We start from the raw sequence: 56237 nt of genomic DNA, 5'->3' as shown, positions 1-56237 counted from the left end.
TCCGAGCTGGACAAGACGATGACTGAAACGCCCCTCGCGGCGTTGCGGGGGCCGAAACGGGACAATCTGTGACGCCGACGGCAACGAGGTGTCGTGGTCGGCGGTCAACCAGATGATCAACCGAGTAAGTACGATAGGCGGCCCCGTCATTAGACGTCAACAGTTCGACTTCCGCACTCATTGCTTCACGCCGCTTGACCCATTTTTGTCCGTTTAGGGCGGGGGGTTCGGCCTAAGCGGAACGTGTCTATCCGGGAGCCTCATCTCATTCCCCGAGATGCAATAGGAAAGCGGTTTACAGGATCTCGGGTGCCGGTCTAGGTTCGCTGAGGTCGCCCGGCTGGGCTCCGAGTGCAGAGTCGCGGATTCCGCTATCTATAACCGGCGCCCCTCGTGATATGACCGCCCCTCCGTGGTGTCTGCGGCGGGCCGGGTGGTTTTCCTCAGCGATACAAAAACAGTCTCTAGGCGGTAGAAGTGCGCACTCAGCAAGAACCTGCGGATTCCGGAATCAATACCGGACGCCTGGTAGCCGTAGTGGGTCTGGACGGGGCGGGTAAGTCTTCCCAGGTCCGGATGCTCGGCGACTGGCTCCACTCGCAGGGGGTGCCGGCGCAGGCCCACGAGAGCCTCACCATGGCACCGGTGCGCAAGGCGCTGAACTTGATGGCCGAGCAGGACGGTTTCGAGGACCATCTGGACCTCATCGGAGGCGAGACCATGCGCCTCGTCTCCGCATGCTCGCAACTGGCGCGCGTCTCCGCCTTCGAGAGGGGTCTCACGAAGTCCCCGGACCTCGTGATCGTCGACCGCTATGTCTACTGCCAGTACGCTCTCGCCAAGGCCGAGGGGGTCGGCAGTGTGGACTTCCTGCGCAGGCTTCTCGGCGGCGCGCGCAAGCCGGATCTCACGATCTTCCTGGACGTCTCTCCGGCCGAGGCCGTACGCCGCATCAACGTGCGCGGAATCGACGAGGAGAGCCCGGAATTCTTGGCGGCCTTCCGGGAGGCTTATGTCGGCCTGCCTGAGTTCGCCGACTTTGTTTCGGTCCCGGGGGATGGTGATTTCGAAACAGTACAGGCGGCGATGAGGCAGGCCGTGGTGTCTGCATTCCCTGAAATCTTTTCAAAGGTTTTGGCTTCCTGATCCTACGATCCACCGGATATATCAAGTCCCGGGTGACCGTCCTGCGCGGACAGTCGGCCCGGGCGGGTGGCGCCGCGCACCTGCCGGGACGAGCCGTGCGGCCTTCGTTCCCCCGGCGTGCGCGCGGGGCGTCACACGCCTCAACACGCTGCACGGGCCCCGCCATTTCGGGCATCGGGCGGGTGCCCACGCCGATGTCCCGCCCCGCGCGGGCGACGCCCCGCGCCACTTCGACCTGCGCGCCAGGCATCTTCTGACCGGCCGCCCGTCGTGCCCTGCCTCGCGCCCGGCCCACACCCACACCGGCCACGGGCCTGCCTTCTTCGCCGTGCACACCGCTGGGTTCGCCACCGCCGTACGGCGGCCCCGGGCGTTCGGCTCCGCCAACGCATCCGACAACGAGGGGAATACACCATGAAGGGTTCGATCGTCCTGGTGAACGACACTGACGATCCGGAGATCGTGCGGTCGGCCATCGAGGAGCGGCACCACCGACTGGCGCAGCTGATCGCGGCACTTCGCCTTTTCTCGCGGTGGGGCTATGACGAGGGCGAGGGGTTCGCCGGCCATTTCGCCTGCCGTGACCCGGAGCTGACGAACGCGTTCTGGGTGAACCCCGTCGGGGTGCACCTCTCGACGATCGACGTCGACGATCTGGTGCTGCTGGACTACGAGGGCAACGTCCTGGCGGGCCGCCACCCGGTCAACATCGGGGCCCTGGTGCTGCACTCCAGTGTGCTCGCCGCGCGTCCCGACGTCGTGGGCTCCGCGCACTTCCACTCCACCTACGGGCGCATCTGGGCCGCCACCGGCCAGATCCTTCCGATCATCAGCCAGGACACGTGCGCCTTCTACCAGGACCAGGCCGTGGACCACGAGTTCGGCGGGCTTCCGCACACCTTCGAGGACGGCCGGGCGACCGCCGAGGCGCTCGGCGAGGTCAACACCTTGATCCTCAAGTACCACGGTCTGCTGGCGGTGGGGGCATCGGTGGAAGCGGCGGCCTGGCGCTACATCACCCTGGAGCGGGCCTGTCAGGCGCAGGTGTTGTCCGCCGGCCTCGGCCCGTTGGAACCGATTCCGCACGAGGTCGCGCTCAGGACGCGGAAGTACGTGGCCTCCGAGGAGAGCGCACGCGCGCAGTTCCAGCCCCTCTACGACTACATCGAGCACCTGGACGGGGCATGGACCACCGACCCCTCCCGGATGCCCGCTCCTAAGGAGCTCGCGCCCACGGCGGGTTGATCCCGCCCGGCTCCCCGGATGGTTCGCGAGAACCGCCGGTCCATCCATCCTCAGGAGGACGGTTGAAAGCGCAACTTACCCGGCCGGAACTGGACAGACTTCCGTCCTACCTGCCGAGTCCCATTCCGCTCGACGGCAGGGGTGTGCCCCAGGCGCCCGACGCTGCACGCCTGGCCCTCAACGAGCTTCCCTTCGGCCCGCTTCCCGGAGTGCTCGACGCCGTCATCCGGGCCGCCACCGGCTCCAACCGCTATCCGGACATGGCGGCGGTCGCGGTGCGGAGCGCCCTGGCCGGCCACCACGGCATCACCCCGGACCGGGTCGTGACCGGCTTCGGCTCCGTCTACCTGCTCGAACTGCTCCTGAAGGCGGTGTGCGAGCCGGGCCAGGAGTTCGTCTTCCCCTGGCGTTCCTACGAGGCCTATCCGGTCGTCGCCGTGGGCGGCCATGTGCGCCCGGTCCCAGTCTCCTGTTCCGACGGCGTCGACCAGGACCTTGACGCGATGGCCGCGGCGATCACCCGCGACACCCGCGTGGTGCTCATCTGCAACCCCAACAACCCCACCAGCACCGCCGTCACCAGGGCAGCGCTCACCGCGTTCATCGACGCGGTCCCGGACTCGGTCCTGGTCGTCCTTGACGAGGCGTACGCCGAGTTCGTCAACGACCCCGATGTTCCGGACGGGCTGGTGGAGTTCGGCGACCGGCGCAATGTGGTGATCCTCCGAACGATGTCGAAGGCCTGGGGCCTGGCCGGTCTGCGCCTGGGGTGGCTGGCCGCGGCGCCGGAGGTGGCCGAGGCCATGCGCAAGCTCCTCGCGCCCTTCGCCACCAGCACGTTCGCCGAGGTGGCTGCGCTGGCCGCGCTCGAACAGGAGAAGGAGGTACGTCGCCGCGTGGAGTACATCACCGCGGAGCGTGCCCGCATGTTCCCGGTGCTGAAGCAGATCGCACCCCGTGCCCCCGTCTCGCACGCGAACTTCTTCTGGCTCCCCATGCGGGATCCCGCCGCCTTCGCCGCGCACTGCAAGGCGGGCGGCGTGCTCGTCCGCGACTTCCCCGAGGCCGTACGGGTCACGGTGGGTGCCGCCGCGGAGAACGACCGGTTCCTCGAACTGGCGGCGACCGAGGGCGCATTCCTCGCGGCCGGGGCGGGCCAGTGATCATTCCTCTTGATTCCGACGGCCACTTGATCAACCTCGCGGACATCGGCAAGGTCGGTCCGGAGTGGCACCCCCTCATGATGAGCCTGGTGGAGGAGTACCGTTCGCGCTATCCGGACCTCGCCAGCGTCTATGTGCGGGGATCGGTGGCTACCGGCACCGCCGTACTCGGACGCTCGGACCTCGATCTGGTGGGCGTGACCCGCCGGGAGCACCAGATCGACCGGGAATGGGTCGGGGAGGCATCGGAGCGCACGCTCGACCGCCACGCGGCCGTCGTCGACATCGACCTCGCCATCACGTCCGTCGCCGCGGTACTCGGCGATCGAAAGAGCGGGTTCTACATCAAGACCCAGTCGGCACTGGTCCACGGCGAGGACCTCGCGCCGCGCATCGCCCCGTACCGGATCGGTCCGGAGGCGTTCAGCCACCTCTTCAACCTGGAGCTCGATCTCAAGGTCGTCCGTGACGCCGTGCACGGCGCGTCCGATTCCTTCGCGCAGACGCTCATCATGCGGCTGGTGAAACGCGTGCTGCGCGCCGGCCTCGAACTGGTGGCGGAGCGGCAGCAGGTGTACACCCGCGATCCGGACATGTGCTGCGATTTCTTCGGGACGCATTACCCGGAACATGAGCCTGCCATGCGGAGTGTTCTGGACCTCATGTCCGACTTCAGCGACACGGCGGACGCGCTGCGAAGAATTGATTCATGCGTGGAGTGGATGGCGGTGGAGAGGTCCCGCGTCTACCCGGGGGAACTGCCGAAATTTGCTTTCATCGACGATCTCGGAGTCTGAGGGGTGCCCGTCTTGAGTACACGTACAGCGGCGGAGAGCGAGACAGGCGTGCTCCGCTCGCCAGGGCGGAGCGACGTGCTCGATGTCGTGGGCATCGGATTCGGTCCGTCGAACCTCGCCCTCGCCATCGCACTGGCCGAGCACAACCAGGAGGTCCCCGAGGCAGACCGCGTCTCGGCGCGGTTCTACGAGAGGAAGCCGGCGTTCGGCTGGCACCGGGGCATGCTCCTGAAGGACACGACGATGCAGGTGTCCTACCTCAAGGACCTCGTATCCATGCGGAACCCGTGCAGCAGGTTCAGCTTTCTCTCCTACCTGCACGCCAGGGACCGCCTGGTCGATTTCATCAACCATAAGACGCTGTTCCCCTCCCGCAGGGAATTCCACGATTACCTGGAGTGGTCCGCGCAACCGTTCGGGGACGCGGTCGACTACGGGCGGGAGGTCGTGGACGTCGTTCCGGTCGAGGAGGCTGGAGAGGTCACCCACTTCCAGGTCCTCACCCGGGCCGGCGGCCCGCAGGCCGAGCCGACCGTCCAGCGCGCACGGAACGTCGTCGTGGCGGGCGGGCTGCGGCCCCGTCTGCCGGACGGCACCTCGCTGTCCGACCGGGTGTGGCACACGAGTGAGCTCCTCGACCGACTGGAGACTCTGCCCGCCGGGGCCGCGCGGACCCCCCGTAGCTTCACGGTGGTGGGAGCCGGGCAGAGCGCCGCCGAGACCGTCGCGCACTTGCACGGCGAGTTCCCTGACGCCGACATCCACGCCGTCTTCGCCCGCTACGGGTACGCCCCGGCCGACGACAGCGCCTTCGTCAACAAGATCTTCGACCCGGAAGCGGTCGACCACTTCTACACGTCGCCGGACGACGTCAAGGAGATGATGTTCGACTATCACCGCAGCACCAACTACTCGGTGGTGGACATCGAACTGATCGACGAGCTGTACCGGCGGCTCTACCAGGAGAAGGTCGCGGGGAAGCAGCGACTGCACGTCCACAACCTCACCCGGCTCCTGACCGCGGACGCCGGCGACGAGCATGTGCGGGTCGGGATCGAGTTCCTGCCGACCGGCCGGCAGGACGTCCTGCGCACCGACTACCTGGTCCTCGCCACCGGGTACCGGCCCACGGATCTGAACGGGATACTCGGCAGCGCCGAGCCGATCCTACGCACCGACGACAAGGGACGCGTCTGTGTGAACCGCGACTACAGCGTGGAATCCATCCTCCCGGGCCCCGCTGCGATCTACCTCCAGGGGCCGACCGAGCACAGCCATGGGATCGCCTCCAGCCTGCTGAGCAACACGGCGGTCCGAGCCGGCGAGATCACCAAGGCGCTCGCGAAGCGCCTCGTACGGGACATCGACGCGCCCCGCGCCCCGGCGCTCACGGCAGCTGCGCCGCTGTGAGCGCCTTGCACGCGGGGGCCCTGGTACCGCATCGTCCGGTACCAGGGCCTCCTTCTTCGGGGACACCCCCTAGGTGTAGGGAAGCGAAGTGCGCGGTGGCCCGTAGGGCGGGCGGCTGGAGCGGTCGCTCATTGCGGTGACGCGGAGCTGCCGGTAGCGGCGGGGCCCAGCGGGCTGCGGTGGTGTGGCTGACCTGGAAACGCTCGGCCGCCCGCCCTACGGGCCACCCGGCCGCGACGACGCAGCGGGCCGGGCGAAGTCTCCCGGTCTCGGTCAGCGGGGCATTACGGGTGGACCACGAGGGCCTCCTGATCTCGGTGGAGATGTCGCAATCAACACCGAGATCAGGAGGCCCTCACCCGTTTCGAGAATCCGGCACGCGTGTCACCGACGTCCCGGGACGACACACCTAGGCCGTCTTCGGCTCGATGATCCACTCGCCCCGGCGCATGACGCCCTTCAGGACGAAGTCCTCGTCGAGGACCACCAGGTCGGCGTCCTTGCCCGCGTCGAGCGAACCGACCCGGTCGTAGACGCCGAGCAGCCGGGCCGGGTTGGCGGAGATGGACCGGACGACGTCCTCGACGGGGATCTCGTCGAGGACGACCGCCCGGCGGAACGCGGTGTCCAGGGTGAGCGTGGAGCCGGCGATCGAGCCGCCCTCCACCAGCCGGGCGACGCCGTCCTTGACCTCGACCGCCAGCGGCCCGAGGTCGTAGGAGCCGTCGCCGAAGCCGGCCGCGTCCATCGCGTCGGTGATCAGCGCGACCCGTCCCGCGCCCTTGTGGCGGTAGGCCAGCTCCAGGACGGCCGGGTGCAGATGCGTGCCGTCGTTGATCAGCTCGACGGTGATCCGGTCGTCCTCCAGGAGGGCGGCGATCGGGCCGGGCTCGCGGTGGGCGAGCGGCGGCATCGCGTTGAACAGGTGCGTGGCGACGGTCGCGCCCGCGTCGATGGCCTCGACGGTCTGCTCGTACGTCGCGTCCGTGTGGCCGATCGCGGCGATGACCCCGTGCTCGGCGAGCAGCCGTACGGAGTCGATGCCGCCGGGCAGTTCGGTGGCGAGGGTGAACATCCGGGCGGTGCCGCGCGCGGCGTCCAGCAGCTTGCGGACCTCGGCCGGGTCCGGGTCGCGCAGCAGCTCCTCGCTGTGGGCGCCCTTGCGGCACGGCGAGATGAAGGGGCCCTCGAAGTGGATCCCGGCCAGATCACCCTGCTCGACCAGTTCGGACAGCTCGCCCGCGCGCCGGGCGAGGAAGTCCATCTCGCCGGTGACGGTGGAGGCGACCATGGTGGTGGTGCCGTGCTCGCGGTGCGTACGGATGCCGGTGAGGACCTCGTCCACGGTGCCGGAGGTGAAGGAGGCCCCGCCGCCGCCGTGGTTGTGCATGTCCACGAAGCCGGGGACCACCCAGTGGCCGGAGAGGTCGATGGTCCGGGCGCCCTCCGGTGCGGAGGCGGCGATACGGGTGCCCTCGACGGTCACCCGGCCGTCCTCGACCGTCCCGGTGGGGAGCACCACCCGGGCGCCGGCGAGAACGGTGCTGTCTGCTGCGCGTCCGGCCATCAGGCGGAAACCTCCGTGGCGAGTAGGTCCCAGGCGAGCAGCCCCGCGCCCAGGCATCCGGCGGTGTCCCCGAGGGCCGCCGGGACGATGTGGGGCAGCTTCTGGAACGTGATCCGTTCCTCGACGGCCGCACGCAGTGGTGTGAACAAGGTTTCCCCGGCTTCGGCGAGACCGCCACCGATGATGAGCGTGCCCGGGTCGAGGAGGGTGAGCGCGGTGACGAGGCCCGCGGCGAGCGCGTCGACCGCGTTCCGCCAGACCTCGATCGCCGCCGGGTCGCCCGACGCGACGGCCTTCGCACAGTCCGCGGCGTCCGCCCCGGGGTCCCCGGAGGCGGCGGCCCAGGCCCGGGTCACCGCGGCGGCGGAGGCCAGCGTCTCCAGACAGCCGCGCTGGCCGCAGCTGCACTCGGGTCCTTCCGGGCGGACGACGATGTGGCCGATCTCGCCCGCGTCCCCGTGGGCGCCCGCCTCGATGGCGCCCGTGATGCCGATGGCCCCGGCGATCCCGGTGCCGAGCGGGACGAACAGGAAGCGGTCCGTGCCGCGCCCGGCCCCGATGCGCCCCTCGGCGAGCCCGCCGGTGCGGACGTCGTGGCCGAGGGCGACCGGGATGGCGCCCAGCCGCTCGGAGAGCAGGGCGCGCAGCGGTACGTCGCGCCAGCCCAGGTTCGCGGCGTACACCGCGATGCCCTTCGCGGAGTCGACGATGCCGGGCACGGCGACCCCGGCGGCGACGGCGCTCTCGCCGAGGTGCTTCTCGCCGTGGGCCCGCAGATCCGCCGCGAACGCGAGGATCGACTCGATGACCGCTTCGGCGCCGCGCTCCCGGTCGGTGGCCCGCCGCGCCTCGTGAAGGAGGGTGCCGTCGGTCCCGACCAGTGCGGCCTTCATTCCGGTGCCGCCCACATCGAGGGCGATGACATGTCTCACGGGAGACAGTTTCGCCCGCCGACCCCCAAAAGGTCTAGTCCACTAGCATGGTTTGTTGCGCACCCATACAAAATGATGAACGAGTGAAGGCGGGCCTTTTTCTCCCCGAACGTCACGAATGGGAACCCCGGATCGGGTGGAACCCGGCCTAAAGGTCTGGACCAAGATACGGGGAGGGGGCTCCGACTTCCAGTGTCCGCAAGCCAGTTGTGGCCCTCAGGGCCCGTATACGTTGCCGAAGCGATACGCCGGTGGTGTAGACCTTCGCGTCGGCAATGGGGGAAAATTGCAGTTCATCCGGACGGTGCCCAGGACAGGGGCGGCACTGCTGCGGCCGAGCGAGGCCGTCGGCCTGCGCCGTGCGCACCGTTCGCGGGCAAGGGCGATCGACGAGGATGGGCGAGGCTGTGCAGCGGCGCTTTTTGGGTCTGACCGCGGCGGTGGCCGCGCTGGGAATGACGGCAACGTTGTCGGCCTGCGGCGGTGACGCGGGTTCGGGCGACGTGACGCTGAAGCTGGTCGCCGCCGATTACGGCACCGGCCCGGAGAACAGCTCCGAGAAGTACTGGAGCGGGGTCGCCTCGGGCTTCGAGAAGGAGCACCCCGGCATCAAGGTCGAGGTCACCGTCCTGTCCTGGAAGGACGTCGACCGCGAGGTCGCCGAGATGGTCAAGGCCGGCAACGCCCCGGACATCGCCCAGATCGGCGCGTACGCGGACTACGCCAAGGCGGGCAAGCTCTACACCGCCGACGAGATGCTCGCGATCCGCACTACGGCGAACTTCCTGCCCTCGCTCACCGACGCGGGCAAGGTCGACGGCACGCTGTACGGCCTGCCCTTCGTCGCCAGCACCCGGCTGCTCTTCTACAACCAGAAGCTCTTCGACCAGGCGGGCCTGGACGCCCCCGAGACCTGGGACGACATCAGCAGCGACGCCGCCGCCCTCAAGGCGAAGGGCGTCGACTACCCCTTCGCCCTGCCGCTCGGCCAGGAGGAGGCCCAGGCCGAGACCCTGATGTGGCTGCTCAGCGGCAACGGCGGCTACACGGACGACGTCGGCTCGTACGACATCGACTCGGCCGAGAACGTCGCCACGTTCCGCTGGCTGCGGGACAACCTCGTCGGCAAGGGCCTCACCGGCCCGGTCGCGCCGGGCAAGCTGGACCGGGCGAAGGCGTTCGAGGCGTTCACCGCGGGCAAGGTCGGCATGCTCAACGGCCACCCCACCCTGATGGACGAGGCCGAGGCCAAGGGCGTCAAGGTCGGCATGGTGCCGCTGCCCGGCTCCGACGGCCCGACCAAGGGCTCCATGGGCGTCGCCGACTGGATGATGGGCTTCAAGCAGAACGGCCACCGCAAGGAGATCGGCACCTTCCTGGACTACGCCTACTCCGACGAGAACGTGCTGGAGTTCGCCGAGGAGTACGACCTCCTCCCGGTGACCGGCACCGCCTCCGCCGCGATGGAGACCGACCAGAAGCACCAGAAGCTGCACGAGTTCCTGGCCGCGCTGCCCAACTCGACCCTGCCCCCGTTCGGCAAGACGTCCTGGGCCACGGTCAGCGACGCGATCAAGAAGAAGATCGGCAACGCGGTCGCGCCGGGCAGCAACCCCGAGAGCATCCTCGGCGAGATATCCGCCGAGGCGACGCAGGCGGAGGCCGCGGAGTAAGCGGCCGGGTGTCGGGGGCGGGTATTAGGTTGGTTGATATGACCGCCCCCGACCCCGATCACCCCGCCCCCGAACACCGCGACGCACCTGCCGCGCCCGCGCCCGGTGCGGACGAGCTGTCCGTACGAGACCGGGCCCTGCTCGCCCTGGAGCGGCGGCCCTGGCCGGGGCCCGGGGCGAAGGAGCGGGCGATCCGCGAGGAGCTCGGGATCTCGCCGGTCCGCTACTACCAGCTGCTGAACGCGCTGATCGAGGACGAGCGGGCGGTGCGGGAGGATCCGGTCACGGTGAATCGGCTGCGGCGGGTGCGGGATGCTCGGCGCGGGCGGCGCTGAGGGTTGCTGTCGGGGGCTCCGCCCCCCCCCGGACCTCCACTCCTCAATCGCCGGAGGGACTGGAGTGTGCCGGCGGCGGCTTGAGCGTGCCGGACGTGCTCGGTTCGCCTCAGGGGCTGGATTTACGGCGAGGTATCCAGCACCAGGTCAACCGCCCCGTCCAAACAGCCCCGTTCGGCCTCCGTCAAGTGCGGGTTCTGCTGCTGGCGGGTCCGGGCCAGCTCCAGGTCGGCGGCCGACGCGCCCCCGTCGTCGGCCAGTTCGGCGAGGAGTGCCGCCAGCAGCGGCCGTACGTCGGCGCCCGCCGGGAACGCCGGGTCCAGCGCGTTCCGGGCCAGGGTCAGCGCCGACATCGCCCGGTCCAGGCCGGGCGGGCCCTCCGCCGCGCTGGACCAGTCGATCACCACCGCGCCCTCGGCCGTCAGCATCACGTTCTCCGGATGCAGCTCCAGATGGAGCACGCAGTCCTCCGGGTTCGTCGAGACCCGGGGCGGTATCGCGTGCAACTCCCGCAGCAGCCGGGCCAGCAGGGCCCCCGCCTCGGCCGCCCCCAGCCGCCCCGCGAGCAGGGCCTCGGCCAGGGTCGGGCCGGTCAGCCGCTGGAGCACCAGGTCCGTGGGGCGGGCCCCCTCGGCGGGCGGGCCGATGCGCGGCACCGGGAAGCCGAAAGCGCCGACGTAACTCATCACGGCCAGCTCCTCCGTGACGTCGGTGCGGTCGCGGTAGCGGCGAAGGACCCAGGAGCCGTCGAGTGCGTACACGTCGGCGGTGCGTCCCGAGCCCAGAAGTTGCCCTGTGTGCATGAGGGCGAACCTACCCGGGCGCCCCGCCGAAAGGGAGACGGCTTTCCCCCCATCTCACGGGGGCGTCCGGCCCCATAACGCGGAGGGAGGGGGGTGAACGGGATCTCCTGTGCCGGGCGTCACCGCCGCTACGGTTTCGGCAATTCCCTGGTCCGGACCAACCCCGCCGGATCCGGACACCCCCCTGAACCAAGGAGAGTCACGTGGAGAGAACCACGCTCCGCAGACGCGCCCTCGTCGCCGGCACCGCCACGGTGGCCGTGGGTGCGCTCGCCCTCGCCGGGCTGACCGGCGTGGCATCCGCCGGCCCCGCGGGCACCACCGCACCGCCGGTCTCCGCCGACAGCCTGTCGCCCGGGCTGCTGGCTGCCATGGAGCGCGACCTCGGCCTGGACGCGGACGACGCCCGGAGCCGGATAGCCAACGAGTACCGCGCCGCCGCCGTCGCCGCGGGGCTGGAGAAGTCCCTCGGCGCCGGCTACGCCGGAGCCCGGGTCAGCGGCGCGAAGGCGACCCTGACCGTCGCCACCACCGACGCCTCCCAGATCGCCCGGATCACCGAGGCCGGGGCGAAGGCCGAGGTCGTCGGCCACAGCCTGGACCGGCTCGAAGGCGTCAAGGAGGCCCTCGACAAGTCCGCGCTGCGCAAGGCTCCGAAAGACGTGCCCGTCTGGTACGTCGACGTCGAGGCCAACCGGGTCGTCGTGAACGCGGCGAGCACCGCCGCCGGGACGGCGTTCCTCAAGGCGGCCGGGGTCGACAGCTCCCTCGTCACCGTCGCCCGCTCCGCCGAGCGGCCCCGCACCTTCGCCGACCTCCGGGGCGGCGACGCGTACTACATGAACGGCTCCGGCCGCTGTTCCATCGGCTTCTCCGTCAAGCGCGGCACCCAGAACGGCTTCGCCACCGCGGGCCACTGCGGCCGGGTCGGCACGACCACCAACGGCTTCAACCAGCAGGCCCAGGGCACCTTCCAGGGCTCCACCTTCCCCGGCCGCGACTACGCCTGGGTCGCCACCAACGCCAACTGGACCCCGCGCCCGACGGTCAACGGCTACGGGCGGGGCGACGTCACCGTCGCCGGCTCCACCGCGGCCGTCGTCGGCGCCTCGGTCTGCCGCTCCGGCTCCACCACCGGCTGGCACTGCGGCACCATCCAGCAGCTCAACACCAGCGTCACCTACCCGGAGGGCACCATCTCCGGCGTGACCCGCACCAGCGTCTGCGCGGAGCCCGGCGACTCCGGCGGCTCGTACATCTCCGGCAACCAGGCGCAGGGCGTCACCTCCGGCGGCTCGGGCAACTGCTCGTCGGGCGGTACGACGTACTTCCAGCCGCTCAACCCGCTGCTCCAGGCGTACGGGCTGACCCTGGTCACCAGCGGTACGCCCACCGACCCGCCGACCACGCCGCCGACCGACCCGCCCACCGACCCGCCGGGCGGCACCTGGGCGGCCGGCACCGCGTACGCCGCCGGAGCCACGGTGACGTACGGCGGAGCGACCTACCGCTGCCTCCAGGCCCACACCGCGCAGCCCGGCTGGACCCCCGCGGCCGTCCCCGCGCTCTGGCAGCGCATCTGACCGCCCCGGACCGGGCCCGGCACCCCCGTAACAGCGCCTCCTGAACCTCCCCGCCTCCCGCCTCCCCGCGTCGAGGCTCCCCGAGGACTCCGAGGAAACCGTCATGACCCCACAAATGGACAACGCAACCCCCCATGACCCGGACGCGTCCGACGAGGCGTCGGGCGGCCGGCGGCGGATCAGCCGCAAAGGCCTCCTGAAGGCCGCGCTCGTCGCGAGCGCCGCACCCCTGCTCGCCGGAGGGGGCGTCGCGCTCGCCCGCGACGCTGCCTCCACCGGGAACGGGCCCCTGGCCCCGACCCCGGAGTGCGACGACGGCGACGACACGACGCCGCCGCAGATGGAGGGGCCGTACTTCAAGCCCAACTCGCCGCGCCGCACCAGCCTGGTGACGCCCGGCACCCCCGGCGTACCGCTCACCGTGAGCGGTTACGTCTTCGGCCGGGCCTGCCGCCCCATCTCCGGGGCCCTGCTCGACTTCTGGCAGGCGGACACCAACGGGGCGTACGACATGGCCCAGTTCGCCTTCCGGGGGCACCAGTTCACCGGTGCGGACGGCTCGTTCAGCCTCACCACGATCGTGCCGGGCCTCTACCCGGGCCGTACGCGCCACCTCCATGTGAAGGCGCAGGCGCCCGGCGGCCGCATCCTCACCACCCAGCTGTACTTCCCGAACGAGCCGCGCAACAACACCGACGCCCTGTTCGACCCCGAGCTGCTGATGAACGTCCGCGACGTCGGCAACGGGCGTCAGGGCACCTTCGACTTCGTCCTGGACGTCGCCCAGACGCCCGGTCCGACCGATCCGCCCACCGACCCACCCACCGAGCCGGGGACCAGCTGGGCCGCCGGCACCTCCTACCGCGCGGGCGACCGCGTGACCTACGGCGGGGTCGCCTACCGCTGTCTCCAGGCGCACCAGGCCGTCTCCGGCTGGGAGCCGCCGAACGTCCCCGCGTTGTGGGAACGCGGGTAGACGACAGGGACAGCGAGCGCACCACCGCCCGCGCCCCGTTCACGCCGTCCGGCGCGTGAACGGGGCGCTTTCTGCGTGCCTGTGCGTCTCTGTACGTCTCTGTACGTCGGAAAAGTTCTCGCGGACCGCCTGAAACATTTGCCCGTGCCCGTCGCGTCGTAAAGGGGGAAGGGCGGAACAGGTGGGCGGACGGGGGAGAGTATGAAGGGTGCGCGTACCGATGAGTTCAGGGTGTTCGCGGCCGGTCGGGCCGGCCATCTGTTCCGCTCGGCCTGCTTGCTGACCAGCGGCGATGTGCATCTCGCCGAGGATCTGGTGCAGGAGACGCTGAGCCGGATGTATGTGACGTGGGGCCGCGCCCGCCGGATCGACAACCCGGCGGCGTACGCCCAGACCGTGCTGGTGAGGACCTTCCTGACCCATCGGCGGCGTCGCTCCGCGAGTGAACGCCCGCTGGCCGAACTGCCCGAGGGCGCTTCGGCCGACCCCGACGACCCGGCGCTGCGGATGACGCTGCTGCGCGCCCTGTCCCAACTGGCGCCGAAGGACCGCGCGGTCGTGGTCCTGCGGTACTGGGAGGACCGCAGCATCGAGGAGACCGCCGCCGCCCTCCAGGTCAGCCCGGCCGCCGTACGGACCCGCTGTGTGCGGGCGCTCGGGCGGCTGCGGGAACAACTGGGCGGCAGCATCGCGGAGTTCGCCGCCCGCTGACGTACGGGCACTGTCTGCCCCCCGGCCCGCGCGGGCCGTAGAACTGTCGAGCAATCCGATACGAGTACGAGAAGTGGTGGTTCCCCATGCCCAGTGAAGACGAGCTGCCGTTCGAGGACAGCCTCGGCACGGAACTGCGCCGTGCCGGAGAGACCTTCGAACTGTCCGGCCGTGCCGCCCTGGTGGACGGCGCGCTGGAACAGGGGCGGCGCACCGTGCGCCGCCGCCGGGTCGCCGCCGTGGCCGGAAGCGTGCTGACCCTGGCCCTCGTCGGCGGCGGAGTCACGTTCGCCACCGGCCAGTTGGGTGCTTCCGGCGACGGGGTGAACGTCGCGAGCAGCGCCCCGGTCGCCCAGACGGTGACGCCCACGGCGGAGACCGCCACGGACGCCGCCACGCCCTCGGCGTCGCCCACGCCGGAGGACGCCGCGACGGTCGCCCCCTCGCCCTCGGACGCGCCGACGGCCGGCGCCACCGCCACCCCCACGGCGGGTGCGGGCACCGATGAGCCCTCGCCGGACCCCGGCTCGCGGGGAACGCACGACGCCGGGGAGCCGGCGCCGCCGCTCGACTACACGCTGCTGATGCCCACCTTCCGCGCCCTGCTGCCCGACGGGCTGACCGTGACGGACGTGACGGACAGCGGGGGCGAGTTCGCCTCGGTCGTCGTGAACGACGGCAAGGGCCGCTCCCTCGTACAGATCAATGTGCAGCCCGACATGCGGGACGTCGCCCACCAGCTGTACGGCGACGCGACCACCCTGCCCGACGGCACCCTGCTCGCCACCTCGAAGAAGCCCGGCGAGAAGGGCGGTTCGGGGGTCGTCATGTGGACGGCCGACAGCATGCGCCCGGACGGTATGCGGGTCGTCGTCTCGGCCTTCAACTCCGGCGAGCAGTCGAGCCCCGCCACCCGCAAGGCGCCCGCGCTCACCATGGACCAGCTCACCGCCCTGGTCATCAGCCCGGAGTGGCCGAAGCTCCAGCAGCGGTAGGCAGGAGGACCGAGGCCGGCGGTAGACCGCAGGCGCGGGGCGCGGCGGGCCCGAGGCACAGCGGCCCGAGGCGCAGCGGTCCGGGGTCCGGCAAGCCGCGCCACCGCTGTCACTTCGCGTCCGCGTACCGCTCCACCACCGCCACCGTGAAGGGGAACCGCACCGGCGTCTGTCCGAACGCGGTCCGCCCGGCCTGCTCGCCCGCCGCGCGGATCGCCTCGGTGACGGCGGCGCTCTCCTCGGCCGGGCAGTGCACGATCACCTCGTCGTGCTGGAAGAACACGAGCTGCGCCCGCAGCCCCTGTTCGAAGAGCGTCCGGCGCAGCCCGGCCAGGAGCAGCAGCGCCCAGTCGGCCGCGCTGCCCTGCACCACGAAGTTACGGGTGAAGCGCCCCCGGGCCCGGGCCGTGCCGCCGCCGGACGCGGGCCCGGGGCCCCCGGCCTCCCCGGCGCCCTCCGGGTCCTCCTGGGGGATGCCCGCCTCCTCGTCCTGGCCCGCCGAGACGACCGGCGGGCTCGTGCGGCCCAGCCAGGTGCGCACCACGCGGCCCTCCTCGCCCGCCCGCGCCGCGTCGTCGACATACGCGACGGCGAGCGGGAAGCGGCGGCGCAGCGCGGCCAGGTTCTTCAGCCCGTCCCCGGAGGTCTGGCCGTAGATCGCGCCGAGCAGCGCCAGCTTGGCGTGTTCGCGGTCGCCGGAGAACGCCTGGTCGGACAGGGCCTTGTAGAGGTCGCCGTCATGGCCGGCCACCTCCATCAGGCCCCGGTCGCGGGAGATCGCCGCCAGCACCCGGGGCTCCATCTGGTCGGCGTCCGCGACGACGAGCCGCCACCCCGGATCGGCGACGACGGCCTGCCGGATCACCTTGGGGATCTGGAGGGCCCCGCCGCCGTTGGTCGTCCAGCGGCCGCTGACCGTGCCGCCCGGCTGGTACTCCGGGCGGAAGCGGCCCTCGCGCACCCAGTCCTGGAGCCAGGACCAGCCGTGCGCGGTCCAGATCCGGTACAGCTTCTTGTACGCGATCAGCGGCTCGACCGCCGGATGGTCCAGCTCCGCCAGCTCCCACCGCCGGGTCGACTTCACCCGGATCCCCGCCTGCGCGAACGCCTTCACCACATCGGCGGGCAGATCCGGGCGGACCCGTCTGCCGAACGCGGCCGACACCTCGTCCGCCAGCTCGGCGAGTCTGCGGGGCTCGCCGCCGCCCGCGTACCGCTCGCCCAGCAGCCCGTTCAGCAGCTCCCGGTGGACGTCGGCGCGCCAGGGCAGCCCGGCCCGGTGCATCTCGGCGGCCACGAGCATCCCCGCCGACTCCGACGCGGTCAGCAGCCGCATCCGGTCCGGGTGCTCCGCCGCGTCGTGTCGGCGCAGCTGGTCCGCGTAGACCCGCAGGAGCCCCTCGAACGGCACGTCGGTCCCCGACGACGCCTCGAAGAGGGAGGACTGCGCGCCCGGTTCGGCGGACCGGGCGGGCGGATCCGGCGGCACCGGCGCGTTGTCGAGGCGGGCCAGCGCGGCGGCGGCCGACCGGGGTTCGCCGAGCCGCCCCGCGTGCCCGAGCAGCAGCAGCTCGGCGCACTCGATGTCGTAACACCGCTCGACCCGGACCCCGGCGGCGAGCAGCCGGGGGTAGATCTCGGCGGTCGACCGCCACACCCAGCGCACCACGTCCGGGCGGGAGCGGACCGCCTCCACGAGGTCGGGCTCGGCGATCGCGGGACCGGCGGGCGTGCCGTCGCGGGCGAGCGGCGCGAGCAGCGCCCCGCCGCCGTCCGCTGCCGCCACCGCCCACCGTTCGGTCATGGGTGCGAGTCTGGCACCCGCCACTGACAACGCCCGGGAGCCGCGCGCCTACCCTTGGCCGGATGGAATCCGTGATCGACCGGGCGTGCGCGGCGGCCCTCTACGCGGAGGGCGACGCCGCCCTGGACACCGGCGCCTCCCTGCTCGCCGCCGCCCCGGACGCCGACGACGAGGCGCACCGGCGCGGCGAGGAGTTCGTGCGCCGGGCCTGGGAGCGCGGCTGGCACCCCGCCGACCTGGTCCGGTTCGTCCGCCGGGAGCTGGACGAGCGGCGGGCGGCGCTGGCCGGGACCCTGATCGCCGCCGAGACCGGCCGGTACGCGGAGCTGCCGCCCCGGTGGCGTCAGCAGCTCGCGGAACTTCCGCCGCCCGTGGAGCGCAACCGCCCCGACCGCTTCTCGTACGCCGCCGATCTGCTGGAGCTCTACCGCGTGCTGCTGCGGCTGCCCGCGATCGAGCCCGTGGGACCCCCGCCCGGCGCCGCCGCCGACCAGCTGCACCGGCCGCCCGCCGCCGACGAGCCCCGCATGCTCACCCGGATCCGGGCCCTGCTGGCGAAGGCGGAGGCGACCGGCTTCCCGGAGGAGGCCGAGGCGCTGACCACCAAGGCGCAGGAGCTGATGGCCCGGCACACCATCGACGAGGCCCTCCTCGCCGCCCGGACGCAGAGCCGCGAGACGCCGGGAGCCTGCCGGATCGGGGTGGAGCCCCCGTACGAGAGCGCCAAGGCGATCCTGCTGGACGCCGTCGCCTCCGCGAACCGCTGCCGGGCCGTGTGGAACGAGGACCTCGGCTTCTCCACGGTCGTCGGCTTCGAACCGGATCTGGAGGCGGTCGAGCTGCTGTTCACCTCGCTGCTCGTCCAGGGGACGACCGCGATGACCCGGGCGGAGGCCGGCCAGCGCGCCGGAGGCCGTAAGCGGACCAAGACCTTCCGGCAGGCGTTCCTGATGGGGTACGCCCAGCGCCTCGGGAGGCGGCTGGCGGCCGACGCCGAGCGGGTCACGGCGGAGGCGGACACCGGTGCGGGCGCGACGGGAGCGGGCGGCGGGCTGCTTCCCGTCCTCGCCGCCCGGGACGTCGCCGTCGCCGACACCGCCGAGCGGATGTTCCCGAGGACCACGACCACCCGGCTCCGCGGGGTCTCCGACCTGGCGGGCTGGACGCACGGCACCGAGGCCGCCGACCGGGCCCGCATGGGCGGGGCATCCCCTCGACCCGACGGGGAAATCACGGCGTAAGTCGGGCTTGTCCGAGATTGCACCGTTAGGCTCGGCCCATGAGCTGGCTCCGGGCGCTGAAGGAGACCGCCCGCTCGGGGCTGGAGATCGAGCGGCAGAGACTGGAACCCCTCATCGCCTTCCGCGGTGCGGCCGGACTCGCCCTCGTCGTCGGCATCAGCCTCGTGCTGTTCGGTCCGGAGATCGCGGCGAGCTCCGCGTTCGGCGCGTTCCAGGCGGCCATCGCCACCTTCCAGCGCAGCTGGCGGCCGCGCCCCGTCCTCGCCCTGGTCTCCGGGGCGAGCCTCGCCGTCTCGACGTTCGTCGGGTACGTCAGCGGCGCGCACGTCGTCCTCTTCCTCTGCCTGCTCGGCCTCTGGACCTTCCTCGCCGGGCTCGCCTGGGCGGCGGGCCCCACGGCGGGCATCATCGCCGCGTCCAACGTCGCGATCATGCTGGTGACCATCACCCTGCCCACCTCGGTCGTGGACGCCGCCGCGCACGCGGGGATGATCGCCGTCGGCGGCCTCGTGCAGGCCGCGCTGATCGTCCTCTTCCCGGTCCGCAGATGGGGCGCCCAGCGCGACGCGCTCGCCGACGCCCTGGCCGCCGAGGCCGACTACGCCCGCCGGCTGCGCCACGACCCGGTCGCGCCCTTCGACCCGCTGCCCCTGATGACCGCCCGCAGCGCCGCCGCCGTCACCCCGCGCGAGGCCCGCCGCCGCCCCGCCGAGCTGCGCGGCGCCCGTGGGGTGGCCGAGCGGCTGCGCCCGGTGCTGGCCTCGCTGGCGGACCCGGCGATGGGGGTGCCCGGCGACGGCCTGGAGCGGCTCTGGGTGAACGAGCTGCTGGGCGCGGCCGGATCGGTCCTGGACGCCGCCGCGCGGGCCGTCCGGCACGGCGAACCCGTCCACCTCTCCGCCACCGACCTCGGCGTCCTGAAGACCCCCGACAACGACGTGATCCTCGTCGGCCCCGCCCGCCGCGCCGCCGACCGGCTCTCGGCCCTGCTCGACGACGTCCTGGAGATCGCGGAGGGCACCGGGACCGACAGCGGGATCCCCGCCGACCTCGCCCCGGACACCCGGCACCGGCCCTCGCTGCTGAAGCTGGTCCCGGTGGTGCTGGCCGCGATGCGCCGCGAACTGCACCACGGCTCGCCGATCCTGCGCCACGCGATCCGGGTCGCGGTGGTCGCCGTCTCTGGCTACTTCGTGGGGGAGGCCGTGCCGCTCGGCCACGGCTACTGGGCGCCGATGACCGCCGTCATGGTGATGCGGCCCGAGTTCTCGCAGACGTACGCCCGCTCCGCCGGACGCTTCGGCGGCACCCTCGTCGGGGTCGGGCTCGCCACCGCGATCGTGCAGACCGCCCACCCCGACGCCCGGCTCTCCGCGCTCCTCGCGGTGATCTGCGCCGGGCTGATGTATCTGCTGATGGGCACCGGCTACGCGGTCGGCCAGGTGTGCGTCGCCGCGTACGTCGTCTTCCTGCTCGGCATGGCCGGCGACGACTGGTCCCAGACCGTCACCGAACGCATCGTGCTGACCCTGGTCGGCGGGCTCCTCGCGATGATCGCGTACGCCCTCTACCCGGCCTGGGAGACCCCGCGGCTGCGCAACCGGCTGGCGGAGTGGCTGGTGGCGGACGGGCGGTACGCGGCCACGGTCGTCGACCGGTACGCCGACCCCGCGTCGCGCGACAACGAGGACGTCCGGGACGCGCTGATCGCCACCCGGGAGGCCCGTGTCGCCTGGCAGGAGGCGCTGGCGACCGCCCAGCACGAACCCGTACGCCACCGGGGCATCTCCCGGGCCGCCGCCACCGACGCCCAGCACGCGCTGGCCCAGCTGGGCCGGTCCGCGATGGTCCTGGAGGCCCATCTGCCGGCCCGGTCCGCCGACCCGGTGCCCGGCGCCGCCCAGCTGGCCGAGGCGTTGCGCCGGGCCACCGAGAAGGGCGCCAAGGCGGTACGGGAGCGGCGGCTGCCGGACTGGCAGCCGGTGGTGGACGCGGTGGCCCACTGGGACATGCCCACCCCGACGGACGACGGCACGACCCCGGTCGGCGATCCGGTCGTGCGCCGGGGTGCGGCGCTGCTGCTGGACGCGCTGGAGGAGTTCACCCGCGCCCTGGACGAGCGCGGCGGTTCCACCCGCGTCAGCAGCGTCCTCGCCGAGGACTGAGCGCCCCCGGCGGGCACACGGCCTTACGGCGCGGGGATGTCGGGCAGGTCCCCCAGGTCGGGGAGCGAGGGCATGCCGCTCGGCAGCTTGCCCGCCTCCGCCTTGGCGAGGCTGTCCTTGGCGCCGCCGTCCCACGAGACGACCAGCTTCGAGCCGTCGACGGAGTCGATCGCGCCCATCGTGCGGTCGGTGCCGCCGTCGGTGCACTTCAGCGCGAGCATCGGCTCGCCGCCCATGTCCTTCACATCGCCCTGGCACACGGACTGGTCGGCGACGAGGGCGACCTTGCGGGCGGCGATGGACACGGTGACGTTCTTGCCGTCCGTCAGCCCCACCCAGGTGCCCTCCAGCGCGGCGGCGTCGACGCCCCCGCCGGAATCCCCGGATCCCTCGCCGCCACCGGCGCCGGGCGTCGCGCTCGCCGACGCGTCCGCGCCGGAGTCCTTCTTCGCGTCGTCGCTGCCGCAGGCGGTCAGCGCGAACGAGGCGGCCAGAGCGGCCACCGCGATGGCGCCGGTGCGTAGAGACCTGGTCACGTGGAGTTCCCCCTTGCTGATTTCCGATCGAAAGACCGCGCCACGTTACCAAGGTCCACACGGATCAACTCCGGTAAGCGGGAGCGAAATAGCCGCGCCGTTCGTCTTGTAATCAAAGGAACACCCCGCGTGCACGTGCATCTGCTCATGCATTGGCATATGAACAGAGCTATGATCCGAGCTAGTTGACACTTGCACCTTGCAACTCGGGGAGCGTCCTGTGCACCACGTGTACAACGGCATGGCGGCCACAGAGCTTCGCGGAGTCGTCTGGCAGAAGAGCAGGCACAGCAACTCCCAGGGATCCTGCGTGGAGTTCGCGCGGCTGCCCGGAGGGAATGTGGCGATGCGGAACTCCCGTCACCCCGACGGGCCCGCCCTCGTCTATACGCCCGCGGAGATCGAGGCGTTGCTGCTGGGCGTCAAGGACGGCGAGTTCGACCATCTCGCGGCCGGCGCCTGACGCCGGGTCCGGCCCACGAGGGACCGGACCGGGGTTTGTGCGAGCCCTACTCCGTCTTTTCCGGCAGCCGGAAAAGGGCCCAGACGACCTTGCCGTACAGCGGCCCCGAGGGCAGTTCTCCGAGCGGTACGGGAGAGGGGTGCCAGCCCCAGCTGTCGCTGACGCATTCCACCAGGAACAGTCCGCGGCCCGATTCGGCGGAATCCGCCGCCTCGCCCGCCACCGGGCTCTCCCGGCTGGGATCGCGCACCGCGCACACCAGCCGCGAGGTCCACCGCATCAGATGCAGCCGCACCGGCGGGTCCTGGAACTCCCGCGGCGGATCGGCGGGCAGCGCGTGGCGCAGGGCGTTGGTGACGAGTTCGGAGACCACCAGGGCGACATCGTCGAACCGGTCGCCCAGCTCCCACCGCTCCAGTGTGGTCCGAGTGAACTTCCGTGCCCCGCCGACCGCTTCGTAACGCGCCGGCAGAGCGCACGAGGCCGATCCGGCAACCCCTGAGGGGTCGGTGGGGGGAAGCCCCTGCCGTAACGGCTCGAGCATCGTCGATCCATTCGTCCCCATACGAGGCACTCCCGGGATTCGCGGCTGTAGCGGCACTGCCTGTAGCGGTACTGCGGGGGGTACAGCGGCACAACACGAGCACGCAGGTGCGCGGGGACCATGGTTCCGAATGCGCACAGCAGATGCAAGGGCAGATGCACGTGCACGCGCCGGACCTGCCCGATACCGTGGTGGTTGCGGGGTATTTCTTCCCGGAGTCAGTTTCGGAGCTTTCCGGACGTCTTCCCATTTCCGTAATCGAATGAGTACGGGCTGAAGCGTTTTGGTGGCAGAATCCGGCACTCGGGGTTCCGGGGGGCTCCGGTGCCAGGGAGAGCGATGGGGAGGGTCGGGCCAGTGTCGGCAGGCGAGTCGAGTGGATCGGTGGTGCGGCGCATCCTCCTGGGCTCTCAGCTCAGGAGACTGCGGGAGTCGCGCGGTATCACCCGTGAGGCGGCCGGCTACTCGATCCGGGCCTCCGAATCGAAGATCAGCCGCATGGAGTTGGGACGGGTGAGCTTCAAGGCCAGGGACGTCGAGGACCTGCTCACGCTCTACGGAGTGGCCGACGAGGCGGAGCGCGACTCCCTCCTCGGCCTGGCCCGCGAGGCCAACGTGGCGGGCTGGTGGCACAGTTACGGCGATGTGCTGCCCGGCTGGTTCCAGACGTACATCGGCCTGGAGGGTGCCGCCTCCCTCATCCGTATCTATGAAGTGCAGTTCGTGCACGGGCTGTTGCAGACCGAGGCGTATGCCCACGCCGTCGTCTCGCGCGGCATGCGCGGAGCCTCGCCCGCCGAGATCGACCGCCGCGTCGCCCTGCGTCTGGAGCGTCAGAAGGCCCTCGTCTCGGAACGTGCCCCGACGTTCCACGCCGTGCTCGACGAGGCGGCGCTGCGCCGCCCGTACGGCGAACGCGAGGTGATGCGTGCCCAGTTGCGGCATCTGATCGATATGTCGGAGCAGCCGAACATCACGCTTCAGGTCATGCCCTTCAGTCATGGCGGCCATGCGGGCGAGAGTGGCTCATTCACGATGCTGCGCTTTCCGGAATCCGATCTGTCGGACATTGTCTATTTGGAGCAGCTGACGAGTGCGCTCTATCTGGACAAGCCCGAAGAAGTCGCGCAGTACGAAAAGGCGATGGCGGCTCTCGCCCAGGAGAGTCCGGCTCCGGAAGAGAGCCGGGATCTTCTGCGCGGACTACTCCAACTGACCTGATTTCTCGTTACGATGACGTCGCATCAGGAGTCTGCGAACGCCTTGCAGTAAGGGATTGCATGTCCTTCTTCCATGAACTGGCCCACCAGTACATCGACGGCGAGTGGCTGACCGGCAGCGGCTCGTGGGACATCATCGATTTCAATCCCTACAACGGTGAGAAACTCGCCGCCGTCACCGTGGCCACCGCGCTGGAGGTCGACCGGGCCTACCGGGCCGCCGAGCGGGCACAGCGGGAATGGGCCGGGGTCAACCCGTACGAGCGGCGCGCCGTCCTCGAACGCGCGCTCCGCATCACCGGTGAACGCGCCGAGGAGATCGCCGAGGCGATCATCGACGAGCTGGGCGGCACCCGGCCGCGCGCGCGGTACGAGGTCGACAGCGCGACCGAGTTCCTGCGCGAGGCGATCCGCCAGGCGCTGCGGCCCAGCGGGCGGCTGCTGCCCGCCGTGGGGGACGGCCGGGAGAACCGGCTCTACCGGCTGCCCGTCGGCGTCGTCGGGGTCATCAGCGCCTTCAACTTCCCTTTCCTGGTGACGATGAAGTCCGTCGCGCCCGCGCTGGCGCTGGGCAACGCGGTCGTCGTGAAGCCCCACCAGAACGCGCCCGTGGTCGGCGGCGGTCTGATAGCGAAGATCTTCGAGGAGGCGGGGCTGCCCGCCGGGCTGCTCAACGTCGTCATCACCGACAGCGCCGAGATAGGCGACGCGTTCATCGAACACCCCGTGCCCAGGGTGATCTCGTTCACCGGCTCCGACCGGGTCGGCCGGCACATAGCCGCCACGGCGGCGGGCGCCTTCAAGCGGACCATCCTCGAACTGAGCGGCAACAGCGCCCTGGTGGTGCTGGAGGACGCCGACATCGACTACGCGGTCCGCTCCGCCGTCTTCAGCCGCTTCCTGCACCAGGGGCAGGTGAGCATGGCGGCCAACCGGATCCTGGTGGACCGGTCGGTGGCCGAGGAGTTCACCGAGAAGTTCACCGCCGAGGTGGCCGCGCTGAAGGCCGGCGACCCGAGGGACCCGGAGACCCGGATCGGGCCTGTCATCAACGCCTTCCAGGCCGACGCGCTGGACGCGTTGGTGGACCGGGCGGTCGAGGACGGCGCGACGGCCCTCGTGAGGGGCCGGACCGTCGGCAACGTCGTCGGACCCACCGTCCTCACCGGTCTCGCGGAGGGCTCCCCGCTGCTCCAGCAGGAGATCCTCGGCCCGGTGGCCCTGCTGATGACGTTCGACGGCGAGGAGGAGGCCGTACGGATCGTCAACGAGGGCCCGTACGGCCTCAGCGGCGCGGTCCACACCCGGGACGCGGAGCGGGGCGTGAAGTTCGCGCAGCGCATCGTCAGCGGGATGTTCCACGTCAACGACTCCACCGTGCAGGACGATCCGCTGGTCGCGTTCGGCGGCGAGAAGACGTCCGGGGTGGGGCGGCTGAACGGCGAGGCGGTGGTGGAGGCGTTCACCACGCAGCGGTGGATGTCGATCCAGCACGGCCGCTCGGTCTTCCCGTACTGACGCTCGCGGAAGAGGCACGGGCCCCGTCACGACCGGTGCGCGGCCCCGGCCCTTCGGCGCTCCCGGCCCTTTGACACTCCCGGCCCCTGCCTGCCGTCCGGTACGAGGGCACACCTGCCGTCCGGACGCAAGCGACCGGGGCTACCCTAGTCAAAGTTGAATACGAAGGAGTGCCATGTCCGCGATCCGGCTGCTGGTCCTCGGCGCCGTGCGCATGCACGGCCGCGCGCACGGCTACCAGGTCCGCAACGACCTGGAGTACTGGGGTGCGCACGAGTGGTCCAACGCCAAGCCCGGGTCGATCTACCACGCCCTGAAGCAGATGGCGAAGCAGGGACTGCTCCTCGCGCACGAGACGGCCCCCTCCACGGCCGGCGGCCCGCCGCGCACCGAGTACGAGGTCACGGCCGAGGGCCTTGAGGAGTACCGGGCCCTGCTGCGGGACGCCATCCGCTCCTACGACCGGAACCTGGACGTCCTCTCGGCGGCGGTCGGCTTCATCGTCGACCTGCCCCGGGAAGAAGCGGTCGCGCTGCTCAAGGAGCGGATCGAGGGCATCCGGGAGTGGCGCGAGGCGGTCACCGAGTACTACACCCCCGAGGAAGGGCCCGAATCCCTCGGCCACATCGGCGAGATCATGAACCTGTGGGTGCACTCGGCGGACAGCGGCGCGGAGTGGACCCGGGGCCTGATCGCCCGCATCGAGGGCGGCGCGTACACCTTCGCGGGCGAGGGCGACCCGTTCGTCGGGGTGCTCGCCGAGGGGCAGGAGAACCCGTACGCCACCGGGGTGCCCGACCCCGGGGACGACGAGTAATCAAGTTTGACGAATGCCGGACCGGGGTTTACCTTCGACCTGCTAGTCAAGTTTGACTACAAGCGTCGTGAAGGCGTGGAAGGGCGGCGGGGAACGTGACGGAAGCGATCGTCATGGACGGAGTGCACAAGCGGTACGGGGAGAAGCGCGCCCTGGACGGACTGGACCTGGCCGTCGGCAGCGGCACCGTCCATGGGGTGCTCGGCCCCAACGGGGCGGGCAAGACCACCGCCGTACGGATCGTGTCGACGCTGCTGCGCCACGACGCGGGCCGGGTCACCGTGGCCGGCCTCGACGTCCGCGAGCGGGCGGGCGAGGTGCGGCGCAGGATCGGGCTGCTCGGGCAGCACGCGGCGGTGGACGAACAGCTCGGCGGACGGCAGAACCTGGAGATGTTCGGGCGGCTGTACCACCTGGGCGCACGCCGGGCGGGCAGCCGGGCGGACGAACTCCTGGAGCGGTTCGGCCTCGCGGACACCGGCCGCAAGGCGGTCAAGCAGTACAGCGGCGGCATGCGCAGACGGCTGGACCTCGCCGCGTCGCTGATCACCGATCCGGACGTGCTGTTCCTGGACGAGCCGACGACCGGCCTCGACCCGCGCGGCCGCACAGAAGTGTGGGACGCGGTGCGGTCCCTGGTCGGCGGCGGCACCACGGTGCTGCTGACCACCCAGTATCTGGAGGAGGCGGACCGGCTGGCCGACCGGATCTCTCTGATCGACCACGGCCGGGCCGTCGCCGAGGGCACCCCCGACGAGCTGAAGGCCCGCGTCGGCGGCGACCGGATCGACGTCGTCCTGCGCGACGCGTCCCGGCTGGCGGAGGCGGCCGCGCTGCTCGGCGGCGAGGACCTGACGCTCGACCCGGACCGGCGGCGGATCGGCGCGCCCGCCCTGGACCGGATGGCGGCCCTGACCCGGACGGTGCGGGTGCTGGACGAGGCGGGCATCGAGGCGGAGGACATCGCGGTGCGCCGCCCGACCCTGGACGAGGTGTTCCTGTCCCTGACCGGGCGGCCCGCCGAGGAACGGCGTACGGAGAAGGCGGAAAAGACGGAGGTGGCGGCATGAGCGCGGCGACGACGACGGCGGTTCCCGGACCGGACGGGGCGGCCTCCCGGCTCGGCTGGGCGCTGGCCGACTCCTGGACGATGACCCGCCGCGAACTGGCGCACTGGGCCCGGCAGCCCGTGGCGGTCCTCGTCAACCTGGTGTTCCCGGTGATGCTGCTGCTGATGTTCACCTATCTGGTGGGCGGCGGCCGGGGCGTGCCGGGCGACCCCACCGAGTACCTGGTGCCCGGGATGCTCGCGTTGACCATGGCCTTCGGCCTGGAGGGCACGATGCTCGCGGTCACCCAGGACCTCGGCAAGGGCGTCATCGACCGGTTCCGCTCGATGCCGATGGTCCCCGGCGCGGTGCTGGTGGGCCGCAGCGCCGCGGACATGCTCCAGTCCGTTCTCTCGCTCGCCGTGATGACCGGGGTCGGTTACGCGGTCGGCTGGCGCTGGCACAACGGGGCGGCGGCCGCGCTGGGGGCGGTGGGGCTGCTGCTCCTCCTGCGGTTCGCGATGCTGTGGGTCGGCATCCAGCTCGCCATGGTGGCGGGCAGGCCGGAGATGGTCACGGCGGTCCAGATCCTGGTCTGGCCGGTCGGCTTCCTCTCCAACGTCTTCGCCACCCCCGCGTCGATGCCGGGCTGGCTGGGCGCGGTGGTCGAGTGGAACCCCATGTCAGCGACCGCCACCGCCGTACGGGACCTGTTCGGCAACCCCGGCGGCGCGACCGGCTCCTGGGCCGCCGAGCACGCCGAACTCCTGGCGGTGCTGTGGCCGGTGGCGATCATCGCGGTGTTCTTCCCGCTGGCCGTACGGAAGTTCGCGCGGCTCAGCCGGTAGCGGCGAGCCGCCTCAGTGGTGGAAGGCCGTCGGGGCCTTCCGGTCATGGCTCACCGGGTGCTTCTGCGCCCGCAGTTCGGGCAGGAACAGCTTCAGGTCCTCGACCAGCAGATCCGCCAGGTCGGAGGAGAAGCCGTTGCGGCACACCACCCGCAGCACCGACAGATCCTGCCGGTTGGCGGGGAAGGTGTACGCGGGCACCAGCCAGCCGCGCTCCCGCAGCCGGCGCGACACGTCGAAGACGTCGTACGTGTGGACCTCGGCGGTCGTCGTGAACGCGAACACCGGCAACTGGTCTCCGCGGGTCAGGAGTTGGAAGTCGCCGAGGTCCTCCACCGCGCGGGCGAGCCCGCAGGCCACGTCCCGGGAGGCCTGCTGGACCGCCCGGTAGCCGTCGCGCCCGAGGCGCAGGAACGTGTAGTACTGCGCGACCACCTGCGCCCCGGGCCGGGAGAAGTTCAGGGCGAACGTCGGCATGTCGCCGCCCAGGTAGTTGACCCGGAACACCAGCTCCTCCGGCAACTCGTCCGACGTACGCCACAGCGCCCAGCCGACCCCCGGATAGACCAGGCCGTACTTGTGGCCCGAGGTGTTGATCGACGCCACCCGCGGCAGCCGGAAGTCCCACACGAGGTCCGGGTCGAGGAAGGGCGCCACCATCGCGCCGGACGCACCGTCCACATGGACGGGGATATCGAGGCCGGTACGTTCCTGGAGGGCGTCCAGAGCCGCGCAGAGGTCGGCGATCGGCTCGTAGGACCCGTCGAAGGTGGAGCCGAGGATGCCGACGACCCCGATGGTGTTCTCGTCGCAGAGTTCGGCGGCGGCCTGCGGGTCGATGTGGAAGCGCCCGCCCTCCATCGGGACCTGCCGGGCCTCCACCTCCCAGAAGTTGCAGAACTTCTCCCAGCAGACCTGCACATTGACGCCCATCACCAGATTGGGCCGTGCCGTCGCCGGATAGCGGTCCGCGTTCCGCTTCGCCCAGCGCCGCTTCAGGGCGAGCCCCGCGAGCATGCACGCCTCGCTCGACCCGGTGGTCGAACACCCCACGGCCGCCGCCGGATCGGGCGCGTTCCACAGGTCGGCGAGCATCGCCACACAGCGCCGCTCCAGCTCGGCGGTGCGCGGGTACTCGTCCTTGTCGATCATGTTCTTGTCCCGGCACTCGCTCATCAGGACGCCGGCCTGCGGCTCCATCCAGGTGGTGACGAACGTGGCCAGGTTGAGCCGGGAGTTGCCGTCGAGCATCAGCTCGTCATGGACCAGCCGGTACGCCGTCAGCGGCGGGATCGGCCCGTCGGGCAGCCGGTGCCGGGGCGGCGCGGTGTTCATCGCGGCCGTCGGGTCCGCCTCGCCGAAGAACGGATTCAGGGCCAGCCTGCGCCGCTCGTCGGAGGGCTCGTCCTGGTCCGGGTGGGCACCGCGGTGGAGCGGCATGGTGGGGGAGCCCTTCTGTCGGCCGACGGGGTCGGTGCGCGTCCGTGTGTGAGGTCAGTTCTCGGCGGCCAGGCCCGCCTTGATGGCCCGGGTGAACTTCACGACCCGCTCGGCCTGCACGCGGGCGGCGGTGAGCGTCTGCTCGCCGACCGGGAGGTCGCCCTGCCCGGCGATGTGCGAGGTGCCGTACGGGTTGCCGTCGACGAACTTCGTGGGGTCGGTGTACCCGGGGGTGACGAGGATGCCGCCGAAGTGATGGATCGTGTTGTACAGCGCGAGCAGCGTGGACTCCTGGCCGCCGTGGGCGGTGGCCGTGGAGGTGAAGCCGCTGTAGACCTTGTCGGCGAGCTGCCCCGACTGCCACAGCCCGCCGAGCGTGTCGAGGAACTGCTTCAGCTGCGCGGTGACGTTCCCGAACCGGGTCGGCGTACCGAAGATCACCGCGTCCGCCCAGACCATGTCGTCCGGCGAGACCTCGGGGATGTCCGCGGTCGCCTTCACGTTCTCCGCCCACGCCGGGTTGGAGTCGATGGCCGCCTGCGGGGCGAGCTCCGCCGCCCGGCGCAGCCGCACCCGCGCCCCGGCCCGCTCGGCGTCCTCGGCCATCGCCTTCGCGATCCTGGCGATGGTGCCGGTGGAGGAGTAATAGACGACGGCGACGTTGACGGGCGTGGGCATGCGGGGGACCTCCGTCGAAGCGGAATCGGTACGGGGCGGAGCAAAAGCGTACGAAACAGACGATACGGAGGTTCAGTGTGTCCGGCGCGCCGGACGGGGCCTTCCCCGTGACGGCGTACGGCTGCCGCTCGCCGAGGCGCTTTCGTACGCCGCCAACCGGCTCACCGCAGCGGCTTCCCGGCCGCGGCTCACCGCGGCCGCTTCGTACGGCCCCCGCTCACCGCAGCGGCTTCCCGTCCCCGTCCAGCTGCATCTGGGCCCGCCCCGTGACCAGTAGCCACGCGGGCAGGGTCGCCGCGCACAGCAGCGGCAGCACCGCCGCGTCGCCGACCATCGCCGCCGCCGTGAACAGGCTCACCCAGCCCTGCCGGGTGACGGCGAGCAGCACGCCCAGCACCGCGCAGGACACCGCGAGCGACGGCGGCACCGCGTCCACCAGCGCATGGGCGCACAGCCCGAGCGACACCCCGGCGAACACCGCCGGGAAGATCCGGCCGCCCCGGAAGCCGCACGTCGCCGCGATCACGAGGGCGGCCATCTTCACGATCGCCATCCCCGCGAACTCCCCGGCCGACCACCCGTCCGGGTCCCCGGCGAGCGTCTTCACCTCGTCGAGCCCCTTGAACAGAGTGAGATGGCCGCCCAGCGCGCCCAGCAGCCCCAGCACGAGACCGCCCACCGTCAGGGCGAGCACCGGATGCCGCAGCGCCGCGAAGACCCGGTGCGCCACCGGGAACGCGTACACCGCGAGCAGCCCGAGGAGCGCGCCCGCCGAGGCGATCAGCAGGGCGGAGAGCAGGTCGCCCCAGTGCGGTCCGGCGTACGCGGGGAGGGAGAGGTCGAAGCTCGGCTCCGCGATCAGCGACATGGTCAGCGCGCCCGCCGTACCGGCCGCGAGCGGGGCGAACAGCCGGTCCCAGAACGCCCCCGGGCCCGGCTGCGAGGCCAGCACCTCGGAGAGGATCAGCGCGGCGGCGACCGGCGTACCGAACAGCGCCCCGATCGTCCCGGCCGCCGCGAGCGCCACCCACACCTCGCCCGGGGCGCCGGGCGCGAACCGGCGGCCCAGCCAGAAGGCCAGGGCGACGTTGGCGGCGGTGATCGGGTTCTCCGGCCCGAGGCTCACCCCGCCCGCCAGCGCCAGGGCGGTCACGAGGAGCAGCCCGGGCACGATGCCGGGCCGCATCGGGGCGTCGACCAGCCCGGTGGTGGCCGGATCGGGCCCGCCGTGACCGGGCACGGTCCGCAGGACGAGCCCCACCGCGAGCCCGGTCGCGGTGAGCATCGCGACCATCCACAGCGAGGAGAACCGCCCCACCCCGAGCGCGTCGGGCAGGGTCTCCCAGAGCGCGTCCTGGAGCTGCTCCGCCAGCAGGCTCACCCCGAGCAGGATCAGCGCGCAGACGACGCCGACGGCGATCGCGGGCAGCACGAGCGGCAGCAGCCGCCGGGCCGGGGTGCCGGGCGGCTGCGGGGGAGCGGGCGGGGGCGCGGGGGATTCGGGGTCCACCGGCCCACCCTAGAGCGACAAAACACACATAAAGCCCAAGACCGGCCGGCCTCCGCCGCGTCACACCGGGCGGCACTACCGGCACCGCGTCACCCCCGGGCGGCCCGGCCGGTTCCGCATCACCCCGCGCGGCCCGGAGTCCCCAGCCGCAACGTCACACCGCGCCGCCCGCTCGGCCCCGCGTCACACCTTGCTGATCACCGCCGCCGTCCCGTACGCGCAGACCTCCGTGCCCACGTCCGCCGCCTCGGTCACGTCGAAGCGCATCATCAGGACCGCGTTGGCGCCCCGCGCCCGCGCCTGCTCCACCAGCCGCTCCATCGCCTGGTTACGGGTCTCGACCAGCGTCTTGGTCAGCCCCTTCAGCTCGCCGCCGATCATCGACTTCAGCCCGGCCCCGATCTGGCTGCCGAGGTGACGCGACCGCACGGTCAGCCCGAAGACCTCGCCGATGACCTGGGTCACCTGGTAGCCGGGTACGTCGTTCGTCGTGACGACCAGCACATCCGCCTGGGCCGTCTGGCCGCCGCCGAATTCCTCAATGCCCATGTTGGTGGCACCTCCTGTGATCAGCTTCGGGCCGCTTCGTAGGATGCGCATTCCCGCTGTACGCCACTGGAACCACGGGCGCTCATCGGGCGTTGATAGCTTGGGGCGGCCACAGAGCCGCCATCGCACCCCTCATCCTGGAGCCCGGACCCTTGAATACGCTTGCGCTCGGACCGAGCTGGCTGGACCCGGACTATCTGCTCAACACGTTCGGGCTCCCCGGCCTGCTCCTCATCGTCTTCGCCGAGTCCGGCCTCCTGATCGGGTTCTTCCTGCCCGGCGACTCGCTGCTGTTCACGACGGGTCTGCTGGTGACCACGGGACAGCTGAAGTACCCGCTCTGGCTGGTCTGCACGCTGATCGCCGTCGCCGCGATCGTCGGCGACCAGGTGGGGTATCTCTTCGGCCGCAAGGTCGGCCCGGCCCTCTTCAAGCGCCCCGACTCCCGCCTCTTCAAGCAGGAGAACGTGGAGAAGGCCCACGAGTTCTTCGAGAAGCACGGCCCGAAGTCCCTGGTCCTGGCGCGCTTCGTGCCCATCGTGCGGACGTTCACGCCGATCATCGCGGGCGTCAGCCGGATGAACTACCGCTCCTTCATCACGTACAACATCGTCGGCGCGATCCTCTGGGGCGTCGGCGTCACCGTGCTCGGAGCCCTCCTCGGCAAGATCGACTTCGTGCACGAGCACATCGAGATGATCCTCATCCTGATCGTGCTCATCTCCGTCGTGCCGATCGTGATCGAGGTGCTGCGGGCCCGCAGCCAGGGCAAGAAGGCCGCCGCGGCCGAGGCGGGCGACGGCTCCGGCCACCCCCCGGCGGGCGGCAACGGCCCCTCCTCCGGCCAGCGCGGCCGCCACGCCAAGCGCTGACCCGGAGCCGTACACGAGCAGAGAACCGCCCCACTCCGGAAGCCCCGGGGTGGGGCGTTGCCGTACGCACGACGGGGCGGCGGCGCTGTCGTACGTACGACAACGCCACCCGGCTCAGAACCCCCTCGTCCGCTTCGCCGCCCGGCGGCCCGCCCCGCCGATCGCGCCCGGCACCCCCATGAACAGCCGCGAGATCTCGCTCCCCAGATTCACCCCGATCGCGATGGCCAGCGCCGTCGCCGCCGCCGTCGACAGCGAGGTGAGCCCGGTGACCAGCTCGTTCTGCGCCACGCCCAGCAGACCGAAGTACGTCGCCGAACCGGGCAGCAGCGGCCCGATCGCCGCCGTGATGTACGGCAGGGAGGAGTGGAACCGGTAGCGCGAGAACAGCTGGCCGAACAGGCCCACCAGCCCGGCCGCCACCGCCGTCGCCGCGACCGGCGAGATGTTCCCGGTCCGGGCCATCGCCCCGAAGACGATCCAGGCGACGCCGCCGTTCAGGGTGACCGCCAGCACGGTCGACCGCTCCTGCTGGAGCAGTACGGCGAAGGCCAGGCTCAGCGCCATCGACGCCAGGATCTGGACCACCGGCTCGTTGTACGGCGTGAACCGGGCCTCGGGATTGAGCTGCGCCCCCAGCTGGAGCCCCAGGTACAGGACGATCAGCACGCCCGCGACGATCCCGATGAAGAAGTACATGACTTCGAGCAGCCGGGCCGAGGCGGTGATGTAGTAGCCGGTCAGCCCGTCCTGCACGCCCGCCACCAGCGCCCGCCCCGGCAGCAGCGCGAACAGCCCACCGGTGATCACCGCGGACGGGCGGATGTCCGTCGAGTGGGTCAGCGTCAGCGCCACCCCCATCGCGGCGGGCGGCATCGCGGCCACCGTGAACTGGTAGAACTCCGGCAGCCCGCGCCCGGCGCACAGCCACGCCAGCCGGTCGCCGAGCATCGCGCCCGCCGCCGCCACGACGAACACCAGGAACCCGCCGCCGACCAGTACGGATGCCGAGCCGGCCAGCAGCCCGGCGGCCGCCGTCAGCACCCAGCCCGGGTACGGGTGACGGTTACGGCGGATCTCCGCGAGCCGCCGGTAGGCCTCCTCCAGCGACACCTCGGTGTCCACGCTGGTGATGTCGTCGACCAGCCGGAACACCGCCGCGAGACGCGTGTAGTCGGTGCCCCGGCGGCGTACGGTACGGCTCGCGGTCACCGGGTCGTCGACCAGCGACGGCTGGTGCGAGATGGACAGCAGGGTGAACGTGACCGTCGGCTCGCTGCGGTCCAGGCCGTAGGACCGGGTCACCGCGAACATCGCCGCCTCGACGTCCTCGGCCCCCTCGCCGCCTGCCAGCAGCAGCTCCCCGATACGCAGCGTCAGGTCGAGCACGCGCGGCACGGCCGGACCCGTGTCGTCGTCGGTGCGCTGGATCGACTCGGCCGCCGGACGCTCGGTCACCGGCATCCGCAGCATCGTGCGCATCCGGTCCTGCCAGGGCGCCTCCTTGGTCAGCTTGACCATCGGAATGCCCTGCGCCGGGGTGAAGGCGGGCGGCGACTGCTGGGCCCGGTACGTGCTCGGCGGCGTGAAAGCGGAACTCAGCGTGTCGGAGTTCGAACCGCCCCCGGAGCCGCCGCCCTGGCCGGCCGGACCGTTCGGTTCCGGCTGCACCCCGGTCGGGAGCGCGAACTCCGACGTCGGATGGTCCTCCTCGGGCGGCGGCACCGGATGCATCGTCCCGGCGGGCGGGACGAAAGCGCTCCGCGCCTCGTCGGACTGGGGCTTCTGGTCCTCAGGACCGCCCGGTTCCGCCACCACTCGACCTCGTTCCTGCTCGACTGCACGTCACTGGGGGTCACCCCGCCGCACGTGTGCCCAGTATGGCCACCGGCATGGGCCCCGCACGCGCGGAAGTGCGGACAGCGAAACGGGCGGCACACCCGCGAAGGTGTACCGCCCGTTCGAAGACGGCCGTCCGGCTCACAAACGGAACCGGAAGAGGGACGTCAGTGCGCGCCGCCCTGCGCCTCAAGACGCTTGTAGGAGGCCTCGATCTCGGCCTCCGCCTCGGCGCGGCCGACCCAGTCGGCGCCCTCGACGGACTTGCCCGGCTCCAGGTCCTTGTAGACCTCGAAGAAGTGCTGGATCTCCAGGCGGTCGAACTCCGACACGTGGTGGATGTCGCGCAGGTGCTCCACGCGCGGGTCGGACGCCGGGACGCAGAGCAGCTTGTCGTCGCCGCCCGCCTCGTCGGTCATCCGGAACATGCCGATGGCGCGGCACTTGATGAGGCAACCGGGGAAGGTCGGCTCGTCCAGGATGACCAGCGCGTCCAGCGGGTCGCCGTCCTCGCCGAGGGTGTTCTCGACGAAGCCGTAGTCGGCCGGGTAGCTGGTCGAGGTGAAGAGTCGACGGTCCAGGCGGATCCGACCGGTCTCGTGGTCCACCTCGTACTTGTTCCGCGAACCCTTCGGGATCTCGATGGTGACGTCGAACTCCACGGGTGGCTCCTCCATGATCAACACATACGACTGGTGATTAAGTGTCCCCCACGCAGAAGTGTGCTCGCGAAAGGGGCTGGTCAGCGGTGGCCGAGCAGGTGGAAGAACCGTCGATGCGCCCCTCGGGCCCGTGGGGCGGGCCGAAGATCCTGACGAAGAAGCGCAACGGGGCGTACACCTGGCAGGTGATCGCAGGCTCCGCAGCGCTCGGCCTGGTCGTCGCCGCCGGCGCCGTCCTCGCCGCCGGCCCCTGGGACAACGGTCAGCGTAAGGCCGAGCGGGCACTCGCAGCCGCCGGTGACCGCACAGGTGGCGCACATCACGGCCGCCCGACGCCCGACGGCCCCCGCCCGGCCCCCAGCGCCCCGGCCGTCCTGCCCGCCCTCGGCACCACCACCCACGACGCCCCCCAGGACCCCGCCGCGCTCCGCGACACCCTCGCCCCGCTCATCGGCGAGCCCGGGCTCGGGGACAAGGTCGCGGCGTCCGTCATCGACACCGCCACCGGCGAGCAGCTGTACGGGCAGGGCGCCACGACCCCGATGACCCCGGCCTCCACCATCAAGATCGCCACCGCCGCCGCGGCCCTCTCCGTCCTCGGCACCGACCACCGCATCGAGACCACCGCCGCGCTGTCCCCCGACTCCCGCACCCTCACCCTCGTCGGCGGCGGCGACCCCACGCTCAGCGAGGCGGCCCTGCGCACGATGGCCGCCGACACCGCCGACGCCCTGCGCGAGGACGACAAGGAGTCCGTACGGCTCACGTACGACATCTCCCGCTACACCGGCCCCGTGCTCCACCCGATCAGCCCCAACGACAACATCGCACCCGTCACCGCCCTCATGGTCAACGAGGGCCGCCTCGACGACACGGACCGCGGCCCCGCCAAGCGCAGCAAGGGCCCCGCGGGCGACGCCGCCCGCACCTTCGCCGCCGCCCTGAAGAAGGCGGGCGTCGAGGTCACCGGCGCCCCCCGCGAGGCCCGCGCGGCCGACGACGCCCGCACCGTCGCCACCCACCGCTCGGCCCCGCTCGCCGCCCTCGTCGAACGCACCCTCACCAACAGCGACAACGACATCGCCGAGGCCCTCGCCCGGCAGACCGCCATCGCCAAGGGTGAGAAGGCCTCCTTCGCCGGGGCCCGGCGCGCCGTCACCAACGAGCTGAAGAAACTCAAGGTCCCGGTGGCCGGCGCCCACTTCGCCGACGGCAGCGGCCTGGACCGCGCGGACCGGGTCACCCCCGCCCTCCTCACCGCGCTCCTCGCCCGCGCCGCCGACCCGGAACGCCCCGGACTCCGCCCGGTCCTCACCGGCCTCCCGATCGCCGGCTTCAGCGGCACCCTCGGCGGCCGCTACGCACCCGACGCCGAAGGCACCGGCCTGATCCGCGCCAAGACCGGCACCCTCCTGGGCGTCAACTCCCTCGCCGGCACCGTCGTCGACCGCCGGGGCCGCCTGCTCGCCTTCGCCTTCCTCGCCTCCGGCAGCCTCAAAGCGACCGAGGCCGAACCCGTCCTGGACGCCCTGGCCACCGCACTCGCCGGAACGGGCGGCTGAGCCGTCGCCGTACCCGAAGAGCCCCGCAACACCCCACCAAGGGACGACAGGCTCACGTACGGTTGACGCATGACGAGCATCGGTGGTGCCCAGATGGTCGACTGGAATCTCGCGGTGGCGACCGCGACCCGGCTCGTACGGCCCGGGCCCGACATCAGCCGCGAGGAGGCCCGCGCCGTCGTCGCGGAGCTCCGGCGGCACGCCAAGGCCTCCGAGGAACACGTCCGGCTCTTCACCCGGATGATCCCCGAAGGCACCGAACCCGAGGACACCCCCGTCCTCGTCGTCGACCGCCCCGGCTGGGTCAAGGCCAACGTCGCCGGCTTCCGCGAACTCCTCCAGCCCCTGCTCGCCAAGATGGAGAGCCGCCGCTCCGGCGGACCCGGCGGCGCCGTCCTCGGCGCGGTCGGCGGCAAGGTCACCGGCGTCGAGCTGGGCATGCTGCTCTCGTTCCTCGCCTCCCGGGTGCTCGGCCAGTACGAGACGTTCGCCCCCGCCACCCGAGAGCTCCCCGCCTCCGCGAACGGCGGCGGCCGGCTCCTCCTCGTCGCCCCCAACATCGTCCACGTCGAACGCGAGCTGGACGTCGACCCGCACGACTTCCGGCTCTGGGTCGCCCTCCACGAGGAGACCCACCGCACCCAGTTCACCGGCGTGCCCTGGCTCCGCGACCACCTCCAGGGCGAGATCCAGACGTTCCTCGACGAGACCGACGTCGACCCCACGACCTTCCTGGAACGCCTCCGCGAGGCCGCCCAGTCCCTCTCCGGCGGCCGCCCCGAGGGCGAACAGGGCGAGAGCGACGGCCGCAGCCTCGTCGACATCGTCCAGACCCCCGCCCAGCGCGAGGTCCTCGGCCGCCTCACCGCCGTCATGTCCCTCCTCGAAGGACACGCGGACTACGTCATGGACGGCGTCGGCCCCGACGTCGTCGGCTCCGTCTCCGAGATCCGCGAGAAGTTCCAGCAGCGCCGCGCCCAGGGAGCCGGCCGCCTCGACCAGGCCCTGCGCAAGCTCCTCGGCCTCGACGCCAAGCTCCGCCAGTACAAGGACGGCGAGAAGTTCGTACGGTCGGTCGTCGACGAGGTCGGCATGGACGGCTTCAACCGCGTCTGGACCTCGCCCAACACCCTCCCGACCAAGGCCGAGATCGCCAAGCCCGCCGACTGGGTCGCGCGCGTGCACCGTAAGGCCGAATCCTGACCGTCCGGCGCCCCGGACCGTCCCGAGGGACCGATATTCGCCCCCCAATCACCCATCCGAGGGACCATGGAGGCCCGGGAAGGCGTGCAATGCTCGATGAACAGCTTGCCTCTGTCACCATCGACGCACTCTGAGTGACGGGACTCACGCGTTCCGGCGCTCGACGCTCCTCCCGAACTCCACGAAGGGCACCGGACATGGGTCCCCATCCTGCGGTCGCGGCGATACGCCTGGCGGTCCGCCGCGTACTCCACGACGTCATCACCGAATTCCAGCGGAACGCCGGCCACGACCGGCCCGCCGAAGCGGCCGGGCGCCCCGCGCACGCCGCCCGCTCCCCCTACGCCGAAGCCGGCACCGCGGCCGGCCCCCGCACCGCCCTCCCCGAACGGCCCGGCACCCCCCTCGTCCTCGTCGCCTGCTCCGGCGGCGCCGACTCCATGGCGCTCGCCTCCGCGCTCGCCTTCGAGGCCCGCAAGCTCGACGTCCGGGCCGGCGGCATCACCGTCGACCACAACCTCCAGCCGGGCTCCGGCCTCCGCGCCGCCGAGGTCGTCACCCGGCTCACCGCCATGGACCTCGACCCCGTCGAGGCCGTCGCCGTGCACGTCGGACGCGAGGGCGGCCCCGAGGCCGCCGCCCGCGACGCCCGCTACGCCGCGCTGGACGCCGCCGCCGAACGGCACGGCGCCGCCGCCGTCCTGCTCGGCCACACCCGCGACGACCAGGCCGAGACCGTCCTCCTCGGCCTCGCCCGCGGCTCCGGCATCCGCTCGCTCTCCGGCATGGCCGCCGCCTCCGGACCGGCCGGCCGCTACCGCCGCCCCTTCCTCCAGCTCGACCGGCAGACCGCCCGCAAGGCCTGCCTGGTCCAGTCGATCCCCGTCTGGGACGACCCGCACAACATCGACCCCGCCTACACCCGCTCCCGGCTCCGCCACGAAGGGCTGCCCGCCCTGGAGAAGGCGCTCGGCAAAGGCGTCGTCGAAGCCCTCGCCCGTACCGCCCAGCTCTCCCGCGACGACGCCGACGCCCTGGACACCTGGGCCGCCGAGGCCGAGCTGTCCGTACGCGACGAGACCGGCCGCCTGGAGTGCGCGGGGCTCTACGCCCTGCCCCCCGCCGTACGCCGCCGGGTGCTGCGCCGCGCCCTGATCGAGGCCGGGGCGCCCGCCGGCTCCCTCTTCGCCCGGCACCTCGAAGAAGTCGACCGCCTGATCACCGGGTGGCATGGCCAGCGGGCCATCAACCTGCCCGGCCGCGTCGAGGCGCTGCGGCAGGGTGGCAGACTGGTCATTCGGCAGAGCTGACGCGCGAGCGGCTGAAGTGCAGACGAACCGCCGCCGGCCCGGGCACCCCGGACCGGCGGGCCAGGGCGTCGGCAGCACAGAAAGAGACGTGGGTGAACGAGAAGGACATGGGTACCGACCTTCAGTCGGTGCTCCTCACCAAGGAAGAGATCGACGCGAAGCTCGTCGAGCTGGCCGCGAAGATCGACGCGGAGTACGCGGGCAAGGACCTGCTGATCGTCGGCGTCCTCAAGGGCGCGGTGATGGTCATGGCGGACCTGGCGCGCGCGCTGTCCACCCCCGTCACGATGGACTGGATGGCCGTCTCCTCGTACGGGGCGGGCACCCAGTCCTCCGGCGTCGTGCGGATCCTCAAGGACCTCGACACCGACATCAAGGGCAAGCACGTCCTGATCGTCGAGGACATCATCGACTCCGGACTGACGCTGTCCTGGCTGCTGTCCAACCTGGGCTCCCGGGAACCGGCCTCGCTGGAGGTCTGCACCCTGCTCCGCAAGCCGGATGCCGCAAAGGTCGCGATCGATGTGAAGTGGATCGGTTTCGACATCCCCAACGAGTTCGTCGTCGGCTACGGGCTGGACTACGCGGAGAAGTACCGCAACCTGCCCTTCGTCGGCACGCTGGCCCCGCACGTCTACGGCGGCTGACCGCCGGGCAGGCCACCGGGGAACCCTCACCGCCTCCGGGCCGTTGGAGCTTCGAAAGCAGGTTTCTCCGCTGCACCCAGCGGTCGCTGGTGCCCATGCTGAGGTACCGTCCGAAGAACACTCTTTTCAAACAGCAGCATTTACCTACGGGCAGGAGGGACGGGGCGTCTTCGCTCCGTATGGATGGACGTGAAGCGATACTTCCGTGGGCCGGTCATGTGGATCGTGCTGGCCGTCCTCGCCGTGGTCGTGTTGATGCAGGTCGTCGGCTCGTCGGGCGGCTACAAGACGGTGGACACCGGCAAGGTGATCCAGGCGATCAGCAAGGACCAGGTGGAGCAGGCCAAGCTGACCACCGGTGACGAACAAATCCTCAAGATCGAACTGAAGGACGGCCAGAAGCTCGAAGGCGAGTCCGGCAGCAAGTTCCAGGCGAGCTACATCGGCAACCAGGGCGTCGAGCTCGCCGACACGCTGCAGACGAAGTTCGAGGCGGGTGACATCGAGAAGGGTTACACCGTCTCGCCGTCGAAGCAGTCCCCGTTCGTCTCGATCCTCCTCTCGCTGCTGCCCTTCGTCCTCATCGTGGTCGTCTTCCTGTTTCTGATGAATCAGATGCAGGGCGGCGGTTCCAAGGTCATGCAGTTCGGCAAGTCCAAGGCCAAGCTGATCACCAAGGACACCCCCAAGACGACCTTCGCGGACGTGGCGGGGTCCGACGAGGCCGTCGAGGAGCTCCACGAGATCAAGGAGTTCCTCCAGGAGCCGGCGAAGTTCCAGGCCGTCGGCGCCAAGATCCCCAAGGGCGTCCTGCTCTACGGCCCGCCCGGTACGGGCAAGACGCTGCTCGCCCGCGCCGTCGCCGGCGAGGCGGGCGTCCCGTTCTACTCGATCTCCGGTTCCGACTTCGTCGAGATGTTCGTCGGTGTCGGCGCCTCCCGCGTGCGCGACCTCTTCGAGCAGGCCAAGGCGAACGCCCCGGCGATCGTCTTCGTCGACGAGATCGACGCCGTCGGCCGCCACCGCGGCGCCGGCATGGGCGGCGGCCACGACGAGCGCGAGCAGACGCTCAACCAGCTGCTCGTCGAGATGGACGGGTTCGACGTGAAGGGCGGCGTCATCCTGATCGCCGCCACGAACCGCCCGGACATCCTCGACCCGGCGCTCCTGCGCCCGGGCCGCTTCGACCGGCAGATCGCGGTCGACCGCCCCGACATGCAGGGCCGCCTGGAGATCCTCAAGGTGCACCAGAAGGGCAAGCCCGTCGCGGAGGGCGTCGACCTCGGCGCCGTCGCCCGGCGCACGCCCGGCTTCACCGGCGCCGACCTGTCGAACGTGCTCAACGAAGCGGCGCTCCTGACGGCGCGCAGCGACAAGAAGCTCATCGACAACGAGAGCCTCGACGAGGCGATCGACCGTGTCGTGGCGGGCCCGCAGAAGCGGACCCGGATCATGTCCGAGAAGGAGAAGAAGATCACCGCGTACCACGAGGGCGGACACGCCCTGGTCGCGGCGGCCTCCCCCCAGTCGGACCCGGTCCACAAGATCACGATCCTCTCCCGCGGCCGCGCCCTCGGTTACACGATGGTGCTCCCGGAGGAGGACAAGTACTCCACGACCCGCAACGAGATGCTCGACCAGCTGGCGTACATGCTGGGCGGGCGCGCGGCCGAGGAGCTGGTCTTCCACGACCCGACGACCGGTGCGGCGAACGACATCGAGAAGGCCACGGCGACGGCCCGCGCGATGGTCACGCAGTACGGCATGACGGAGCGTCTCGGCGCGATCAAGTTCGGTGGCGACAACTCGGAGCCCTTCCTGGGCCGCGAGATGGGCCACCAGCGCGACTACTCGGAAGAGGTCGCGGCCCTGGTCGACGAGGAGGTCAAGAAGCTCATCGAGACCGCCCACAACGACGCGTGGGAGATCCTCGTCGAGAACCGCGACATCCTCGACGCCCTGGTGCTCGAACTGCTGGAGAAGGAGACGCTCGGCAAGGACGAGATCGCCGAGATCTTCGCCCCCATCGTCAAGCGCCCCGCCCGCCCGGCCTGGACCGGTTCCGCCCGACGCACCCCGTCGACGCGCCCCCCGGTCCTCTCGCCCAAGGAACTGGCCCTCACCAACGGCAGCGCCAACGGCTCGGCCACCCCGCCGGAGATCGCCCCGACGGCGGACCTGACCAAGGACATCGCCCCGTCCACCGAGACGATCCCCGAGGACCGTCCGGACAACAACGGCTAGTCCGCGCTCCACGCCAGGTGAGACGCCCGTCACGGGCCGCCGCACCGGTCCCGGAATGCACGCCGCGCCCCCCAGGTTCTAGCCTGTGGGGGCGCGGCTTTTCCGTATGCCTGCGAGGTCCGAGCGCAATCCGCGCATCGGACAGCACAGAGGAACGAGGCACAGATGACCGACCCGGTGACGCTGGACGGCCAGGGTTCGATCGGCGAATTCGACGAGAAGCGGGCCGAGGCAGCCGTACGCGAACTGCTCCTCGCCGTCGGCGAGGACCCGGACCGCGAGGGCTTGCGGGAGACGCCGGGGCGGGTGGCGCGGGCGTACAAGGAGATATTCGCGGGCCTGTACCAGCAGCCCGAGGACGTCCTGACGACCACGTTCGACCTGGGTCACGACGAGATGGTGCTGGTCAAGGACATCGAGGTGTTCTCGACCTGTGAACATCACCTGGTGCCGTTCAGGGGCGTCGCGCACGTCGGCTACATCCCCGCCTCCACCGGCAAGATCACCGGCCTGTCCAAGCTGGCCCGGCTGGTCGACGTCTACGCCCGCCGCCCGCAGGTCCAGGAGCGGCTGACGACCCAGGTCGCCGAGTCCCTCATGTCGATCCTGGAGCCGCGCGGCGTCATCGTCGTCGTCGAGTGCGAGCACATGTGCATGTCGATGCGCGGGATCCGCAAGCCGGGCGCGAAGACCCTGACCTCCGCGGTGCGCGGCCAGCTCCGCGACCCCGCGACCCGCGCCGAGGCGATGAGCCTCATCATGGCGAGCTGACGCCCAGGAGTATGCGAGAGGGGCCCGGCTGCCGCGGACGCGCGGCAGCCGGGCCCCTCTCGTGCGTTACGCCGCCGCCGTGCCCGTGCCGTCGTGGTCGTTGCCGTCCTCCGGGAGGCGGCAGACGCGTTCCAGGAAGAGGGCTGCCGCGATGACGCCGATGCCGGCGATGACCGCCGCGCCCGCGTAGATGGCCTGGTCGCGGCGGGGCGGGATGTCCAGGTAGCTCAGGAGGAAGACGCCGGTGCCGCCGTAGACTCCGGCGACCAGGGCGGCGACCAGGGCGCTGGCCTGGCCGAAGACGACCGCGCGGGCCGCGAACAGGGGCTCGACGCCCTTGGCGCCGGGGCGGCGTTCGCGTTGGGCGCGGAGGCGGGTGCGGGTGGAGAGGGCGGTCGCGAGGAGGATCACCGCGATCACGGCGAGCACGATCGACGCGGCCAGCGGGACGCTCGGCAGGGTGCCGAAGGAGTCCCAGAGGCGGGCCCCGCCCCAGGAGAGGACACCGGCGGCGGCGAAGAGGCCCGCCAGTACCCCGAGCCGTAGTTGCTTCACCGAGTGAGCCGCCCTTCGCGCCGCCTGTGCCCGGTCCGGCCGTGCGCCGGACCACCGTCCGTCGAGCCTAACGATTACTCCGGCAGGCGCAGTTCCAGGTCGGCGCGGGGCAGCACGCTGTCGCGGCCGACCTGCGCGAGGAGCTGGGCCACCGGCCCCGCGCCGGGCAGCTGGGCCTCGGGGTCCATGTCGTGCCAGGGGGCGAGGACGAAGGCCCGCTCGTGGGCGCGCGGGTGGGGGAGCGTGAGCACCGGGTCGTCGGAGAGGACGTCGGCGTACGACACGATGTCGACGTCGATGGTCCGCGGGCCCCAGCGCTCCTCGCGGACCCGGTCGAAGGCCTCCTCGACGGCCTGGCCGCGCTCCAGCAGGGAGGCGGGGGGCAGCGTCGTCTTCACGAGGATGACCGCGTTGAAGTACGACGGCTGGCTGTCCGCCTCGACGCCCCAGGGCTCCGTCTCGTACACCGGGGAGACGGCCTTGACCCGCAGGCCCGGGGTGTCCTCCAGGGCGTCGACGGCCCCCTGGAGCGTCTCCAGGCGGTTGCCCAGGTTGGAGCCGAGGGAGATCACGGCCATCTTGGGGTTGGAGAGCGTGACGTCGGCGGCGTCCACCTGCCGGACGACGGCGGTCGGAACCGGCTGTACGGTCGGGTCGCTCTGCCCTTCGGTGGAAAATGCAGTCATGCTCGGCTCCGGGTGATGGTGATGGTCACGTCGTCGAAGGGGACGGTGATCGGAGCGTCCGGCTTGTGCACCACGACCTCGACCTCCTGGACGCCTTCGTGCTTCAGGCACTGCTGGGCGATGCGCTCGGCGAGCGTCTCGATCAGATCCACCGGTTCGCCCGTCACCACGTCGACGACCTCCTCGGCCACCACGCCGTAGTGCACGGTGCGGGCCAGGTCGTCGGCGGCTGCCGCGGGGCGGGTGTCGAGGCCGAGCACCAGGTCGACGATGAAGGTCTGGCCCTCTTCCCGCTCCCGGGGGAAGACGCCGTGGTGCCCACGGGCCTTGAGGCCGCGCAGCGCGACACGATCCACGCGAATCACTCCTGCTGTCGTTGGTCGAGAGGCACCCGGCCGCGTGCGGGCGGCGGGACGCTTCTTTCGAATCTACCCGCGCGCACCGACAGGGTTGCCCCGCGGGGGGCCACGGACGGGGCCCCACAGGGGTGATACCCGCCGGACGAGCGGCGCACCTGTGCGAGTGAACCCGGTCTTCATCACATGCGCCGCGTGGCCGGGCGCCCCAGCGCTTCGCGGCTGATCTCCGCACCACCTCGTCCGGCCAGGAGGACGGCTCAGGACGACGGCTCCTCGTCGTCCTCGTCGGACTCCGTGAGGACGGGCGACCCGTGGTGGGACCAGAGCTTCCAGCCGTCGTCGGTGCGCCGGAACACGTTCGTCGCGACGACCAGCTGGCCCACCAGCGGGCCCAGCGCGTTGCCCTCCTCGGCGGGGCCGCCGCTGAGGATGTTCTCGGTGCAGGTGACCAGGGCGGTGTCGCCGGTCATCGCGATGTTGACGTCGGTCAGGAAGAACTGGATGTACTCGGTGTTCGCCATGATCAGGGCGTAGCTGCGCAGCACCTCGCCCCGCCCCGTGAGCACCGGCCAGCCGGGGTGGACGCAGGAGACGGTGAGGTCCTCGCCGGGCAGCCAGCGGGCGGACAGGTCCTCGTGGTCGCCGCGTTCCAGCGCCTCGTAGTAGGCGGTGTTGGCCGCCTCGACCTCCGCGATGTCGGCGGCGGCCTGTGCGTGCTCCTCGTTCACGCGGCTCCCTCGACCGCGCGGGCGACGCGGACCGCGTCGGCGGTGGCCCGCACCTCGTGGACCCGGACCGCCCAGGCGCCGGCCTGCGCGGACAGGGCGGAGACGGCGGCGGTGGCCGCGTCGCGTTCGCGGGCGGGCGGCGGGGAGCTGCCCGGGCCGGCCAGGACATGGCCGAGGAAACGCTTGCGGGAGGCGGCCACCAGCAGCGGGCGGCCCAGGGCGTGCAGCTCGGCCAGGTGCGCGACGAGCGTCAGGTCGTGGGCGGCGTCCTTCGCGAAGCCGAGGCCGGGGTCGATCACGACGCGTTCCGGGGCGACCCCGCCCGCGATCACCGCGTCCATCCGCCGCCGCAGCTCGTCGAGGACCTCGGCGACGACGTCCCCGTACACCGCGCGGCTGTTCATCGACTCGCTGAAGCCGCGCCAGTGCATCACGACGAACGGGACCTCGGCGGCGGCGACGGCCGGGATCATGTCCGGGTCGGCGAGGCCGCCGCTGACGTCGTTGACCAGGGCGGCCCCGGCGGCGACGGCCCGCTCGGCGACGCGGGCGCGCATGGTGTCCACGGAGACGGTGACGCCCTCGGACGCCAGGCCGCGCACGACCGGGATCACCCGGCGCAGCTCCTCGTCCTCGTCCACCCGGCTGGCGCCGGGGCGGGTCGACTCGCCGCCCACGTCCACCAGGTCCGCGCCCTCGGACACCAGGTGCAGGCCGTGTTTGACCGCGGCGGTGGTGTCGAACCAGCGGCCGCCGTCGGAGAAGGAGTCGGGCGTCACGTTGACGACCCCCATGACCGCGCAGCGGTCCCACTCCGGCAGCCCTCGGACCGTGCCCCGCGTGCGTGACGTACTCATACGACCAGACTAGGGCGTGCCGGACCCGCCGTGGCCGCCGTACGACGGCTCACGCCGCGCTCACCTCGTGCTCCGGGCGGGAACGCGCGGTGTGACCGCAGGGGCGGGGTGCGCGCGGCCGGAACGGGCGGGGCAGCGAGAGGTTCACGAAGCCCTCCGCGCGCATCGCCGCGATCCCGATGCGGGGCAGGTCCCGGCTGGTGCGGAAGACCACGAAGCGGGGCTCCCAGCGGGGCTTGAACTTGGCGTTGAACTTGTACAGCGACTCGATCTGGAACCAGCGCGAGAGGAAGATCAGCAGCCCGCGCCAGCAGCGCAGCACCGGTCCCGCGCCGAGCCGCTCGCCGCGGGCCAGCGCCGAGCGGAACATCGCGAAGTTCAGCGAGACCCGCTCGACGCCGAGCTTCCCGGCGGCCTGGAGGGAGGCGACGATCAGGAGCTCGTTCATGCCGGGGTCGGCCGAGCGGTCGCGCCGCATCAGCTCCAGGGACATCCCGTCCCGCCCCCACGGTACGAAGTGGAGTACGGCCTTCAGGTCGCCGCCCGGGGAGTCCTCCGCACCGGAGCCGGGCAGATGGGCGGTGGCGATCACGCAGTCGCCGTCGGCCGGGTCGCCGATCCGGCCGAGCGCCATGGAGAAGCCGCGTTCGGTGTCGGTGCCGCGCCAGTCGGCGGCGGCGCGGCGGATCCGGTCCAGTTCGGCGTCGCCGATGTCACGCGCCCGCCGGACCCGGGTCTCGTAGCCGCCGCGTTCGATGCGCTTGACCATCTGCCGCACGTTCCGCATGGCCCGTCCGGCGAGGGAGAAATCCGCCACGTCGACCACCGCTTCGTCGCCCAGCTCCAGGGCGGTGAGCCCGGTCTCGCGGGTCCAGACCTGGCCGCCGGTCTCGCTGCACCCCATCACGGCCGGTGTCCAGGAGTGCGCCCGGGCCTCGTCCATGAAGCGCTCGATCGCGCCCGGCCAGGCCTCCACATCGCCGATGGGGTCGCCGCCGGCCAGCATCACCCCGGAGACGACCCGGTAGCAGACGGCCGCCTTGCCGCTGGGGGAGAAGACGACGGCCTTGTCGCGGCGGAGCGCGAAGTGGCCGAGCGAGTCCCGGCCGCCGTGCCGCTCCAGCAGCTCCCGCAGCCGGCTCTCGTCGTCCTCGGTGAGGCGGGCCGCCGGGTGTTCGGGGCGGAAGGCGAGATAGACGGTGGTGACGGCGGTCAGCAGGCCGAGCGCGCCCAGCGAGTACGCCACGGTCCAGCTGGTGCTCCCCGCGTAGTCGACGGGGCCCTCGACGCCGAACAGGCCGTACAGCACGTGCTGGAGGCGGTCGGCGATGGACGGGTCGCCGACGACCCGGCCGGGGTGGACGCTGACGATGATCAGCCCGAGCCCCAGCGAACCGGCGCCGAGCAGCACGAAGTTGGCGAGCGCCCGCCAGCGGCTGCGCGGGTCGGGCAGCGCCCGGAACTGGTCGCGGTGGCGCACCAGCAGCCAGCAGAGCGTCAGCGAGACGAGCACCCCGATGACCGAGTGGCGGTACGCGAACTGGGCCGCGGCCCCCACGGGCAGCAGGACCACCGCCGCCCGCCAGGCCCGCCGCTTGTGCCGCTTCAGCCCGTGGGCGAGCAGGAGCAGCAGCATGCCCGCGCTGAGCGAGAGGGCGGCGGCGAACGGGCCGAGCGCCCCGGGGAGCACTTCGGCGAGGGTGTGCATCCGGCTGTGCCGGAAGCGGGGGAAGACCCCGGCGGTGACGTCGATCAGCCCGACGACGGTGCAGGCGGTACCGACGAGGGCCGGTACGGCCGCGGGCCGCGGGCCGCGCAGCACCCGGCGTACGCCGCGCATCGCCCGCGTCCGGCGCGGAACCGATACCGACTTATCCCCATCTAGCGTGACAGACATCGTTTCCCGTGGCTTCGCGAGAGATTCTCTTGGGTCCGTCCGCGGGCCGGGCCCGGCGGACGATGTGCGCCCTTTAGGACGTGGGCCGGTGGGCCAGGGTTCACCCGCATTCCGGAAATTTACCCGCTTCCGGTCGGCCGGCCCCCGGTTCGTCGGCCGCCCGGCCCCCCCGGTTGGGCGGTCGCCCGGCCCCGGTCAAGGTCAAGGTCTCGGAGAAAGCTCACTCATGGGTCTCACCAGCACAGCAGTTCTGGCGGTCGTGGCGGCGCTGGCCGTCGCACTGTTCGCCGCCACGGTCCGGTTCTGGCCGCGGCTGGCCCGGCCCGGCGCGGCCGCGGTGTCGGGCCGGATCGGGCTGCTGCTGGCGACCCAGCTGACGCTGTTCGCCGCGGTGGGCCTGGCGGCCAACAACGCCTTCCTCTTCTACGGTTCCTGGGCCGACCTCTTCGGGCAGAAGCAGGAGCTGGGCGTCGTCACCGATCACGCGGACGGGGAGGCGGGCGCGGCCGGCTCCCGGAACATGGCGCGCGTCGGCACCCAGCACCCGGACGTGCCGGGCGGGCGGGTGCCCTCCGTCGGCGGGCGGATCGACAAGGTGGTGATCTCGGGGCGCAGGTCGGGCATCGACTCCCCGGCATACGTCTATCTGCCGCCGGAGTACTTCCACGGCGCGCACGCCGGGCGGACGTTCCCGGCGGCCGTGGTCCTCACCGGCTACCCGGGCACGGCGGAGAACCTGCTGAAGGGGCTGCGCTACCCGCAGACCGCGCATGACCTGGTGAAGGCGGGGAAGGCCCGGCCGATGGTCCTGGTGATGCTGCGGCCGACGGTCGCGCCGCCCCGGGACACCGAGTGCGTGGACATCCCCGGGGGCCCACAGACCGAGACGTTCTTCGCGAAGGACCTCCCGGAGGCGATCACGGGGTCCTACCGGGTCGGGAAGGAGGCCCGCGACTGGGGCATCATCGGCAACTCCACCGGCGGCTACTGCGCGTTGAAGATCGGGCTGCACCACCCGGACCGGTACGCGGCGAGCGCCGGGCTCTCCGCGTACTACAAGGCCGCCGAGGACCCGACGACAGGCGATCTGTTCCACGGGAGGCAGGAGCTGCGCGACCGCGCGGACCTGCTGTGGACCCTGGAGAACCGGCCGCCGTCCGGCGGTTCGTTCCTGGTGACGACGTCCCGGCAGGGCGAGGACAACCTCGGGAGCACGATGAAGTTCATCGAGAAGGTGAAGGAGCCCGCGAAGGTGTCGTCCATCGTGCTCGACAGCGGCGGGCACAACTTCACGACCTGGCGGCGGGAGATCCCGCCGGCCCTGGAGTGGCTGAGCGCCCGGCTCGGCGAGGGCTGAACCGGCCAGGGCCCCTCATGCGGTGGTGATGCTCGCCACCGTCTCCACCGCGACCTCCGCGCGCGGTACGTCCTGGGCGTCGGCGTCGATCGAGCGGCGCAGGGCCTCGTGCAGCCGGGCCGGGGTCAGCACGCCGAGGAAGCGGCCCTCGCTCTCCTTGTCGATGACCGCGATCCACCCCGCGTCGTGCTGGAGCATGGTGGCGAACGCCTGCTTGAGGGGTGCGCCGAGCGGCAGCCAGGACTCCATCCGGCGGGCGTGCTCGCGGACGGTGCCCTTCGCGGTCGCGGCGGTCGCGTCGGCGGGGATCCAGCCGTGCAGGTTGTCCCGGCCGTCCAGGACGACCGCCCAGCGCGCGCCCTCGGCCCTGAGCCGTTCGGTGGCCGCGGCCAGCGGGTCGTCGAGGTGGACGACCGGCGGCTGGTCGAGGTCGCTCTCCTCGATGGGCGTCACCGAGAGCCGCTTCAGCCCGCGGTCCGCGCCGACGAAGTCGGCCACGTACGGGGTGGCGGGGGCGCCGAGCACGGTGGCCGGGGAGTCGAACTGCTCGATGCGGCCCTGCCCGTAGACGGCGATGCGGTCGCCGAGGCGGACGGCCTCCTCGATGTCGTGCGTGACGAACAGCACGGTCTTACGGACCTGGGCCTGGAGTTTCAGGAATTCGTTCTGGAGGCGTTCGCGGACGACCGGGTCGACCGCCCCGAAAGGCTCGTCCATCAGGAGAACGGGCGGATCTGCGGCCAATGCGCGGGCCACACCGACGCGTTGGCGCTGACCGCCGGAAAGCTGTTCCGGATAGCGGTCACCATAAACGGACGGATCGAGTCCGACGAGGTCGAGGAGTTCGGCGGCGCGTTCGCGTCCCTTTCCGCGCTTCCAGCCCAGCAGATGGGGAACGGTCGCGGTGTTCTCCAGCACCGTCCTGTGCGGGAAGAGTCCCACCTGCTGGATCACATAGCCGATGCGGCGGCGCAGTCGGACGGGGTCGATGGTGGATATGTCGTCCCCGTCGAGGAATATCCCGCCCTCGGTCGGTTCGATCAGCCGGTTCACCATCTTCATGGTGGTCGTCTTGCCGCATCCGGAAGGTCCGACGAGCGTGACCAGTTCACCCTCGGCGACCTCGAAGGAAAGGTCGTCGACGGCGGTGGTGCCATCGGCGTACCGCTTGGTGACGTGCTCGAAACGGATCATGGTTCCCCATTGTGGAGGGCGTTTCGTGAAGGGCATGTTGCCGGAATGCGACAGCCCTCCGCGATTGTCAGTGGTCGAGGATAGGCTCGCCAGTCATCAGTTCGATCCGCGGTGATCGGGGCAGACGAGGGAAAGCAGGAGGTGGGGGCGGATGGCCGAGCAGAGCTGCCTGGTGACGAACGACTGGATCTGCGGGGAGTATCTGCGCTCCCGCGGCCAGGAGTTGACCGACGCGACCGTGCAGCACATCGGGATCACGGTGGTCTCGGTGCTGATCGGGCTCGCGGTGGCCTTTCCGCTGGCGCTGCTCGCCCGCCGGGGCCCGCGCTTCGCCGCCCCGGTGCTCGGGCTGACGACCGTGCTCTACACCGTGCCCTCGCTGGCGATGTTCTCGCTGCTGCTGCCCCTGTTCGGGCTGTCGGCCGCGCTCGTGGTGACGGGGCTTGTGCTGTATTCGCTGACCATCCTCGTACGCAACATCCTGGCCGGGCTCGCGGCGGTGCCGCAGGAGGCCAAGGACGCCGCCCGCGGCATGGGGTACGGGCCGGCCCGGCTGCTGTGGGAGGTGGAGCTTCCGCTGGCGCTGCCCGCGGTGATGGCGGGGCTGCGGATAGCCACCGTGTCGACGGTCGCGCTGACCACGGTCGGCTCGCTCGTCGGCAAGGGGGGCCTCGGCAATCTCATCGAGGACGCGCTGCCCAGCTTCTTCAAGGCCCAGGTGCTCGCCGCCTCGGTGCTGTGCGTGCTGCTCGCGGTGGTGGCGGACCTGCTGCTGCTCGGCCTCCAGCGGCTGCTGACGCCCTGGACCCGGATATCCGGGGCGGCGAAGGCCGCCCCGGCGAAGACGGACGCGGGACCGCCCGCCCCGGCGACAGTGGAGGTGGGCTGACCCGTGGGAGTCATCGGCGACGCCTGGACCTGGCTCACCACCGGGGCCAACTGGTCGGGCGACGGCGGGGCCGCGCACCGGCTCGGCGAGCATCTGTACGTCAGCGGGGTCGCCCTCGCGGTGGCCTGCGCGATCGCCCTGCCGATCGCCCTGTATCTGGGGCACATCGGCAAGGGCGGCGCGCTCGCGGTGAACCTCGCCAACATGGGGCGGGCCGTCCCGGTCTTCGCGGTGCTGGCCCTGTTCATGGTCACGTCCCTGCGCAACTCGGGGTACTGGCCCACGATCATCGCGCTGGTCCTGTTCGCGGTGCCGCCGCTGCTGACCAACGCCTATGTCGGCATGCGGGAGGTGGACCGGGCCGTGGTGGAGGCCGCGCGCGGCATGGGGATGTCGGGCGGGCAGCTCTTCGTCCGGGTCGAGCTGCCGCTCGCCTACCCGATGATCATGACCGGGCTGCGGTCCGCCGCCGTCCAGGTCGTGGCCACCGCGTCGATCGCCGCGATGGTCGGCCTCGGCGGTCTCGGCCGGATCATCACCGCCGGGTTCAACACCTACGACACCGCGCAGGTCTTCGCGGGCGCGGTCCTGGTCGCCGGGCTCGCCCTGGTCGTGGAGGGCGTGCTGGTGGGCCTCGACCGGCTGCTGTCCCCGCTGCGCCGCCGCAGGCCCGCGTGAGCGTCCCGCAGCACCCTCGTTTCCGATCACCTCGTTTCTGACTCACCTTTCTTCTGGTCACTTTTCTTCTGTTCGGACGGAGAACAACACATGAGCAGGACCTCGCGGATAGCCGGAGCGGTCATCGGCATGGTGGCGCTGGCCGGGTCGCTCGCGGCCTGCGGCGGCGACAGCCTGGAGAAGGAGAAGGGCGGCTCCGGCTCCTCGGCCGGCGGCGGCAAGAAGGGGACCCTGGTCGTCGGGTCGGCCTCCTTCACCGAGTCCAAGGTGCTCGCCGAGCTGTACGCCCAGGTCCTCGACGACGCCGGGTACAGCACCTCGGTCACCACGGTGAAGAACCGTGAGCTGTACGAGCCCTCGGTGGAGAAGGGCGAGATCGACGTCGTACCGGAGTACGCGGCCACGCTCGCCGAGTTCCTCAACGCCAAGGTCAACGGGGCCGACGCCGAACCGGTGGCCTCCGGGGACGTCGACGCCACGGTCTCCGCGCTGAAGAAGCTCGCCGAGCCGCTGGGTCTCACGGTCCTCCCGGCCGGAAAGGCCGTGGACCAGAACGCCTTCGCGGTGTCCAAGGAATTCGCCGAGAAGAACAGCCTCAAGACGCTTTCCGATCTCGGGAAGTCGAAGCTGAAGGTGAAGATCGCGGCGGGCGACGAGTGCGAGGAGCGGCCGTTCTGCGCACCCGGTCTGAAGAAGACGTACGGCATCGACGTCACCGGGATCGACCCCAAGGGCGTCGGCACCCCGGTGTCCAAGCAGGCCGTCCGGGACGGCAAGGTCCAGCTGGTTCTGACGACCACCACGGACGCGGTGATCGACGGGCTGGTGTTCCTGGAGGACGACAAGAAGCTCCAGAACGCGGACAACGTCCTTCCCGTGCTGAATACCAAGGACGCGGGCGACCCGGAGATCGCCGACGCCCTCGGCAGGATCACCGCCGCGCTCACCACGGAAGACCTCGCCGAGCTGAACCGGAAGGTCGACGCCGAGCGCGCCAAGCCGGCCGATGTGGCCAAGGAGTATCTGGAGTCGAAGAACCTGATCAAGAAGTAGCGCCCGATCCCGGAGAACCCGGCCCCGGAGAAAAGGTCCGGGAGGCGTGACTTGGGGAGCCGTGAGGTAACCGGCGGGGAACAGATTGCCGGGCGGCTCCCCAAGTGGCCCGCACACACGGTAAATTTCAGGCCATGCCACGTGGACGCCACCGCCATTCGCCGCCTCTCCACAGAATCCTGCCGCCCTCCGTGGTGGCGGGCGTGTCGGTCGTCGGCGCCGCCGGCGCCTGGCTGCTGGCCGAACCCGTCGCCCTGCGCGGCCTGGTGGCCGCCGTCGCGGCCGCCGCCGTGACCGGCGCGTATCTGATGCGCAGCTGGGACCGGGCCGCGGGGCTGCGGGTCGCCGAGCTGACCCGGGCCCGCGCCAGTGACGAATGGCGGGCCGAGGAGCGGATAGCCGAGCTGGAGCAGGATCTGGAGGAGTCGCGCGAGCTGCGCACCCGTCTGGAGACCAAGCTCCGGCGCAAGCGGGTGGAGCTCGCGGGGCTGCGCGGCGAGCACGCCGGGCTGCTCCGCCGTTACGCCAACGCCGAGACCGAGCGGGCCAGCGCGCTGGAGGGCCGCAGGCAGCTCGCCATCGAGGCCGCGGCCCCCAAGGAGCTGCTGCCCGCGCGGTCCACGCCGACCCCCGAGTCGTACCGGCGCGCGGACGAGGCCCTGATGAACCTCACGCGGAACGCGGCGCTCCAGGAGACCCGCCGCACGGTGGAGGCGGTCCGGCAGCGCCAGCTCGCCGTCGCCGAGCGGCACCGGGATGCGGAGGCGGAGAGCCCGGAGGGGAAGCAGGCGGCGGCCACCGGGGCGGGCGAGCACCGGGACCACCAGGACGGCCGCCCTTCGACCACCCCGCCCGCCCCGGCCCCCGACGCCGCCGCCCTTCCGAAGGCGAAGACCCCGGCCTCCATCGCTCCGGTGCGGGTGCCGCGCGCGATCCCGGCCGCCTCGGCCGTCGTCCCGTACGCCGCACGCCGCCAGCCGGCCCCCCAGGGGAACTTCGACTTCTTCGGCGCCCAGAACGCCCGGAAGGCGAACGCCGCGATCGAGTCCGTGCAGAACGAGGACCTCGCGGACGTCGTCGGCGAGGAGGCGCTCGCCGCCCACCGCACGGGTGCCGTGGACAACCGGGCCGTCGGCAAGGTCATCGACCTCACCGCGCACGACGAGACCGAGCAGATCGACGTGGCGCAGCTGCGCGGCGCGGTGTCCTGACGCGGCAGGCCCCGCTACTTGCCGATCTACTTGCCGAGCTACTTGTCGATGTCGCCGACGACGAAGAACAGCGACCCCAGGATCGCCACCATGTCGGCGACCAGGGTGCCCGGCAGCAGCTCGGTGAGCGCCTGGATGTTGTTGAACGAGGCGGAGCGCAGCTTCAGCCGGTAAGGCGTCTTCTCGCCCTTGGACACCAGGTAGTAGCCGTTGACGCCGAGCGGGTTCTCCGTCCAGGCGTAGGTGTGGCCCTCGGGGGCCTTGAGCACCTTGGGCAGCCGCTGGTTGACCGGCCCCGGCGCCAGCTCGGCCATCCGGTCCAGACAGGCGTCCGCCAGGTCCAGGGAGTTGAGGGTCTGCTCCAGCAGGCACTCGAAGCGGGCCAGGCAGTCGCCCTCGGGCCTGGTCACCACCTTCAGGGTGTCCCGCAGCTCCCCGTACGCGAGATACTGCTCGTCGCGCCGCAGATCGAAGTCGACGCCCGAGGCGCGGGCGATCGGCCCCGACACCCCGTACGCGTGCACCGCTTCGGCGGACAGCACGCCCACGTCGCGCGTACGGCCCCGGAAGATCTCGTTGCCGAGGACGAGGTTCTCGTACACGTCCATACGGGAGCGGACGGAGGCGACGGCGTCCCGGACCCGGCCGGTCCAGCCCGCCGGGATGTCCTCCTTCAGGCCCCCGACCCGGTTGAACATGTAGTGCATCCGCCCGCCGGAGACCTCCTCCATCACCGCCTGGAGCTCCTCGCGCTCCCGGAAGGCGTGGAAGACCGGGGTGATGCCGCCGAGTTCGAGGGGGTAGGAGCCGAGGAACATCAGATGGTTGAGGACCCGGTTCAGCTCGGCGAGCAGCGTCCGCGTCCACACGGCGCGCTCGGGGACCTCCATGCCGAGCATCCGCTCGACGGCCATCACGACGCCCAGCTCGTTCGAGAACGCGGAGAGCCAGTCGTGGCGGTTGGCCAGCATGACGATCTGCCGGTAGTCACGGGCCTCGAACAGCTTCTCCGCGCCCCGGTGCATATAGCCGATGACCGGCTCCGCGTGCTGGACGCGCTCGCCGTCCAGCACGATCCGCAGCCGGAGGACCCCGTGCGTCGAGGGGTGCTGGGGACCGATGTTGAGCACCATGTCGGTGCTCTCCGCCGCTCCGCCGATGCCGATCGTCGTCTCCGTCATGCGGGACAGTATTCCCTGCGGCCGCGGTGCGAGGGCGGTCACCCGGGTTCCGGCAGCCCCACCCGGTGCAGCAGCCAGCCGAAGTCGCCGAGGCCGCCGCGCGCGGTCAGCTCCGCCGCCTCGCCCGCCGCCGCCAGTGCGCGTACATACCCCGCCGGATCGGTGGTGGCGAGGCTCAGCGGCGGCCGGTCGCCGCCGACGCCGAGGCGGCGCAGCGCCTCCCGCTGCCCGGTCAGCTCGGTGCTCGCGCCGGTCCCGGCCTCCGCGACCGCCTCCGTGGCCGCCGCCGCGCAGGCGTCCAGCGCCACGTGCGCGGTCAGATCGCAGGAGCCGTCCGGCACCGGGCGCACCTCGCGCCCGCCCCGGAAACCGGTCAGCGTCCCGAAGGGCGGGCGGGCGCCCCGTACATGCGCGTAGTCCACCGCCACCGCGAGCCCTGCGGTCAGCGAACCCACCGCCCCGGCCCAGGCCGTGTCCCGGGGGCGGCCGATCTCCGCCCGCTCGCCCGGCGCGGACAGCGGCCACCAGCGCTCCAGCCACGCGGCGTCCGCCCCGGCAACAGGATCACCCAGGCGCTCCGCACCGTCCGAGGCCCGCACCCGGACGTACCGGGGAACACCCTCCGCGTCCGTCTCCGCCACCTCCACCGGAACGTTGTCCAGCCACTCGTTGGCGAACAGCAGCCCGGTGACCCCGGCCGGCGGTTCGGCGCACCACTCGATCCGGGGATCCAGCCCCGGCGGCCGGCCGGCGACCTCGACGGC

Annotated in this window: 52 protein-coding genes and 1 pseudogene (1 of these 53 cut by a window edge); 31 read left to right on the top strand and 22 right to left on the bottom strand. The window is 71.6% G+C overall.

The window, feature by feature from the left end:
- Positions 1-477: 477 nt before the first annotated feature.
- The 5 genes from A3Q37_RS17590 to A3Q37_RS17570 all read left to right on the top strand — a co-directional run bounded on the left by A3Q37_RS17590 (position 478) and on the right by A3Q37_RS17570 (position 5761).
- Positions 478-1146, top strand: a complete 669-nt coding sequence (locus A3Q37_RS17590) for a hypothetical protein (RefSeq protein ID WP_218064558.1) — start codon at positions 478-480, stop codon at positions 1144-1146.
- 414 nt (positions 1147-1560) lie between these two features.
- A complete protein-coding gene (locus tag A3Q37_RS17585) occupies positions 1561-2391 on the top strand; it encodes a class II aldolase/adducin family protein (protein WP_065485512.1) in 831 nt (276 codons plus the stop codon).
- Entirely contained in the window at positions 2388-3554 is a 1167-nt protein-coding gene (locus tag A3Q37_RS17580) for a histidinol-phosphate transaminase (RefSeq protein WP_369691456.1), read from the top strand. The genes A3Q37_RS17585 and A3Q37_RS17580 overlap by 4 nt, the downstream gene beginning before the upstream one ends.
- A gap of 89 nt (positions 3555-3643) precedes the next feature.
- On the top strand, positions 3644-4351 hold the full coding sequence (locus A3Q37_RS17575) for a nucleotidyltransferase domain-containing protein (RefSeq protein WP_176711440.1): 708 nt from the start codon (positions 3644-3646) through the stop codon (positions 4349-4351).
- Between the two features lie 12 nt (positions 4352-4363).
- Positions 4364-5761: a lysine N(6)-hydroxylase/L-ornithine N(5)-oxygenase family protein gene (locus A3Q37_RS17570; protein WP_255311839.1), complete on the top strand. Its 1398-nt coding sequence runs from the start codon at positions 4364-4366 to the stop codon at positions 5759-5761.
- An 87-nt stretch (positions 5762-5848) separates the two neighbouring features.
- On the opposite strand, the pseudogene A3Q37_RS35765 reads toward A3Q37_RS17570, so the two are convergent.
- From A3Q37_RS35765 to A3Q37_RS17560, 3 genes and pseudogenes are all read right to left on the bottom strand, one after another.
- Positions 5849-6074 (bottom strand): annotated as a pseudogene (locus A3Q37_RS35765) (leucine zipper domain-containing protein); the annotation flags it as partial.
- A gap of 96 nt (positions 6075-6170) precedes the next feature.
- On the bottom strand, positions 6171-7328 hold the full coding sequence (nagA, locus tag A3Q37_RS17565; protein ID WP_065485502.1) for an N-acetylglucosamine-6-phosphate deacetylase: 1158 nt from the start codon (positions 7326-7328) through the stop codon (positions 6171-6173).
- The gene (locus tag A3Q37_RS17560) at positions 7328-8260 is read right to left on the bottom strand and encodes an ROK family protein (protein WP_065485499.1); all 933 of its coding nucleotides are present in this window, start codon (positions 8258-8260) and stop codon (positions 7328-7330) included. Before A3Q37_RS17560 ends, nagA begins: the two co-directional genes overlap by 1 nt.
- 395 nt (positions 8261-8655) lie before the next feature.
- Between A3Q37_RS17560 and A3Q37_RS17555 the strand changes: the two genes are divergently transcribed.
- Together A3Q37_RS17555 and A3Q37_RS17550 are read left to right on the top strand one after the other, a co-directional pair.
- On the top strand, positions 8656-9933 hold the full coding sequence (locus A3Q37_RS17555; protein WP_065485497.1) for an ABC transporter substrate-binding protein: 1278 nt from the start codon (positions 8656-8658) through the stop codon (positions 9931-9933).
- A 38-nt stretch (positions 9934-9971) separates the two neighbouring features.
- Positions 9972-10268: a DUF3263 domain-containing protein gene (locus tag A3Q37_RS17550; protein ID WP_065485495.1), complete on the top strand. Its 297-nt coding sequence runs from the start codon at positions 9972-9974 to the stop codon at positions 10266-10268.
- A 122-nt stretch (positions 10269-10390) separates the two neighbouring features.
- On the opposite strand, the gene A3Q37_RS17545 is transcribed toward A3Q37_RS17550, so the two are convergent.
- The gene (locus A3Q37_RS17545) at positions 10391-11071 is read right to left on the bottom strand and encodes a phosphotransferase (RefSeq protein ID WP_065485493.1); all 681 of its coding nucleotides are present in this window, start codon (positions 11069-11071) and stop codon (positions 10391-10393) included.
- Positions 11072-11274: 203 nt separating this feature from the next.
- Between A3Q37_RS17545 and A3Q37_RS17540 the strand changes: the two genes are divergently transcribed.
- The 4 genes from A3Q37_RS17540 (at position 11275) to A3Q37_RS17525 (ending at position 15336) form a co-directional block, all read left to right on the top strand.
- Entirely contained in the window at positions 11275-12654 is a 1380-nt protein-coding gene (locus tag A3Q37_RS17540) for an alpha-lytic protease prodomain-containing protein (protein ID WP_065485490.1), read from the top strand.
- A 115-nt stretch (positions 12655-12769) separates the two neighbouring features.
- Positions 12770-13630 (top strand): carbohydrate-binding protein, encoded by an 861-nt coding sequence (locus tag A3Q37_RS17535; RefSeq protein WP_065485487.1) that lies wholly within the window; start codon positions 12770-12772, stop codon positions 13628-13630.
- A 201-nt stretch (positions 13631-13831) separates the two neighbouring features.
- The gene (locus A3Q37_RS17530; protein WP_065485483.1) at positions 13832-14341 is read left to right on the top strand and encodes a SigE family RNA polymerase sigma factor; all 510 of its coding nucleotides are present in this window, start codon (positions 13832-13834) and stop codon (positions 14339-14341) included.
- A gap of 86 nt (positions 14342-14427) precedes the next feature.
- Positions 14428-15336, top strand: a complete 909-nt coding sequence (locus tag A3Q37_RS17525) for a hypothetical protein (RefSeq protein ID WP_065485481.1) — start codon at positions 14428-14430, stop codon at positions 15334-15336.
- A gap of 109 nt (positions 15337-15445) precedes the next feature.
- On the opposite strand, the gene A3Q37_RS17520 is transcribed toward A3Q37_RS17525, so the two are convergent.
- Positions 15446-17140 (bottom strand): bifunctional 3'-5' exonuclease/DNA polymerase, encoded by a 1695-nt coding sequence (locus A3Q37_RS17520; RefSeq protein WP_065485478.1) that lies wholly within the window; start codon positions 17138-17140, stop codon positions 15446-15448.
- A gap of 62 nt (positions 17141-17202) precedes the next feature.
- On the opposite strand from A3Q37_RS17520, the gene A3Q37_RS17515 reads away from it, so the two are divergent.
- Positions 17203-18381 carry a DUF2786 domain-containing protein gene (locus A3Q37_RS17515; RefSeq protein WP_065485472.1) on the top strand — a complete coding sequence of 393 codons (1179 nt, stop codon included), beginning with the start codon at positions 17203-17205 and terminating at the stop codon, positions 18379-18381.
- A 38-nt stretch (positions 18382-18419) separates the two neighbouring features.
- Positions 18420-20546: an FUSC family protein gene (locus A3Q37_RS17510; protein WP_065485467.1), complete on the top strand. Its 2127-nt coding sequence runs from the start codon at positions 18420-18422 to the stop codon at positions 20544-20546.
- A 23-nt stretch (positions 20547-20569) separates the two neighbouring features.
- Here A3Q37_RS17510 and A3Q37_RS17505 read toward each other — a convergent pair whose 3' ends face one another.
- On the bottom strand, positions 20570-21082 hold the full coding sequence (locus A3Q37_RS17505) for a hypothetical protein (RefSeq protein ID WP_065485462.1): 513 nt from the start codon (positions 21080-21082) through the stop codon (positions 20570-20572).
- Positions 21083-21302: 220 nt separating this feature from the next.
- On the opposite strand from A3Q37_RS17505, the gene A3Q37_RS17500 reads away from it, so the two are divergent.
- Complete coding sequence (locus A3Q37_RS17500) at positions 21303-21545, top strand: DUF397 domain-containing protein (protein WP_003968242.1); 243 nt, start codon at positions 21303-21305, stop codon at positions 21543-21545.
- A gap of 46 nt (positions 21546-21591) precedes the next feature.
- Here A3Q37_RS17500 and A3Q37_RS17495 read toward each other — a convergent pair whose 3' ends face one another.
- Complete coding sequence (locus tag A3Q37_RS17495; RefSeq protein ID WP_065485458.1) at positions 21592-22089, bottom strand: ATP-binding protein; 498 nt, start codon at positions 22087-22089, stop codon at positions 21592-21594.
- Positions 22090-22446: 357 nt separating this feature from the next.
- Here A3Q37_RS17495 and A3Q37_RS17490 point away from each other — a divergent pair, with 357 nt between their 5' ends.
- The 5 genes from A3Q37_RS17490 (at position 22447) to A3Q37_RS17470 (ending at position 27541) form a co-directional block, all read left to right on the top strand.
- Positions 22447-23310 (top strand): helix-turn-helix transcriptional regulator, encoded by an 864-nt coding sequence (locus A3Q37_RS17490; protein WP_065485555.1) that lies wholly within the window; start codon positions 22447-22449, stop codon positions 23308-23310.
- Between the two features lie 59 nt (positions 23311-23369).
- A complete protein-coding gene (locus A3Q37_RS17485) occupies positions 23370-24827 on the top strand; it encodes an aldehyde dehydrogenase family protein (RefSeq protein WP_065485456.1) in 1458 nt (485 codons plus the stop codon).
- Positions 24828-25002: 175 nt separating this feature from the next.
- Positions 25003-25644, top strand: a complete 642-nt coding sequence (locus A3Q37_RS17480) for a PadR family transcriptional regulator (RefSeq protein ID WP_065485453.1) — start codon at positions 25003-25005, stop codon at positions 25642-25644.
- 95 nt (positions 25645-25739) lie between these two features.
- Positions 25740-26714 carry an ATP-binding cassette domain-containing protein gene (locus tag A3Q37_RS17475; protein WP_065485451.1) on the top strand — a complete coding sequence of 325 codons (975 nt, stop codon included), beginning with the start codon at positions 25740-25742 and terminating at the stop codon, positions 26712-26714.
- Positions 26711-27541 (top strand): ABC transporter permease, encoded by an 831-nt coding sequence (locus A3Q37_RS17470; RefSeq protein ID WP_065485449.1) that lies wholly within the window; start codon positions 26711-26713, stop codon positions 27539-27541. The genes A3Q37_RS17475 and A3Q37_RS17470 overlap by 4 nt, the downstream gene beginning before the upstream one ends.
- A gap of 12 nt (positions 27542-27553) precedes the next feature.
- Here the strand turns inward: A3Q37_RS17470 and A3Q37_RS17465 are convergent, their stop codons facing one another.
- From A3Q37_RS17465 to A3Q37_RS17450, 4 genes are all read right to left on the bottom strand, one after another.
- Complete coding sequence (locus A3Q37_RS17465; protein WP_065485448.1) at positions 27554-28981, bottom strand: glutamate decarboxylase; 1428 nt, start codon at positions 28979-28981, stop codon at positions 27554-27556.
- Between the two features lie 54 nt (positions 28982-29035).
- Positions 29036-29659: an NAD(P)H:quinone oxidoreductase gene (gene wrbA, locus A3Q37_RS17460; protein WP_065485445.1), complete on the bottom strand. Its 624-nt coding sequence runs from the start codon at positions 29657-29659 to the stop codon at positions 29036-29038.
- A 217-nt stretch (positions 29660-29876) separates the two neighbouring features.
- Positions 29877-31169 (bottom strand): ion channel protein, encoded by a 1293-nt coding sequence (locus A3Q37_RS17455; RefSeq protein WP_065485440.1) that lies wholly within the window; start codon positions 31167-31169, stop codon positions 29877-29879.
- 183 nt (positions 31170-31352) lie between these two features.
- Positions 31353-31718, bottom strand: coding sequence for a YbjQ family protein (locus A3Q37_RS17450; protein WP_019762066.1), 366 nt, complete (start codon positions 31716-31718; stop codon positions 31353-31355).
- A 152-nt stretch (positions 31719-31870) separates the two neighbouring features.
- On the opposite strand from A3Q37_RS17450, the gene A3Q37_RS17445 reads away from it, so the two are divergent.
- Positions 31871-32590 (top strand): DedA family protein, encoded by a 720-nt coding sequence (locus A3Q37_RS17445; protein WP_065485437.1) that lies wholly within the window; start codon positions 31871-31873, stop codon positions 32588-32590.
- 114 nt (positions 32591-32704) lie between these two features.
- Here A3Q37_RS17445 and A3Q37_RS17440 read toward each other — a convergent pair whose 3' ends face one another.
- Together A3Q37_RS17440 and A3Q37_RS17435 are read right to left on the bottom strand one after the other, a co-directional pair.
- Positions 32705-34408, bottom strand: coding sequence for a threonine/serine exporter ThrE family protein (locus A3Q37_RS17440; RefSeq protein WP_065485436.1), 1704 nt, complete (start codon positions 34406-34408; stop codon positions 32705-32707).
- Between the two features lie 188 nt (positions 34409-34596).
- Complete coding sequence (locus A3Q37_RS17435) at positions 34597-35091, bottom strand: inorganic diphosphatase (protein ID WP_003968257.1); 495 nt, start codon at positions 35089-35091, stop codon at positions 34597-34599.
- An 86-nt stretch (positions 35092-35177) separates the two neighbouring features.
- Here A3Q37_RS17435 and dacB point away from each other — a divergent pair, with 86 nt between their 5' ends.
- The 6 genes from dacB (at position 35178) to folE (ending at position 42828) form a co-directional block, all read left to right on the top strand.
- Positions 35178-36653: a D-alanyl-D-alanine carboxypeptidase/D-alanyl-D-alanine-endopeptidase gene (dacB, locus tag A3Q37_RS17430; RefSeq protein WP_255311838.1), complete on the top strand. Its 1476-nt coding sequence runs from the start codon at positions 35178-35180 to the stop codon at positions 36651-36653.
- 69 nt (positions 36654-36722) lie between these two features.
- Positions 36723-37856, top strand: coding sequence for a zinc-dependent metalloprotease (locus tag A3Q37_RS17425; RefSeq protein WP_065485433.1), 1134 nt, complete (start codon positions 36723-36725; stop codon positions 37854-37856).
- Positions 37857-38053: 197 nt separating this feature from the next.
- Positions 38054-39166: a tRNA lysidine(34) synthetase TilS gene (gene tilS, locus A3Q37_RS17420; protein WP_065485431.1), complete on the top strand. Its 1113-nt coding sequence runs from the start codon at positions 38054-38056 to the stop codon at positions 39164-39166.
- A gap of 107 nt (positions 39167-39273) precedes the next feature.
- Positions 39274-39813 (top strand): hypoxanthine phosphoribosyltransferase, encoded by a 540-nt coding sequence (gene hpt / locus A3Q37_RS17415; protein ID WP_003968263.1) that lies wholly within the window; start codon positions 39274-39276, stop codon positions 39811-39813.
- 183 nt (positions 39814-39996) lie between these two features.
- Entirely contained in the window at positions 39997-42057 is a 2061-nt protein-coding gene (gene ftsH, locus A3Q37_RS17410) for an ATP-dependent zinc metalloprotease FtsH (protein WP_065485429.1), read from the top strand.
- Positions 42058-42222: 165 nt separating this feature from the next.
- Positions 42223-42828, top strand: coding sequence for a GTP cyclohydrolase I FolE (gene folE, locus A3Q37_RS17405; protein WP_065485427.1), 606 nt, complete (start codon positions 42223-42225; stop codon positions 42826-42828).
- 66 nt (positions 42829-42894) lie between these two features.
- Here the strand turns inward: folE and A3Q37_RS17400 are convergent, their stop codons facing one another.
- The 6 genes from A3Q37_RS17400 to A3Q37_RS17375 form a co-directional block, all read right to left on the bottom strand.
- On the bottom strand, positions 42895-43383 hold the full coding sequence (locus A3Q37_RS17400) for a DUF3180 domain-containing protein (protein ID WP_006125532.1): 489 nt from the start codon (positions 43381-43383) through the stop codon (positions 42895-42897).
- A gap of 74 nt (positions 43384-43457) precedes the next feature.
- Positions 43458-44069: a 2-amino-4-hydroxy-6-hydroxymethyldihydropteridine diphosphokinase gene (gene folK / locus A3Q37_RS17395; RefSeq protein WP_065485425.1), complete on the bottom strand. Its 612-nt coding sequence runs from the start codon at positions 44067-44069 to the stop codon at positions 43458-43460.
- Positions 44066-44425 (bottom strand): dihydroneopterin aldolase, encoded by a 360-nt coding sequence (gene folB / locus A3Q37_RS17390; protein WP_010063731.1) that lies wholly within the window; start codon positions 44423-44425, stop codon positions 44066-44068. Before folB ends, folK begins: the two co-directional genes overlap by 4 nt.
- A gap of 260 nt (positions 44426-44685) precedes the next feature.
- Positions 44686-45156: a nuclear transport factor 2 family protein gene (locus A3Q37_RS17385; protein WP_065485423.1), complete on the bottom strand. Its 471-nt coding sequence runs from the start codon at positions 45154-45156 to the stop codon at positions 44686-44688.
- A complete protein-coding gene (gene folP / locus A3Q37_RS17380; protein WP_065485419.1) occupies positions 45153-45950 on the bottom strand; it encodes a dihydropteroate synthase in 798 nt (265 codons plus the stop codon). The genes A3Q37_RS17385 and folP overlap by 4 nt, the downstream gene beginning before the upstream one ends.
- 112 nt (positions 45951-46062) lie before the next feature.
- On the bottom strand, positions 46063-47910 hold the full coding sequence (locus A3Q37_RS17375; protein ID WP_065485415.1) for a phosphatidylglycerol lysyltransferase domain-containing protein: 1848 nt from the start codon (positions 47908-47910) through the stop codon (positions 46063-46065).
- A 226-nt stretch (positions 47911-48136) separates the two neighbouring features.
- Here A3Q37_RS17375 and A3Q37_RS17370 point away from each other — a divergent pair, with 226 nt between their 5' ends.
- Positions 48137-49267 (top strand): esterase family protein, encoded by a 1131-nt coding sequence (locus A3Q37_RS17370; RefSeq protein ID WP_065485409.1) that lies wholly within the window; start codon positions 48137-48139, stop codon positions 49265-49267.
- Positions 49268-49282: 15 nt separating this feature from the next.
- On the opposite strand, the gene A3Q37_RS17365 is transcribed toward A3Q37_RS17370, so the two are convergent.
- The gene (locus tag A3Q37_RS17365; RefSeq protein ID WP_065485406.1) at positions 49283-50461 is read right to left on the bottom strand and encodes an ABC transporter ATP-binding protein; all 1179 of its coding nucleotides are present in this window, start codon (positions 50459-50461) and stop codon (positions 49283-49285) included.
- A gap of 151 nt (positions 50462-50612) precedes the next feature.
- Here A3Q37_RS17365 and A3Q37_RS17360 point away from each other — a divergent pair, with 151 nt between their 5' ends.
- The 4 genes from A3Q37_RS17360 (at position 50613) to A3Q37_RS17345 (ending at position 54292) form a co-directional block, all read left to right on the top strand.
- Positions 50613-51350, top strand: coding sequence for an ABC transporter permease (locus A3Q37_RS17360; RefSeq protein WP_065485404.1), 738 nt, complete (start codon positions 50613-50615; stop codon positions 51348-51350).
- A gap of 3 nt (positions 51351-51353) precedes the next feature.
- Positions 51354-52028, top strand: coding sequence for an ABC transporter permease (locus A3Q37_RS17355; RefSeq protein ID WP_065485402.1), 675 nt, complete (start codon positions 51354-51356; stop codon positions 52026-52028).
- A 90-nt stretch (positions 52029-52118) separates the two neighbouring features.
- The gene (locus A3Q37_RS17350) at positions 52119-53081 is read left to right on the top strand and encodes an ABC transporter substrate-binding protein (RefSeq protein WP_065485400.1); all 963 of its coding nucleotides are present in this window, start codon (positions 52119-52121) and stop codon (positions 53079-53081) included.
- 134 nt (positions 53082-53215) lie between these two features.
- Positions 53216-54292: a hypothetical protein gene (locus A3Q37_RS17345; RefSeq protein WP_176711439.1), complete on the top strand. Its 1077-nt coding sequence runs from the start codon at positions 53216-53218 to the stop codon at positions 54290-54292.
- A gap of 38 nt (positions 54293-54330) precedes the next feature.
- On the opposite strand, the gene A3Q37_RS17340 is transcribed toward A3Q37_RS17345, so the two are convergent.
- A complete protein-coding gene (locus tag A3Q37_RS17340; protein WP_065485396.1) occupies positions 54331-55473 on the bottom strand; it encodes an NADH-quinone oxidoreductase subunit D in 1143 nt (380 codons plus the stop codon).
- Between the two features lie 38 nt (positions 55474-55511).
- Positions 55512-56237, bottom strand: partial view of an SAM-dependent methyltransferase gene (locus A3Q37_RS17335; RefSeq protein WP_065485394.1) — the 3' portion only. Its footprint extends 288 nt past the window's final position; the window shows 726 of its 1014 coding nt (coding positions 289-1014); its start codon lies beyond the right edge, outside the window; its stop codon occupies positions 55512-55514.

Origin of the sequence: Streptomyces sp. PTY087I2 (assembly GCF_001687325.1) — a bacterium.
Lineage (GTDB): Bacteria > Actinomycetota > Actinomycetes > Streptomycetales > Streptomycetaceae > Streptomyces.
Note: the sequence above shows the minus strand (reverse complement) of the source record. Positions and strands in the feature narration are given on the sequence as shown.

Bases quoted from the DNA above. Each gene is read 5' to 3' on its own strand.
- A3Q37_RS17555 (WP_065485497.1), top strand. From the start codon at position 8,656: ATGGGCGAGGCTGTGCAGCGGCGCTTTTTGGGTCTGACCGCGGCGGTG.
- A3Q37_RS17585 (WP_065485512.1), top strand. From the start codon at position 1,561: ATGAAGGGTTCGATCGTCCTGGTGAACGACACTGACGATCCGGAGATC.
- ftsH (WP_065485429.1), top strand. From the start codon at position 39,997: ATGGACGTGAAGCGATACTTCCGTGGGCCGGTCATGTGGATCGTGCTG.
- folE (WP_065485427.1), top strand. From the start codon at position 42,223: ATGACCGACCCGGTGACGCTGGACGGCCAGGGTTCGATCGGCGAATTC.
- A3Q37_RS17340 (WP_065485396.1), bottom strand. From the start codon at position 55,473: ATGACGGAGACGACGATCGGCATCGGCGGAGCGGCGGAGAGCACCGAC.
- A3Q37_RS17365 (WP_065485406.1), bottom strand. From the start codon at position 50,461: ATGATCCGTTTCGAGCACGTCACCAAGCGGTACGCCGATGGCACCACC.
- A3Q37_RS17485 (WP_065485456.1), top strand. From the start codon at position 23,370: ATGTCCTTCTTCCATGAACTGGCCCACCAGTACATCGACGGCGAGTGG.
- A3Q37_RS17480 (WP_065485453.1), top strand. From the start codon at position 25,003: ATGTCCGCGATCCGGCTGCTGGTCCTCGGCGCCGTGCGCATGCACGGC.
- A3Q37_RS17545 (WP_065485493.1), bottom strand. From the start codon at position 11,071: ATGCACACAGGGCAACTTCTGGGCTCGGGACGCACCGCCGACGTGTAC.
- A3Q37_RS17530 (WP_065485483.1), top strand. From the start codon at position 13,832: ATGAAGGGTGCGCGTACCGATGAGTTCAGGGTGTTCGCGGCCGGTCGG.
- A3Q37_RS17470 (WP_065485449.1), top strand. From the start codon at position 26,711: ATGAGCGCGGCGACGACGACGGCGGTTCCCGGACCGGACGGGGCGGCC.
- A3Q37_RS17535 (WP_065485487.1), top strand. From the start codon at position 12,770: ATGGACAACGCAACCCCCCATGACCCGGACGCGTCCGACGAGGCGTCG.
- A3Q37_RS17515 (WP_065485472.1), top strand. From the start codon at position 17,203: ATGGAATCCGTGATCGACCGGGCGTGCGCGGCGGCCCTCTACGCGGAG.
- A3Q37_RS17375 (WP_065485415.1), bottom strand. From the start codon at position 47,910: ATGTCTGTCACGCTAGATGGGGATAAGTCGGTATCGGTTCCGCGCCGG.
- A3Q37_RS17370 (WP_065485409.1), top strand. From the start codon at position 48,137: ATGGGTCTCACCAGCACAGCAGTTCTGGCGGTCGTGGCGGCGCTGGCC.
- A3Q37_RS17345 (WP_176711439.1), top strand. From the start codon at position 53,216: ATGCCACGTGGACGCCACCGCCATTCGCCGCCTCTCCACAGAATCCTG.
- A3Q37_RS17350 (WP_065485400.1), top strand. From the start codon at position 52,119: ATGAGCAGGACCTCGCGGATAGCCGGAGCGGTCATCGGCATGGTGGCG.
- wrbA (WP_065485445.1), bottom strand. From the start codon at position 29,659: ATGCCCACGCCCGTCAACGTCGCCGTCGTCTATTACTCCTCCACCGGC.
- folK (WP_065485425.1), bottom strand. From the start codon at position 44,069: ATGACTGCATTTTCCACCGAAGGGCAGAGCGACCCGACCGTACAGCCG.
- A3Q37_RS17450 (WP_019762066.1), bottom strand. From the start codon at position 31,718: ATGGGCATTGAGGAATTCGGCGGCGGCCAGACGGCCCAGGCGGATGTG.
- A3Q37_RS17495 (WP_065485458.1), bottom strand. From the start codon at position 22,089: ATGCTCGAGCCGTTACGGCAGGGGCTTCCCCCCACCGACCCCTCAGGG.
- A3Q37_RS17465 (WP_065485448.1), bottom strand. From the start codon at position 28,981: ATGCCGCTCCACCGCGGTGCCCACCCGGACCAGGACGAGCCCTCCGAC.
- A3Q37_RS17550 (WP_065485495.1), top strand. From the start codon at position 9,972: ATGACCGCCCCCGACCCCGATCACCCCGCCCCCGAACACCGCGACGCA.
- A3Q37_RS17510 (WP_065485467.1), top strand. From the start codon at position 18,420: ATGAGCTGGCTCCGGGCGCTGAAGGAGACCGCCCGCTCGGGGCTGGAG.
- tilS (WP_065485431.1), top strand. From the start codon at position 38,054: ATGGGTCCCCATCCTGCGGTCGCGGCGATACGCCTGGCGGTCCGCCGC.
- nagA (WP_065485502.1), bottom strand. From the start codon at position 7,328: ATGGCCGGACGCGCAGCAGACAGCACCGTTCTCGCCGGCGCCCGGGTG.
- A3Q37_RS17520 (WP_065485478.1), bottom strand. From the start codon at position 17,140: ATGACCGAACGGTGGGCGGTGGCGGCAGCGGACGGCGGCGGGGCGCTG.
- hpt (WP_003968263.1), top strand. From the start codon at position 39,274: ATGGGTACCGACCTTCAGTCGGTGCTCCTCACCAAGGAAGAGATCGAC.
- A3Q37_RS17360 (WP_065485404.1), top strand. From the start codon at position 50,613: ATGGCCGAGCAGAGCTGCCTGGTGACGAACGACTGGATCTGCGGGGAG.
- A3Q37_RS17525 (WP_065485481.1), top strand. From the start codon at position 14,428: ATGCCCAGTGAAGACGAGCTGCCGTTCGAGGACAGCCTCGGCACGGAA.
- folP (WP_065485419.1), bottom strand. From the start codon at position 45,950: ATGGGGGTCGTCAACGTGACGCCCGACTCCTTCTCCGACGGCGGCCGC.
- A3Q37_RS17425 (WP_065485433.1), top strand. From the start codon at position 36,723: ATGACGAGCATCGGTGGTGCCCAGATGGTCGACTGGAATCTCGCGGTG.